Source organism: Acinetobacter sp. YH16040_T, assembly GCF_024605785.1.
Taxonomy (GTDB): domain Bacteria; phylum Pseudomonadota; class Gammaproteobacteria; order Pseudomonadales; family Moraxellaceae; genus Acinetobacter; species Acinetobacter amyesii.
The window spans coordinates 1,038,090-1,095,760 of the sequence record NZ_CP094541.1 but is presented as its reverse complement, the minus strand read 5'-3'; the positions used below and the strand labels follow the sequence as shown (position 1 = coordinate 1,095,760).

54 protein-coding genes and 1 pseudogene (1 of these 55 only partly in view) are annotated in these 57,671 nt (G+C 40.1%); 28 read left to right on the top strand and 27 right to left on the bottom strand.

Going from position 1 to position 57,671, the window contains the following annotated elements; translation table 11 throughout:
• Nucleotides 1–186: 186 nt before the first annotated feature.
• The 11 genes and pseudogenes from MST16_RS05285 to pal all read left to right on the top strand — a co-directional run bounded on the left by MST16_RS05285 (nucleotide 187) and on the right by pal (nucleotide 10,392).
• Nucleotides 187–1,527 (top strand): deoxyguanosinetriphosphate triphosphohydrolase, encoded by a 1,341-nt coding sequence (locus tag MST16_RS05285; protein ID WP_180009963.1) that lies wholly within the window; start codon nucleotides 187–189, stop codon nucleotides 1,525–1,527.
• Nucleotides 1,528–1,637: 110 nt separating this feature from the next.
• Complete coding sequence (ruvA, locus tag MST16_RS05280) at nucleotides 1,638–2,240, top strand: Holliday junction branch migration protein RuvA (RefSeq protein ID WP_180009964.1); 603 nt, start codon at nucleotides 1,638–1,640, stop codon at nucleotides 2,238–2,240.
• A 245-nt stretch (nucleotides 2,241–2,485) separates the two neighbouring features.
• A complete protein-coding gene (gene ruvB, locus MST16_RS05275) occupies nucleotides 2,486–3,493 on the top strand; it encodes a Holliday junction branch migration DNA helicase RuvB (protein ID WP_168378058.1) in 1,008 nt (335 codons plus the stop codon).
• Nucleotides 3,494–3,591: 98 nt separating this feature from the next.
• The gene (locus MST16_RS05270) at nucleotides 3,592–4,239 is read left to right on the top strand and encodes a hypothetical protein (protein ID WP_180009965.1); all 648 of its coding nucleotides are present in this window, start codon (nucleotides 3,592–3,594) and stop codon (nucleotides 4,237–4,239) included.
• A gap of 215 nt (nucleotides 4,240–4,454) precedes the next feature.
• Nucleotides 4,455–4,862 (top strand): tol-pal system-associated acyl-CoA thioesterase, encoded by a 408-nt coding sequence (ybgC, locus tag MST16_RS05265; RefSeq protein ID WP_078190367.1) that lies wholly within the window; start codon nucleotides 4,455–4,457, stop codon nucleotides 4,860–4,862.
• Nucleotides 4,863–4,889: 27 nt separating this feature from the next.
• Complete coding sequence (tolQ, locus tag MST16_RS05260) at nucleotides 4,890–5,588, top strand: protein TolQ (RefSeq protein ID WP_078192037.1); 699 nt, start codon at nucleotides 4,890–4,892, stop codon at nucleotides 5,586–5,588.
• Nucleotides 5,588–6,037, top strand: a complete 450-nt coding sequence (tolR, locus tag MST16_RS05255; RefSeq protein ID WP_180009966.1) for a protein TolR — start codon at nucleotides 5,588–5,590, stop codon at nucleotides 6,035–6,037. The genes tolQ and tolR overlap by 1 nt, the downstream gene beginning before the upstream one ends.
• Nucleotides 6,038–6,040: 3 nt before the next feature.
• Nucleotides 6,041–7,333 (top strand): cell envelope integrity protein TolA, encoded by a 1,293-nt coding sequence (tolA, locus tag MST16_RS05250; RefSeq protein WP_180009967.1) that lies wholly within the window; start codon nucleotides 6,041–6,043, stop codon nucleotides 7,331–7,333.
• 278 nt (nucleotides 7,334–7,611) lie between these two features.
• Nucleotides 7,612–7,917: pseudogene (locus MST16_RS05245) on the top strand (cell envelope integrity protein TolA); the annotation flags it as partial.
• A gap of 553 nt (nucleotides 7,918–8,470) precedes the next feature.
• The gene (tolB, locus tag MST16_RS05240; RefSeq protein ID WP_171319182.1) at nucleotides 8,471–9,754 is read left to right on the top strand and encodes a Tol-Pal system beta propeller repeat protein TolB; all 1,284 of its coding nucleotides are present in this window, start codon (nucleotides 8,471–8,473) and stop codon (nucleotides 9,752–9,754) included.
• Nucleotides 9,755–9,822: 68 nt separating this feature from the next.
• Complete coding sequence (gene pal, locus MST16_RS05235) at nucleotides 9,823–10,392, top strand: peptidoglycan-associated lipoprotein Pal (RefSeq protein WP_168378062.1); 570 nt, start codon at nucleotides 9,823–9,825, stop codon at nucleotides 10,390–10,392.
• Between the two features lie 234 nt (nucleotides 10,393–10,626).
• Here pal and MST16_RS05230 read toward each other — a convergent pair whose 3' ends face one another.
• On the bottom strand, nucleotides 10,627–10,824 hold the full coding sequence (locus MST16_RS05230; RefSeq protein WP_078190373.1) for an NF038105 family protein: 198 nt from the start codon (nucleotides 10,822–10,824) through the stop codon (nucleotides 10,627–10,629).
• A gap of 184 nt (nucleotides 10,825–11,008) precedes the next feature.
• On the opposite strand from MST16_RS05230, the gene MST16_RS05225 reads away from it, so the two are divergent.
• The 5 genes from MST16_RS05225 to MST16_RS05205 all read left to right on the top strand — a co-directional run bounded on the left by MST16_RS05225 (nucleotide 11,009) and on the right by MST16_RS05205 (nucleotide 14,298).
• The gene (locus MST16_RS05225; RefSeq protein WP_078192041.1) at nucleotides 11,009–11,983 is read left to right on the top strand and encodes a class 1 fructose-bisphosphatase; all 975 of its coding nucleotides are present in this window, start codon (nucleotides 11,009–11,011) and stop codon (nucleotides 11,981–11,983) included.
• Between the two features lie 52 nt (nucleotides 11,984–12,035).
• A complete protein-coding gene (locus MST16_RS05220) occupies nucleotides 12,036–12,812 on the top strand; it encodes an RNA methyltransferase (RefSeq protein ID WP_168378063.1) in 777 nt (258 codons plus the stop codon).
• 160 nt (nucleotides 12,813–12,972) lie between these two features.
• Nucleotides 12,973–13,587 (top strand): RNA polymerase sigma factor, encoded by a 615-nt coding sequence (locus MST16_RS05215; protein WP_111883945.1) that lies wholly within the window; start codon nucleotides 12,973–12,975, stop codon nucleotides 13,585–13,587.
• A complete protein-coding gene (locus tag MST16_RS05210) occupies nucleotides 13,584–13,904 on the top strand; it encodes a hypothetical protein (RefSeq protein ID WP_078190377.1) in 321 nt (106 codons plus the stop codon). Before MST16_RS05215 ends, MST16_RS05210 begins: the two co-directional genes overlap by 4 nt.
• Nucleotides 13,894–14,298 carry a DUF3106 domain-containing protein gene (locus MST16_RS05205; protein WP_078190378.1) on the top strand — a complete coding sequence of 135 codons (405 nt, stop codon included), beginning with the start codon at nucleotides 13,894–13,896 and terminating at the stop codon, nucleotides 14,296–14,298. Before MST16_RS05210 ends, MST16_RS05205 begins: the two co-directional genes overlap by 11 nt.
• An 88-nt stretch (nucleotides 14,299–14,386) precedes the next feature.
• Here MST16_RS05205 and MST16_RS05200 read toward each other — a convergent pair whose 3' ends face one another.
• The 4 genes from MST16_RS05200 to cxpE form a co-directional block, all read right to left on the bottom strand.
• A complete protein-coding gene (locus MST16_RS05200) occupies nucleotides 14,387–16,801 on the bottom strand; it encodes a CSLREA domain-containing protein (RefSeq protein ID WP_180009968.1) in 2,415 nt (804 codons plus the stop codon).
• 24 nt (nucleotides 16,802–16,825) lie between these two features.
• Entirely contained in the window at nucleotides 16,826–18,637 is a 1,812-nt protein-coding gene (rbtA, locus tag MST16_RS05195; protein ID WP_180009969.1) for a rhombotarget A, read from the bottom strand.
• Between the two features lie 118 nt (nucleotides 18,638–18,755).
• Nucleotides 18,756–19,460, bottom strand: a complete 705-nt coding sequence (gene hda, locus MST16_RS05190) for a DnaA regulatory inactivator Hda (protein ID WP_078190380.1) — start codon at nucleotides 19,458–19,460, stop codon at nucleotides 18,756–18,758.
• Between the two features lie 18 nt (nucleotides 19,461–19,478).
• Entirely contained in the window at nucleotides 19,479–20,696 is a 1,218-nt protein-coding gene (gene cxpE / locus MST16_RS05185) for a chloramphenicol efflux transporter CxpE (RefSeq protein WP_180009970.1), read from the bottom strand.
• A 134-nt stretch (nucleotides 20,697–20,830) separates the two neighbouring features.
• Here cxpE and purM point away from each other — a divergent pair, with 134 nt between their 5' ends.
• From purM to MST16_RS05170, 3 genes are all read left to right on the top strand, one after another.
• A complete protein-coding gene (purM, locus tag MST16_RS05180; protein ID WP_078190382.1) occupies nucleotides 20,831–21,901 on the top strand; it encodes a phosphoribosylformylglycinamidine cyclo-ligase in 1,071 nt (356 codons plus the stop codon).
• Nucleotides 21,902–21,910: 9 nt separating this feature from the next.
• Nucleotides 21,911–22,540, top strand: coding sequence for a phosphoribosylglycinamide formyltransferase (gene purN, locus MST16_RS05175; protein WP_180009971.1), 630 nt, complete (start codon nucleotides 21,911–21,913; stop codon nucleotides 22,538–22,540).
• Between the two features lie 353 nt (nucleotides 22,541–22,893).
• Nucleotides 22,894–23,331 carry an META domain-containing protein gene (locus tag MST16_RS05170; RefSeq protein ID WP_078192049.1) on the top strand — a complete coding sequence of 146 codons (438 nt, stop codon included), beginning with the start codon at nucleotides 22,894–22,896 and terminating at the stop codon, nucleotides 23,329–23,331.
• A gap of 83 nt (nucleotides 23,332–23,414) precedes the next feature.
• Here MST16_RS05170 and MST16_RS05165 read toward each other — a convergent pair whose 3' ends face one another.
• Together MST16_RS05165 and sppA are read right to left on the bottom strand one after the other, a co-directional pair.
• The gene (locus tag MST16_RS05165; RefSeq protein ID WP_180009972.1) at nucleotides 23,415–24,224 is read right to left on the bottom strand and encodes an alpha/beta hydrolase; all 810 of its coding nucleotides are present in this window, start codon (nucleotides 24,222–24,224) and stop codon (nucleotides 23,415–23,417) included.
• Nucleotides 24,221–25,246: a signal peptide peptidase SppA gene (gene sppA / locus MST16_RS05160; RefSeq protein ID WP_078190385.1), complete on the bottom strand. Its 1,026-nt coding sequence runs from the start codon at nucleotides 25,244–25,246 to the stop codon at nucleotides 24,221–24,223. The genes MST16_RS05165 and sppA overlap by 4 nt, the downstream gene beginning before the upstream one ends.
• A 128-nt stretch (nucleotides 25,247–25,374) precedes the next feature.
• Between sppA and MST16_RS05155 the strand changes: the two genes are divergently transcribed.
• Entirely contained in the window at nucleotides 25,375–26,346 is a 972-nt protein-coding gene (locus MST16_RS05155) for a lysophospholipid acyltransferase family protein (RefSeq protein ID WP_180009973.1), read from the top strand.
• A gap of 31 nt (nucleotides 26,347–26,377) precedes the next feature.
• Here MST16_RS05155 and MST16_RS05150 read toward each other — a convergent pair whose 3' ends face one another.
• The 3 genes from MST16_RS05150 to MST16_RS05140 form a co-directional block, all read right to left on the bottom strand.
• Complete coding sequence (locus MST16_RS05150; protein ID WP_306670290.1) at nucleotides 26,378–28,792, bottom strand: DNA internalization-related competence protein ComEC/Rec2; 2,415 nt, start codon at nucleotides 28,790–28,792, stop codon at nucleotides 26,378–26,380.
• A 150-nt stretch (nucleotides 28,793–28,942) separates the two neighbouring features.
• Nucleotides 28,943–29,626 carry a lipoprotein-releasing ABC transporter ATP-binding protein LolD gene (gene lolD / locus MST16_RS05145; RefSeq protein ID WP_111883937.1) on the bottom strand — a complete coding sequence of 228 codons (684 nt, stop codon included), beginning with the start codon at nucleotides 29,624–29,626 and terminating at the stop codon, nucleotides 28,943–28,945.
• Entirely contained in the window at nucleotides 29,619–30,854 is a 1,236-nt protein-coding gene (locus MST16_RS05140; RefSeq protein ID WP_111883936.1) for a lipoprotein-releasing ABC transporter permease subunit, read from the bottom strand. Before MST16_RS05140 ends, lolD begins: the two co-directional genes overlap by 8 nt.
• A 26-nt stretch (nucleotides 30,855–30,880) precedes the next feature.
• On the opposite strand from MST16_RS05140, the gene MST16_RS05135 reads away from it, so the two are divergent.
• Nucleotides 30,881–31,450: a PilZ domain-containing protein gene (locus MST16_RS05135; protein WP_078192054.1), complete on the top strand. Its 570-nt coding sequence runs from the start codon at nucleotides 30,881–30,883 to the stop codon at nucleotides 31,448–31,450.
• A gap of 7 nt (nucleotides 31,451–31,457) precedes the next feature.
• Here MST16_RS05135 and MST16_RS05130 read toward each other — a convergent pair whose 3' ends face one another.
• Both MST16_RS05130 and MST16_RS05125 read right to left on the bottom strand, forming a co-directional pair.
• Nucleotides 31,458–32,363, bottom strand: coding sequence for a DMT family transporter (locus MST16_RS05130; protein WP_180009975.1), 906 nt, complete (start codon nucleotides 32,361–32,363; stop codon nucleotides 31,458–31,460).
• A gap of 5 nt (nucleotides 32,364–32,368) precedes the next feature.
• The gene (locus MST16_RS05125) at nucleotides 32,369–32,857 is read right to left on the bottom strand and encodes a YaiI/YqxD family protein (protein ID WP_373683441.1); all 489 of its coding nucleotides are present in this window, start codon (nucleotides 32,855–32,857) and stop codon (nucleotides 32,369–32,371) included.
• 266 nt (nucleotides 32,858–33,123) lie between these two features.
• Between MST16_RS05125 and MST16_RS05120 the strand changes: the two genes are divergently transcribed.
• Nucleotides 33,124–34,056, top strand: a complete 933-nt coding sequence (locus tag MST16_RS05120) for a hypothetical protein (protein WP_180009976.1) — start codon at nucleotides 33,124–33,126, stop codon at nucleotides 34,054–34,056.
• A gap of 606 nt (nucleotides 34,057–34,662) precedes the next feature.
• Here the strand turns inward: MST16_RS05120 and serC are convergent.
• Nucleotides 34,663–35,742 carry a 3-phosphoserine/phosphohydroxythreonine transaminase gene (serC, locus tag MST16_RS05115; RefSeq protein WP_078192058.1) on the bottom strand — a complete coding sequence of 360 codons (1,080 nt, stop codon included), beginning with the start codon at nucleotides 35,740–35,742 and terminating at the stop codon, nucleotides 34,663–34,665.
• A 347-nt stretch (nucleotides 35,743–36,089) separates the two neighbouring features.
• Between serC and MST16_RS05110 the strand changes: the two genes are divergently transcribed.
• Genes MST16_RS05110 through MST16_RS05095 form a run of 4 tightly spaced genes read left to right on the top strand, consistent with a single transcriptional unit; the run spans nucleotide 36,090 to nucleotide 41,007 of the window.
• Nucleotides 36,090–37,577, top strand: coding sequence for a TolC family protein (locus MST16_RS05110; RefSeq protein ID WP_180009977.1), 1,488 nt, complete (start codon nucleotides 36,090–36,092; stop codon nucleotides 37,575–37,577).
• A 21-nt stretch (nucleotides 37,578–37,598) separates the two neighbouring features.
• Nucleotides 37,599–38,762 (top strand): HlyD family secretion protein, encoded by a 1,164-nt coding sequence (locus MST16_RS05105; RefSeq protein ID WP_180009978.1) that lies wholly within the window; start codon nucleotides 37,599–37,601, stop codon nucleotides 38,760–38,762.
• Nucleotides 38,762–39,892: an ABC transporter permease gene (locus MST16_RS05100; protein WP_180009979.1), complete on the top strand. Its 1,131-nt coding sequence runs from the start codon at nucleotides 38,762–38,764 to the stop codon at nucleotides 39,890–39,892. Before MST16_RS05105 ends, MST16_RS05100 begins: the two co-directional genes overlap by 1 nt.
• The gene (locus MST16_RS05095; RefSeq protein WP_180009980.1) at nucleotides 39,889–41,007 is read left to right on the top strand and encodes an ABC transporter permease; all 1,119 of its coding nucleotides are present in this window, start codon (nucleotides 39,889–39,891) and stop codon (nucleotides 41,005–41,007) included. Before MST16_RS05100 ends, MST16_RS05095 begins: the two co-directional genes overlap by 4 nt.
• 119 nt (nucleotides 41,008–41,126) lie before the next feature.
• Here the strand turns inward: MST16_RS05095 and MST16_RS05090 are convergent, their stop codons facing one another.
• Entirely contained in the window at nucleotides 41,127–41,675 is a 549-nt protein-coding gene (locus tag MST16_RS05090; protein WP_180009981.1) for a hypothetical protein, read from the bottom strand.
• Between the two features lie 460 nt (nucleotides 41,676–42,135).
• On the opposite strand from MST16_RS05090, the gene gltP reads away from it, so the two are divergent.
• Entirely contained in the window at nucleotides 42,136–43,431 is a 1,296-nt protein-coding gene (gene gltP / locus MST16_RS05085) for a glutamate/aspartate:proton symporter GltP (RefSeq protein ID WP_078190399.1), read from the top strand.
• Between the two features lie 66 nt (nucleotides 43,432–43,497).
• Here gltP and MST16_RS05080 read toward each other — a convergent pair whose 3' ends face one another.
• The 8 genes from MST16_RS05080 to MST16_RS05045 form a co-directional block, all read right to left on the bottom strand.
• Nucleotides 43,498–43,941 (bottom strand): DUF3887 domain-containing protein, encoded by a 444-nt coding sequence (locus MST16_RS05080; RefSeq protein ID WP_180009982.1) that lies wholly within the window; start codon nucleotides 43,939–43,941, stop codon nucleotides 43,498–43,500.
• 197 nt (nucleotides 43,942–44,138) lie between these two features.
• The gene (locus MST16_RS05075) at nucleotides 44,139–44,609 is read right to left on the bottom strand and encodes a hypothetical protein (protein WP_162689711.1); all 471 of its coding nucleotides are present in this window, start codon (nucleotides 44,607–44,609) and stop codon (nucleotides 44,139–44,141) included.
• 91 nt (nucleotides 44,610–44,700) lie between these two features.
• The gene (gene gyrA, locus MST16_RS05070) at nucleotides 44,701–47,685 is read right to left on the bottom strand and encodes a DNA gyrase subunit A (RefSeq protein WP_180009983.1); all 2,985 of its coding nucleotides are present in this window, start codon (nucleotides 47,683–47,685) and stop codon (nucleotides 44,701–44,703) included.
• Between the two features lie 290 nt (nucleotides 47,686–47,975).
• On the bottom strand, nucleotides 47,976–48,362 hold the full coding sequence (locus MST16_RS05065) for a hypothetical protein (protein WP_257224571.1): 387 nt from the start codon (nucleotides 48,360–48,362) through the stop codon (nucleotides 47,976–47,978).
• Nucleotides 48,334–48,609, bottom strand: a complete 276-nt coding sequence (locus tag MST16_RS05060; RefSeq protein WP_257222186.1) for a hypothetical protein — start codon at nucleotides 48,607–48,609, stop codon at nucleotides 48,334–48,336. The genes MST16_RS05065 and MST16_RS05060 overlap by 29 nt, the downstream gene beginning before the upstream one ends.
• Nucleotides 48,610–49,061: 452 nt before the next feature.
• The gene (locus MST16_RS05055) at nucleotides 49,062–49,994 is read right to left on the bottom strand and encodes an FAD-binding protein (protein ID WP_180009984.1); all 933 of its coding nucleotides are present in this window, start codon (nucleotides 49,992–49,994) and stop codon (nucleotides 49,062–49,064) included.
• Nucleotides 49,995–50,012: 18 nt separating this feature from the next.
• Nucleotides 50,013–50,765, bottom strand: coding sequence for an electron transfer flavoprotein subunit beta/FixA family protein (locus MST16_RS05050; protein WP_078192067.1), 753 nt, complete (start codon nucleotides 50,763–50,765; stop codon nucleotides 50,013–50,015).
• 526 nt (nucleotides 50,766–51,291) lie between these two features.
• Nucleotides 51,292–51,897 carry a LysE family translocator gene (locus MST16_RS05045; protein WP_180003342.1) on the bottom strand — a complete coding sequence of 202 codons (606 nt, stop codon included), beginning with the start codon at nucleotides 51,895–51,897 and terminating at the stop codon, nucleotides 51,292–51,294.
• Between the two features lie 113 nt (nucleotides 51,898–52,010).
• Here MST16_RS05045 and MST16_RS05040 point away from each other — a divergent pair, with 113 nt between their 5' ends.
• Nucleotides 52,011–52,505 carry an Lrp/AsnC family transcriptional regulator gene (locus MST16_RS05040; RefSeq protein WP_078190405.1) on the top strand — a complete coding sequence of 165 codons (495 nt, stop codon included), beginning with the start codon at nucleotides 52,011–52,013 and terminating at the stop codon, nucleotides 52,503–52,505.
• Nucleotides 52,506–53,004: 499 nt separating this feature from the next.
• Here MST16_RS05040 and MST16_RS05035 read toward each other — a convergent pair whose 3' ends face one another.
• The 5 genes from MST16_RS05035 to lysA all read right to left on the bottom strand — a co-directional run.
• Nucleotides 53,005–53,376, bottom strand: a complete 372-nt coding sequence (locus MST16_RS05035) for a hypothetical protein (RefSeq protein ID WP_218945805.1) — start codon at nucleotides 53,374–53,376, stop codon at nucleotides 53,005–53,007.
• A gap of 281 nt (nucleotides 53,377–53,657) precedes the next feature.
• A complete protein-coding gene (locus MST16_RS05030) occupies nucleotides 53,658–54,575 on the bottom strand; it encodes a tyrosine recombinase XerC (RefSeq protein ID WP_180009986.1) in 918 nt (305 codons plus the stop codon).
• Between the two features lie 77 nt (nucleotides 54,576–54,652).
• Nucleotides 54,653–55,486: an enhanced serine sensitivity protein SseB C-terminal domain-containing protein gene (locus MST16_RS05025; protein WP_168378269.1), complete on the bottom strand. Its 834-nt coding sequence runs from the start codon at nucleotides 55,484–55,486 to the stop codon at nucleotides 54,653–54,655.
• Between the two features lie 84 nt (nucleotides 55,487–55,570).
• Complete coding sequence (dapF, locus tag MST16_RS05020) at nucleotides 55,571–56,416, bottom strand: diaminopimelate epimerase (protein WP_111883917.1); 846 nt, start codon at nucleotides 56,414–56,416, stop codon at nucleotides 55,571–55,573.
• 13 nt (nucleotides 56,417–56,429) lie between these two features.
• Nucleotides 56,430–57,671, bottom strand: partial view of a diaminopimelate decarboxylase gene (gene lysA, locus MST16_RS05015; protein WP_180009987.1) — the 3' portion only. It continues 3 nt past the right edge of the window; only the last 1,242 of its 1,245 coding nucleotides appear in the window; the start codon falls outside the window, past its right edge; it ends in the stop codon at nucleotides 56,430–56,432.

Sequence of the window (57,671 nt, the reverse complement as noted above, 5' to 3'; positions counted from 1 at the left end):
GGGTTTGAATCAGCGAATAGTCTAGCCAATGAATAATATTTATCTTAAAAACACCCTACCTTAATACGAATATTCTACACCTACACCGATACCCTTAAATAAAGTGTCAAGCTATGACGCGACCCACTATTACTTTAGTCACAAGTTTGGCATCATAGTTTTTAGTAAATAACTGAATAATGATAAATGACTCAAATGCGTTGGCTTGAACTGCTTTCTACAGTTCGTATTGGTAGTAATAAACATAGCTCTGAACAGGCACGTAGCCCCTTCCACAAAGACTACGACCGCATTATTTTTTCTCAAAGCTTTCGACAATTAAACCGCAAGACCCAAGTCCATCCCCTCACCCAACATGATGGCATTCATACTCGCCTGACTCACTCTTTAGAAGTGTCTTGTATTGGACGTTCATTGGGGATGCTCGCGGCTGAAAAAATTAAAGATGAACTCCCGATGTGGATTTCACCTGCCGATGTTGGTGCAATTATTCAAGCTGCGTGCTTGGCACACGATATTGGCAATCCACCTTTTGGACATGCAGGCGAATATGCCATTCGAGAATGGTTTGATGATGCATCGCATACCAACTTTTTACAGGACTTAAGCCCTGAAGAAGAAGCCGATGTGCGTCAGTTCGAAGGCAATGCCCAAGGTTTACGCCTACTAACTAAAATTGATTATCATCCGAATGATGGTGGTATGCGTTTAACCTATGCAACTTTAGGTGCATATTTAAAATACCCGTGGCTTTCAAAAACCATTGCATCGCAAGGCAATAAACCTGCGAGCCAACGGGCTAAATTTGGCTGCTATCAGGCAGAAAAAGAAATCTTGCAGCAAATTGCAGAGCAACTCGGTTTAATTCAACTGGGCGAATATCACTACTGTCGTCATCCGTTGACCTATTTGCTTGAAGCCGCAGATGACATTTGTTATGCCTTAATTGACCTTGAAGATGGCATTATCCTCAACATGTTGAACTATAACGAAGTTGAGCCAATTTTCCTTGATCTGGTCGGTGACTATGGCATACCTGCCGAATTGGCGATGACTGATACCACTTGGCAACAAAAAATAGCTGCATTACGTGGTCGTGTGATGAAACGTCTAGTCGAAGAAGTCACGACAGCCTTCGCCCGCCATCATCATGAAATTTTGTCAGGTCAACTTAAAGGCAGTTTATTGCAATATTGCAGTGAAGATATTGAGCGTGGAATTAACCGAGCAAAAGAATTAGCCCGCGATAAAATTTTTGAACATCCACAAAAAGCAGGCTTAGAGATTATTGCGCATCAAAGTCTACAAAATATTTTAGATGCCTTTATTCCTCTAACTACGCCAAATAAAACTTTGAGTTTTAAAGAACAACGACTGATGTCCATTCTTCACCGTTCGGGGGCACATTTTGGGCCGTTGCATTATGAAAACATCATGCAAGTATTGGATATTATCTCTAAATTTTCAGACCATCAGGCTTATAACCTTGCACAAGAACTTCAAGGCAATAAAGTTGGTTTCTTTTAAACCTGAAAAAATGTGAAGGCTAGTAATTCGCTGGCCTTCACGCTAATCTCGCAACAAATTGAAATTGAGCAAATGGCTCAGACTAAACTGAAATAAAGTGAATAAATGACATGATCGGATGTTTAATTGGCGAAGTGCTGGCATTGGAAGCACCAACAGTATTACTCAATGTAAATGGTGTGGGCTATGAGATTGACACCCCACTTTCTACATTTTGCCAACTACAAAAAGGTCAAAAAATTACCCTGTGGACACATCTGGCTGTTCGTGAAGATGCACAACTGCTGTATGGATTTAGCAATGCTCAAGAAAAACTGATTTTTCGCACACTTTTAAAAGTTAACGGCGTAGGCCCTAAAATGGCACTGGGCATTTTATCAACATTAAGTGTTGAAATGCTGATTCACACGGTTGAACATGAAGATGTAAACACTTTAGTCAAAGTTCCGGGTGTAGGCAAAAAGACCTCTGAACGCCTCATGATTGAGTTACGTGATCGCTTTAAAGCCATGGCTTCAGGCACTGCACCAACGAATTCAACTGTTGAACAAATTCAATTTACGGGCAACTCTGCCGTAGCCGAAGCTGAAGCGGCCTTACAGTCTTTAGGTTATAAACCTGCTGAAGCACAAAAACTGATTAATGCCGTCAAAGCTGATTATACTGAAGCCAGCGACATCATTCGCGCTGCATTAAAGTCGATGAATAAATAATTTTTAGTTTCTAATGAGCACTGCATCCTTTGCCTTTTAGAGCTATAGACAGTATGTGAATCACGCAGGCGACAAGGATGTCGCCGTTAAACTGTGCTACAAGGACGTAGCATCAGTTTAACAAATGGGTTTTGTCACTTTTGCCCAGTCAAAAGTGAGAATCGCCTATACAATGGCATTTAAAGTTCAATCGCTTTTTGAGGCTGTGATTCTTCCACAACGATATAGAGATTAGTTAAATAATTATGCAAGACCGTCTTATCAGTGGTTCAGAAAAACCCGAAGACCACTTCGACCGCGCCATTCGCCCAACTTCCCTCGATGACTACATCGGGCAGCCTGTCGTCCGTGAACAAATGGAAATCTTTATCGGTGCTGCACGTGGCCGTGAAGAAGCACTCGATCACACCTTAATTTTTGGCCCACCGGGTTTAGGTAAAACCACACTGGCCAATATTATTGCCCGTGAAATGGGTGGTAACTTAAAATCGACATCAGGCCCTGTCCTTGAGCGTGCAGGCGATTTGGCTGCAATGCTAACCAACCTCGAAGAAGGTGATGTTTTATTTATTGATGAGATCCATCGTCTTTCACCGGTCATCGAGGAAATTCTCTATCCAGCGATGGAGGATTACCAACTCGACATCATGATTGGTGAAGGCCCTGCTGCCCGTTCGATCAAACTGGATTTACCACCCTTCACTCTTGTTGCAGCGACGACTCGTGCAGGCCTACTGACCTCTCCTTTACGTGACCGTTTTGGTATCGTACAACGCTTAGAGTTTTATTCTGTCAAAGACTTAACGCATATTGTGACTCGATCTGCAAACTTGATGGATGTACCCATGACTGCCGAAGGCGCACAGGAAGTTGCACGCCGTGCTCGTGGGACACCTCGTATTGCAAACCGTTTATTACGCCGAGTCCGTGATTATGCGCAAGTTAAAGGTACGGGTGAAGTAACCCAAGAGATGGCTCAACGTGCTTTGGACATGCTGAATGTCGATAAAGATGGTTTAGACACACTAGACCGTCGTTATTTATCAATGCTGCTTGAGCGTTTTGATGGTGGCCCTGCAGGTGTAGAAGCTCTAGCTGCTGCTATGGCAGAAGACTCAGGGACCCTAGAAGATGTGATCGAACCCTACCTCATTCAGCAAGGCTATGTCATGCGTACTGCACGTGGACGTATTGCCACCAATATGGCGTATTTACAGTTTGGGATGACACCACCAGAGCCGAAAGATAAGTAAACGATTATTCACTGAACAACTTTAGGGAGTTAAATGCTCCCTGCATGTTTATTTAAATTTTTAAAATAAATTCAAGCCACTACAAACAATAGACTGATATGATAAATCTTGAGAATAGAATAATTAACAAAATTAATAGCGACTACATTCAAAACCTACCATTAGACAGTGCCATTGAACACATTCCCAGAGAACAACCTATCAGTTCATTTAGCCCAAAACAAATGAGTGATTTTGAAAGCTTATTCCACACCGAATACAATTATTTTATCACTGTCGAATGTGAAAACATTCTTAGCAAAGAAACCATAGAAGTAAGTGAAGATAATATCTTAACTATTAAACAATCGCCTTCTGCATATCATATAAAAAACCTGAGCTTCAACTATACTTCTGCCCTCATTTTTATTGGGATGTACTATCACGACGACGTACAAGCTTTGGTCAAGGAAAACTTTAAGCCAGCAAAAATTAATACATTGTATTTCAGCTTCTCATTCTTTGCTTTAGTCATACTCGTTTATGTGTTTTTCTGGATAGATCAACCTAATAAACTTTTACTCATGCTAGTTATTGGCCTTGGCTTTTGCTGCTTAACGTATATGTATGAATCTTTAAAAGCATTACTCCCAAAGCAACAGAAAAAGAAAATGGAAGAAACTCACTTTCATATTGCGGGATATTTAGCAGCTCATCTACAGGATTTTGTCGATGCAAAATTTAAATTAGATGAACAAACAAATTAAAAGCAGCCACTTTTTAACCAATAATTACAACTACGAAAGTTAAAGATTTACGTGAGTTGAAACCTTGTGCCATTGGACTGATGACTCACGGTGCTAAACTGCCCGTCATTGAAGCACTTGACGAATCATTGAATTATCGCCATTTTTAAATGCTCTAATTCTTTGCTGAAGTGCAGACCAATATTTTTCAGATTTTATAAAGACGGAACACTCTCATGGCGAATAAATTCGAATTCAACATTCGTGTATATATTGAAGATACAGATGCAGGTGGCATTGTTTACCACGCAAATCATATTCGCTTTATGGAACGTACCCGCACAGAATGGCTACGCGCTTCAGGTGTAGACCATTATTGGCATCAAAAGGATTACAACTTTGTCGTTCATAAAATTAATGTGAAATATTCACGTCCTATATTAATGGATGACCTGATTACTGTTACAGCAAGTGTAGTTTCGTGTAAGGCTACGTCATTTGTGTTGCAACAAAATATTTATCGTGGTGATATTATGCTGGCATCAGGTGAGGTAGAATTGGCATGTATCAGTGCAGAGATGAAACCCCGTCGCCTTCCTGATGAAATACGTGAACTGATTCTGAAAGAATTGGAACAAGATTAAAAAAATTATTTGGCACATGTAGTAACTATGGCAACTCAACTAGAATCAACACTCAAAGTTTCAGACCTCATCTTACAAGCAAGTCCTGTCGTACAACTGGTAATGCTCCTGCTGCTCTTAGCTTCGTTATTCAGTTGGTATCTGATTGCCAAGTTACACATGAGTTATAAAAAAGCGCAGGCTGACGATGAACATTTCCAAAAAATCTTTTGGTCTGGTGCCGAACTCAACACTTTATACAACAATGCTCAACTCAACTCGAAACGTGTTGGCCTTGAAGATGTTTTCTATCAAGGTTTAGGCGAGTTTTTCAAACTTAAAAAACGTAATGCCAGCGCAGAACAATCAATTGAAGGTACAGAACGTATTCTTCGTGTGGGTTTAAGCCGTGACCAAGGACATTTAGAAAATGGTTTAGGCGCGCTTGCGAGTATTGGCTCGGTTGCACCCTATGTCGGTTTATTCGGTACCGTTTGGGGCATTATGAATGCCTTTATTGGTTTGGCAGATGTTGACCAAGTCACCCTTGCTACGGTTGCTCCTGGTATTGCAGAAGCATTGATTGCAACGGCCATTGGTCTTTTTGCGGCAATCCCTGCTGTACTTGCATTTAACCATTTTACAGCCAAAGGTGAAGCCGTTTATAACGATCGTGCGCTTTTTGCCGAAGAAATGGTTGCGTTATTACAACGCCAGTCTGTAGGTTCAACTCAGGACAATGACTAATGGCTATTCAACGTTCTGGACGCTTTGAGCGCATCAAAAAACCATTAAAAAGTGACATGAACGTCGTGCCTTATATTGATGTCATGTTAGTTCTTTTGGTGATTTTCATGGTCACTGCACCTATGATCACCACAGGTGTCAAAGTCGACTTACCACAGGCGAATGGCACGCCTATGCAAGCGGAAGATCGCCCTGCGATTGTTACACTTGAGGCGGATGGGACGATCAAACTCGAAGATAAAAATCATCAAAATGATGTACTCACACTCGATGAACTAAAATCTGTTTTAACGGCCTCGCAAAATGAAGCGAGCGAACAGAAAAAGCAAATGAGTGTCCTGATTAACGGCAGTGAATCTCGTCCTTATGGTGAAGTCATGAAACTCATGTCTGCCCTTCAAGATGCAGGTTTAACACAAGTAGGTTTACTGACTGAGCCATTAAAATAATTTATGAAAGATTTCAACAAGCCGCCTTTTAAACAAAAAGCCGTTGCGATTGGTTTCACACTAGGTGTGCATATCGTCGCTGTGGTTGGCTTACTTTATCTTGGCATGAGTAAACCACCTGAGCCCCCTAAAAAAATAACCACTGTTTTGGTAAAACCGGAAGATTTAAAACCTGTAACACGTGAAGTCACTGAGTTTGATGAAACCGCGCATGAAAATGTAGCTGAACAAATCACGCAAACAGCAGAACCTAGCGTTGAACCGGCACCCGAGATTCCAACGGCTGCACCACCTAAGCCAGCAGAACCACCTAAGGCAGATCCACAGATTGCTGCTCAACAGGCACTCGCTGCGGCAAAAGCACAGCAGCTTGCTGAACAAAAAGCTGCGGACAATGCAAAACGTGCTCAAGAACAAGCTAAAGCTGCTGAAGCTGCAAAACTAAAAGCACAACAAGAAGCCAAAGCGGATGCAGCTAAGGCAAAAGCAGATGCTACGGCGAAAGCCAATGCTGAAGCAGCAAAACGTAAAGCTGATGCTGATGCCAAAGCCAAGGCTGAAAAAATCCATGCCGATGCTTTAAGAAAAGCAGAAGCTGACAAAGCCAAAGCTGCAGCAACGGCAAAAGCCAATGCAGATGCAAAAGCCAAGGCCAATGCGGATGCTGCAAAACGTAAAGCAGATGCAGACGCGAAAGCTAAAGCCAATGCGGAAGCTGCAAAACGTAAAGCTGATGCTGATGCCAAAGCTAAAGCCAATGCAGAAGCTGCAAAACGTAAAGCTGATGCTGATGCGAAAGCCAAGGCCAATGCAGATGCGGCAAAACGTAAAGCAGATGCTGATGCAAAAGCTAAGGCCAATGCAGAAGCTGCAAAACGTAAAGCAGACGCCGATGCAAAAGCCAAGGCCGATGCAAAGACTAAAGCCGATGCCGAAGCACGCGAACGTGCAGCCGAAGAAGCCAAAGCTTCATCTGCAAAAAAAGCAGCTGAAGAAGCTGCACAGAAAAAAGCTGAAGCGAAGAAAATTGCTTCAACAGCAAAACGTGATTTTGAAAATAGGATTAAGCGTGCGTGGGATACACCTTCAGACTCTGCGGGTAAAACGGCGTCTGCTCGCGTTACCCTTACGGAAAGTGGTTCAGTTCGGTCAGTGATTGTGAACTCTAGTGATCCTGATATGAAAGCCAGTATTGAGGCTGCTGTTCGAGCTGCTGCACCATACCCAATGCCGAGTGACCCAGATGCAAAACGTGAAGCTCAAAGTTTTACGTCCACCTTCAAGTCATCACGTTAATTTTTAAATCCCTGCAAACCTTGTGGGGATTTTTCATTTACTTATATACTGAATTATATAACATGAAAACATTATTATTATTTTCGACACTAACACTCCTAGGCTCTCAATCATTCGCCGAAAATCGTTCAATTTACATCCCATCTTCGACCATGCCTGACCATATTCCACCTGAACAATTTAATGCTTTGCTGATGGATCATGCTAAAACAACTCAACCTGAGAAATCAGTACAGGACGTAAAAAAGCCTCTTAAACCCATTTCACATGCTCTAAATGAAGAAGATGCAAAGAAAAAAACGGAAGCCAAGAAAATCGCTTCAACAGCTAAACGTGATTTTGAACATAAAATCAAACGTGCTTGGGATACACCACCTGGCTCTAGCGGTAAAACGGCCATTGCTCGCGTGATTTTATCTGAAACAGGTGCTGTCCAAGCTGTCATCGTAAGCTCCAGTGATCCTGATATGAAAGCCAGTATTGAGGCTGCAGTTCGTGCTGCTGCACCATATCCGATGCCTAGCGACCCAGATGCTAGACGTGAAGCACAAAGTTTTACCTCTACATTTAGATCTTCAAATTAAGTTTGATAAATCCGTGCATTGCTTGCGGGGATTTTTTTGTGGTTAAGCAATGAATCACCCCATACCCATTTTTTCTTATCTTCAATAGATCAAGTTTCATCGCTGGTATGATGTTTATTTTTAAGCTTCTACATCCATCCCCCCAGTTCCACCCTTTCCTAAAATGAATACTCAATCGATTGTACCTGTGTGTTTCAATACTTGAGCTTTTATAAAGCTCTAGCCCCGACTAATTGATCCATTCTTGTCTTCGTTCTATATAACGCCGTGTATGTGGGACTCAGCAACATCAAGTATTACTAAAATTTTCTAAACACTTGATTCAAAAATAGAATCTTATAACTAAAGAATTATCATTTTCATTCCAAAATGTGATGTTGTGTTCATGATTTTTAAGCTAGACTTGACGAAACTCGGATAAAATCTCTGCATTTTTCACAGTGTTATAACAGTTCAGTCATATTTTCATGCTTTTAATATCCCAAAATCATGCCATTATGTGACACAACCAAATACAGACAATAACTCACATTTTTAGAGTAATTAGCGAATGATGGAAATGACGCGTAAACATCTTCTTTGCTTAGCCGTATTCACTGCTTTGAGCCCAGTTTTAGTGACTCAAACGCATGCGCAGCTTCACCTCGAAATCACTAAAGCTCCTGAAGAAGCACCTAAAATTGCGATCGTGCCTTTTAGTAATGACTCAAATATTTATCCAGTGGTTGAAAATGACTTGAACCGCTCAGGTAAATTTACCAGTGCCTCTAAAAACTTACCTGCAACTGCAACAATAAATTCACCTAATGCAGAAGCATGGAAAGCTGCGGGCGTACCCTATGTCGTGACAGGCACATCAAAAACAACGGCTGATGGCTCTTATGAAATTCACTACCAACTGTATGATGTTGAAAAAAAACAATACCTGTTAAATGAACTACTCACTGTACCTGCTTCACGTTATCGTCAAGCAGCGCATATGATCAGTGATGCAATCTATCAAGCTTTAACGGGTATTCCAGGTGACTTCAGCGGCCGTATTGCCTATGTATTGCGTAATGCAGCAACACCAGATCAGCGCTATACCCTACAAATTGCAGATACGGATGGTGAACAACCCCGTACCATTTTGACTTCACGTGATCCAATCCTGTCCCCTGCGTGGACGCCTGATGCGAAAAAGCTAGCCTATGTTTCTTTTGAAACCAAACGCCCTGCGATTTACATCCAAGATTTAGCAAGTGGTAACCGTGAAAAAGTAGCAAGTTTCCGTGGCCTGAATGGTGCACCAAGCTTCTCACCTGATGGTAAATCAATGTTATTTACCGCATCGATGCATGGCAATCCTGAAATCTATCAAATGGATTTACAGACTCGCCAATTAAAACGCATGACCAATGACACAGCGATTGATACAGAAGCACGTTATGCACCTGACGGTAAATCATTTATTTTTACCTCTGACCGTGGTGGCTCTCCACAAATTTACACCTACAACTTAAGTGCTGAAAGTGTAAAACGTTTAACTTTCCGTGGCGCTTTCAACGCGCGTGGTACGTTAAGTGCGGACGGTAAAAAATTAGCTTTGGTACATCGTCCTAGCGGTAGTAACTATAAAGTTGCGGTTCAAGACATTGGTTCTGGTGTAACGAATATTTTGACGCCAACAAGTTTAGATGAATCCCCAAGCTTCTCTCCAAATGGTCAAATGGTGGTGTACGCAACGCGTGAAGCAAACCGTGGTTTGCTCTCAATCATGTCTTTAGATGGTCGTTTCCGCATGAACTTACCAAGTGAACAAGGTGAAGTTCGTGAACCAGCTTGGGCACCGAAATAAACACTGCATGATTTATTCAACAATAACTTTTTAATGAAACATCATAAATAACCGTCATGGAGATCAATATGAAAGCGATGAAACTGATTGCATTACCTGTTTTAGCTACAGCATTAGTAATGACTGGTTGTGCCAGCCGTAAACCTGCAGCAGATGTACAAGCAGGACAAAACCCAAATGGCTCAACCACTGTAAACACTTCAGGTTTAAGTGAAGATGCAGCACTCAATGCACAAAACCTTGCGGGTGCATCATCGAAAGGTGTAACTGAAGCGAATAAAGCATTTTTAGCGAAGCGCGTAGTACACTTTGACTACGACAGTACCGAGCTTAGCAATGAAGACTTACAAACCCTTCAAGCTCATGCCCAGTTCCTTGTTGCTAATGCAAACTCACGCGTTGCTTTAACAGGTCATACCGATGAACGTGGTACTCGTGAATACAACATGGCACTTGGTGAACGTCGTGCCAAAGCTGTTGAAAGCTTCCTGATTACAACAGGTGTAAGCCCTAACCAGCTTGAAGCAGTCAGCTATGGTAAAGAAATGCCAATCAATGCGGGTCATGATGAAAATGCATGGAAAGAAAACCGCCGTGTAGAAATTAACTACGAAGCTGTTCCTCCACTACTTAAATAAGACTTGAATAAGTCTGAGCTAAAAAAAGCACTCATTGATGAGTGCTTTTTTTATTTATATCGTTTAATTTGCATCGTTCTGTGCTTTTACTCATTTTAGCCCTTTAACTCAGGATAAATTCAGTTAGCGACTTTAGAACTTTAAGAAAATATCCAATGAAAATGCAAGTGAACGACTTTAAAAACGAGATCCTTAGCTTTACCAACTAGAAAATTAGCTTAACAATCTAAATCATTATGCTTCTGCTTCTGGATGTTCAGCATTTTCTTTTTCTGTTTGCATCGACTCAATGAGGTCATGTTTATTGAACTTTTTATACTCTGCTTTTGCTTCGTAACTGCTCCAAGCAGCTTTTACGGTATCCGCAGAAATATCGTCTAAATTCAATCCCTCAGTTGCAGTCGGAGTCGCATCAAATTTTTGTGTGGTCATTGTTGTGCTCCCTGTCTTTCGATTTATACATTAGATTCAACATAGCATGTTATTCAGGACTTGCAAGGGTAAAATCACGACAAATAGTCTAGTTTAATTTTTCTTTTCCTTCGTTCTCATCTAAAATGTTGCACAATCACATTTTTATCATTTTTGATAAATTAATATTTGGAGTTTTCCGGTTATGTCAAATCTCACCCTTTCCCAATTTCTACAACAACAAAGTGGTAATCTTACTCCTGCATTAGCACAAGTTATTGAAACAATTGGTAATACATGCAAAGACATCGACCTTCTTTTACAAAAAGGTGCTTTGGCTGGTGTATTGGGTAGCGCGCAACACGAAAACGTTCAAGGTGAAGAACAAAAGAAACTTGATGTCATTTCAAATGATTACCTCATCGATGCATTAAAAGTTCATCCACATGTCGGCGGTCTGGCATCTGAAGAATTAGATGAATTCACGCCAGCTCAAGAAAATGGCGATTATCTTGTCTTGTTCGACCCATTAGATGGTTCAAGCAACATCGATATCAACATGTGTGTTGGCACAATTTTCTCAATTCTTCCTGCAAAAAATGCGGTAACGCAAGCTGAAGATTTCATGCAAGCGGGTGTTAACCAAGCGGCTGCAGGTTATGTACTGTATGGCCCATCAACAATGATGGCTCTAACTGTCGGTGCTGGCGTAGTCTTCTTTACTTTTGATCCAGAAAGCAAAGAATTCTTATTAACTAAAGATGCGATTGCGGTTGCAGCAGATACTAAAGAATATGCAATTAATGCATCAAACCAACGTCACTGGGAAGAACCTGTTAAACGTTATATCGACGAACTGCTTGCAGGTAAAACTGGCCCGCGTGAAAAAGACTTCAATATGCGTTGGGTCGCATGTATGGTGGGTGACATTCATCGTATTCTTTGCCGTAGCGGTATCTTCATGTATCCATACGACTTCAAAGATCCGAAAAAAGCAGGCCGTCTACGTTTAATGTACGAAGCAAACCCGATGAGTATGTTGATGGAACAAGCTGGCGGTGCTTCTACAACAGGCCGTGTCCGCATTCTAGACATCCAACCAACAGAACTTCATCAACGTGTTCCTGTGATTATTGGTTCTAAAAACGAAGTTGACCTAGTTACGTCATACCATAATTAATTTCTTATAACGAAAGTCAGTATTTTTGCTGACTTTCGTGGATATCTCCCTCATGGCTCTGATTTATCTCGAATCAAAAGACAACCCGAAAATTAAGCACCTCCGTGGCTTAATTGAACAAAATGCCTACCGTAAAAAACAAGGTCAAACTGTTTTGGAAGGCACACACTTGGTGTTGTCATGGTTAGACTCAAAACGTCCAATCAAATCGATTTTCACCACTGAACAAGCAATTAACCATGCCGATTTCGACCGCTTTGCGGAACAATATCAAGGTGCGGTGTTCATTCTAAGTGAATCTTTATACAAAGATATCAGTACACTTGGAACATCGATTGCTTGCTTAGCAATTGTGGATTTACCAAGTTCAAGTGAAGCGCTTAACTTCAGTGAAGACACCTTAATTTTAGACAATATTCAAGACCCCGGTAATGTAGGTACCCTACTCCGTTCTGCTGCCGCGGCGGGTATTGAGCAAGTCGTTTGTACCAAAGGCTCTGCATCACTCTGGTCACCGCGTGTATTACGCGCAGGTATGGGCGCACATTTTTCATTAAATACCTTTGAAAATATTGCCCTTGAAGATATTTTGACGAAATTCAAAATTCCAGTGTATGCAACAAGCTCACATCAGTCTGAAAACCTATATAGCAAAAATTTGCGCAAACAATGTGTGTGGATTTTAGGCAATGAAGGTCAAGGTGTTTCTGAGTATGCATTACAACATGCAGAAGCCGTAGCGATTCCTCAACCGGGTGGTCAAGAATCACTAAACGTAGCCATTGCTGGCTCGATCTGTTTTTTTGAAATGGTACGTCAGCGTCAGTAAAATCGTTATTTTATTGTATTTAGCGCTTAAGCCTGAAAAAAATAGACTACACTAGAAAAAATAATAATTCTTTTTGTCAACCTAACCGTTATTTCCATCGTTATTTGTATATGAATATGGAAATAATGGTGGGTATCCGATGACAGGATTTTCCATCTCTATGGATTTAGCACCCAAAAAGTCCGAGACGCAAGACAGCAGTGTTTTAAAAAGCACGGCTGAGTCTCGCCTGAAAAACTTCATGAATGAAGTGACGGGGCGTGCTTTAGTAATGATGGAAAGTGCAACGCACGGTCAACATGGCATTGCCATGGACTTGGTGCAAGAAGCCTTTATTTCCTTACATAAAGCTTATGCTGAAAAGTCCACAGAGGAATGGTATCCCCTGTTTTACACCATTTTAAATAATAAGCTGCAAGATTGGCGTCGAAAGGAAGCACGTCGTTCGCAGCCGTTTTCCCTATTTAGAAAAGTCAGCCTAGATGACGACGATGTCGAAATACAGGATGTGGTAGATGAATCTACACCAAACCCTTTCGACTTTCTGGATCAGGCTGTCACTGCAGAGGAAATACAAGATGCTATCGCAGAACTTCCAGTCCGCCAGCAACAAGCATTTATGTTGCGAGCTTGGGAAGGCTTTGATACGCATACAACTGCAGAAATTATGAATTGTTCCGAAGGCAGTGTGAAAACACATTACCACCGTGCCATTCAAGGTTTACGTACCGCTTTGGCACATTTGAATCCACATATGGGAGGATCATCCGAATGAAACAAGATGATTTCTTAAAGCAAGTAACTTCCAAACTTGATGGACTCGCACAGCACCATAAAGACAAAGCAACTGTCATGAATAACGTGCTTGAAGATATTCATCAGCGCGAAACTTCTCGTTATGGTTTCTGGAAAATGTCTGGCTTTGCACTTGCAGCAGCAATTGCAGGTTTTGTCATTTTACCGAATGCGACTGTACTGGATGACAAACCACAAAATCAGGTGATTTCAACCCCTAAGCTCTCCCCTCAAATGGTGGAAGATCTTGAAATGTTGATGGTTCTGGGTGAGGACAAAGTTCCACATGGCAGCTAAAAAATTAGCAATTGCATTCTGTGCTTTTAGTTTTTTGCAAACCAGTTTTGCTGGCTTTGATCGCTTTTGGATTTTTTCAAAAGATGCAGATACTCAAGTTAATGAAACTTGGGATTCGCTATCTGAAGCAGAACAACAGGCTTTAATTAAAAAGTATCAGGCACTCAAAGAGATTCCTGCAGATCAACGTGTCAGCTTGCAACAGCGCATGGATTGGTTCACCCAACTTCCGGACAGTGAAAAGCAGCGTATGCGCGAAACATGGCAAAAAATGAGTACTTTAGAACGTAAAGAACTCGCGACACGTATGCAAAAAGCTAGTCCTGATGAACGACCTGCTATTCGCGATGAGTATATCAATAAATATTTACAGCCTATCGCTGTCGTTCACTAATTAAAAACAACAGTATGTTGTGAAAATCAAATCCATTACATTGGTTAAGCCATAAAATAAGCCTCTTATCGAGGCTTTTTTTATTGTCTTACTTGCTCAACCTACGCTGACGATACACACCCAAACCAATCAATGCCAACAGTCCAAATACTCCCATTGAGCCACCGCCGCTAGAAGAAGAGTTGGTATTTTTCGCTGTATTCTTAAGAGTCAGAATTGCATTACTTGATGCAATGCCGTCACTATCGATAACGCTATATTCAACAGGATAGTCAAACTGACTAAAGCCATTTTTTACAGAGAAGGTGATTTTGCCACCGTAGCAGGTTTCCTTTAAATAACTTGCTGGACAGCTACCACTATACTCAGCTTCAAAGTTTAAACCTGCTGGGATTTTCGTAAAACGAATTGGAATAATTTGGCCTTCTTCATTTTTATGCCATACCGATTTACCCGCTGGCATAGATGCAACTGGACCATCACCATCATCATTAGCATTTTCTAATAAATTATTGACTGTAACAGACAAATTATTTGACGGACTAATTGTGTATTGGGCAGCTTTGGCCACTGGGGTCATATTTTTAAAGGCCACACGTACTACACCAGAGGATTCCGCCTGACTCCCTGTCTTTTGTTTTAGCGTATATTTACAAAAACCGTATTCGGTAGGTGCTGTTGTTGCCCCACTGGTGCGATAAATAACGATTTGTTTTATTCCCGCATCCCAATCACAGTGCAGGTCATGCGGTGGATTACCTACGATACTTGCTTCGCCTGTACTAGACACCGTAATTTCACTACCGATGCCGATTGGTGAAGTCGTCACGGTATAGTTGTCAGCATTTAAGGCAATTTGTCGTGTTTCAGCACTACCATTCACAGACTCTTCTTGAGGTAATGATGCCGGGAACGGATCAAAATAAACCGCACGATATTTAAGGTTATTTTTTAATGCACTTAATACCGCTTCGTACTTTGTTAAATCATCCTGATTGGCAACTTTGTATTCTGCATAATCAGGATCATCGATATCCTTTTTCAAAGCATCAATTGTATTTTGATACTTATCTTGCAGAGCTGTTAAAGACTCATTGGTAATATCTGCCATATCTGCTGCGGTTAAATTCATTAACTCAACCGAACCAATATCACATGTGTTTCTTTGCGTAGGTGATAACTGTAAAGTACCATCTGTGATCCGCAAAATACCCCGTTGATCCGCATCACTACAACCTTCTAAGCCAAGATTGATCAAGTCAAAACCGCTGCCGATTGCTTTCGGGTAATACAAAGGTAAATACAAATTATAAGCAGATTTTGTTTGTAGGGCGCTTAATAAAGTGCCCATAGCATAGCTACTTACGTCATGGTTTTGCAGAAAGCTTTCCGTACTATTCAGCACACTTTCGGGTAAATCACACTGTGCGGCTGCCAGTTCAAAAGCGTTATTACTTGCAACAAATTTTTGACTATTATCAGGTACAGCGTTATTGAGATAACGACAAGATTTACCACCAGTATTGTAGGCCAATACATTGAAATACCAAGCCTTTGTACCATTGTTATCATAATAATAGGTACTAGCCGCATTGTTCTCGACTATTGTATTACTGGTTAAAACGAAGCTAGAAAAAGCACTTAAACGTTCCGTTCCCTGAGAAATGGCACGGATAATACTACCCGTATTTGGATTTGCTTGGTTTTTTGCAATCGTATTTGCTGTCAGTTCAACTTTGGCATTTCCACAGAAGTCCATCACACTATTGCTCGTCGATAAACCATTTTGAATAATACTGCTTTGCTGGAACACAATTTCAGGCTGGGTATCCCCCAAGTTCCCGATACAGTCCATAGCAACAACACTACCTTTAGGTGCGATGTTGCCCTGAACTAAACTGCTCACCAATAATGTTTTTTTCGATATATTATGCGCAACGGAGTAGATTGCACCGCCAGCAACTTTGGCTTGAGAGTTTTCAATTGCACCATTATTTAAGGTAAATGCTCCCCCTAAATACAAGGCACCACCTCGATCTTCTGCCATCCCGCCAGTAAGGCGAACATTATTGACGATAAAGTTGGCTTCTGAACGTGAAGTATTAAAAATACGCGATTTGCCTTGGGCATTAATCGTCGTTCTAATATCTTCATAGGCAGGAAATTTCTGCGTCAGTAAATTTTTTGAATCATAGTTAAAGCGACTTTTCCCCTCAATCACGATCTGATTGACCGGAACTAACTCACCTTTAGTCAGAAGATATTCACCTGCTTCAAGTTGAATATAATCGGTCTGCCCATTATTTGGATTACCGACATTACATCCACCAAAAGATTTGTTTTTACGTGCAGTTTCAATCGCTTCACGTAAAGAACATTGATTGAGATTTTCACCATTTTCATCATCAAAGGTCGTAACTTTGATGATGTTACTTGTCGCTGCCATAGATGACATAGCCGCAAGGACCATGACCGCCAGCAATCCTTTTTTATAATTTTTCATGTGCTGTCCTTAATTCTATCCAGACTATTTTTTAAAGCGACGAAATCCAACTAAGCCAAGCAGCGCAAAAATACTCGCCCAACCTAGAGCACCACCCGAAGTTTTAACGGTTTTACTTTCCATTTCATTGTTTGGTTCTTGGAAAATACGCACTTCTGCAGCTAAATAATTTTTTGCCGAAGTATTAAAACGGGTTGAAGACGTCACCACACGCAATTCAAAAATATCTGCGCCATGCCAATTTCCATTTGGCGTGTATTCAAAATCACCATTCAAATTCAGTGTAAATTTACCTTTTGATTCGGTGCTTTGTACAACTATTGGACAACCATCTTGCCATGGCTCACCTGTTGGATTTGCCATACCCATCACTTTTGTACATTCTTCTTTTGGAATTAAATCACTGTCACCTAAAGCATCTAAGATATTAAACTTCGCCACTTCACCTGTACGTATGTCTTTACCTAAGCGAGGCATGCTCACAGGAACCACAATTTCGATAGCCCCACGATCACACCAAACATCATCCAAATTACGATTTTTTCCACGCTGATCAGAAGACTCACAATACACATGATGCTCATTGCCATCTGCTGTGGTCTTCCCCTTATTTAATATCGGGCTTGAGAAAATCGTTTCGTAATCTAATAAAATACGAGGACGTAAATAACCAATAAATGCGTTATTTGCTGTGGTAAATGGACAGAAAAGTGCATTACGATCTTCTGTTAAGGTTTTACAGCTACCTTCATCTTCACCCGCAATTAAACTCGTCCCAGACCATACATCATTTAAATTTGCAGCAGGCCCAACAGGACAACTCGCAGCCACTAAGTTGTTATAAAAAACAGATTGGTCTGTTCCTGAGTTCACGACTTTACAATCTTGAGCGGTACCACTGAGCGCATTACCAATCACCACACTATTGGCTAAATAAGCATGCTCAGAGGTACTATTTAGTTCGATACCGCCACTGTTCTTCAGTACTGTAATATTATTGAGTGCTAAACCATCACGTAAGTTGACAGCAAAACCTTTGTTTTTGAAAAAGGTGCTATTGGCAATAATATTTTGAGGATTACTGAACACCAACTTACTGATGTCTGCGAGCCCATTTTGATTGTAAACAATCGCTCGACCAGAAGTGCTTTCATTATTTTTGAACAAAGATGTATAGATTTCATAAGCCGGTGCTTCTGAGTAAATTGCACCACCATCTACCGCTTTGTTGTTTTGAAAAATTGTGGTTCGCATATACAGACGGCTTGCTACAGCTGCGCCATCTTCTGAGAATCCAACATTGTAGATTGCACCACCAAGTCGTGCATTACCATCTTCAAACTTTACATTTTCAAGTGTGAGTTTTTCATTATTAAAAAGGATGCCGCCTTTATCAGCACATTGATCTTGCTTACATCCTTTAAATGAAATTTCTTTAAAATTGATCGCAAGTAGTTCTTTTTCGCCATCATTAATATTAAAAATTTGATCCTTACCCGTCATTTCAATGACGGCATTATTGAGACCGAGTATGACATCTTCATTGACGTTACTGTCATACGCCGTTTTCAGATTCAGTTCTGCTTTAATATCAATTTTTTTAGTGAGTTTATAAACTTCATTTTTTTTCAGAGAAATTGAGGCATAGGCATCTTTACCCCCGCAACCATTATATCCGGCTTCTGGCATACCATTATTGATATATTCTATGGCTTCACGAAGTGAACATTCCTTGTCATCCTTTACAACATCTTCAGTGGTTGTAACGGTAATTTCTGCGCTAAATGCATGACCTGCCATGAGAAGCATGCCAATGCCTATGCTCTGTTTGAGCATATCCATCTCCTTAAATATTTTTTATCTTTTTATTCTTAAGTTGCACAATCCTTGCAACATTAAAATATTTTTATGTACTTTGTCACAGCTTGAGTAATTACTCAAGAATTTTTATTGCTTACCGATATTCATCAATTAGGGCAAAAATTTGTCTTAAATTGGCATGACTCAATTTGACTTTTTCACCTTTTAACATCTGAATCAGTTGTTCTAAAGATCTAAGTAAAATGGATGCCTGATGCGGCCCATGTGCTAACAAGTAATCTACAATTTGTTGATCCATATGGATGCCACGTCGCGCCAAAACAGAGTTTACGAGTGCTTGTCGGTCTGCGTATAAACTACCATTTGGTACTTTTACACTGACAGCCTGAGTTAATCGAGACTGTAAATCTGGCAGTTCAAGTTTGAGTTCAATGGGCGCCAGCCGAGATGAAAAGACCAATTGACCACCTTCTTCGTTATTATAATTAATCAGGTGAAAAACAGCTTTTTGCCAATGTGGAACTCCGCTAATCGCTTCAATATCATCTAAAGCCACTAAGTCATAGCGATCGAGCGAAGTAATCGCTTCAGTGGGAGCATCTAGCAATTCAAGCAATGAAACTTGAATTGCTGATTTGCCAATTTCTAAATAGGAGTCACATATTGCAGACAGTAAATGGCTTTTTCCTGTGCCAGCTCCACCATAGATATAGAAACGATTCATTAAACCAGCATGTAACTGACGAACACCATCGATTACATGCCCCCAACTCGGCCCAGAAAAATCACTAATTCGGGCATCGAGTTGTGGTTCTATATCTAGCTGCAATTGACGCATATCTATATTTTGGCCTTATCAATCTTTATGTTCTGATCTTTCAATGTTACTCGAAATTTCAGGATCTTGCAGCGAATTTGCAGACTGATTTTTGAGCTCAATATCGACAGCAACTTGATTGGTTTCTACGTTTAAAGTGCCACTTGCAGCATCATTTACGACAAGTACATCATTTCGGTATAAATTACTTTTCTCGTAATTTTCGCGTGCATGACGTAATAAGACCACAATAATCGCTGCAACGGGTAGTGCAATGAGCATTCCGAGGAGTCCTGCCAATTGCGCGCCTGCAAGGACTGCAAATACCACGGCCACAGGAGACAAACCAATTTTGTCGCCTAATAAGAAAGGCTGTAAAATATAACCTTCTATTGCCTGCCCTACCATGAATACCACCAGTACTAAGGCCAAATGCACCCAATCCAAACCGAATTGGAACAGGCAAGCCACAATTGCCGAAATAATACCTACCGCAAAACCCAAATACGGAATAATACTGGCTAGACCCGCAATCATCCCAATGATGATGCCAACCTCAATACCGACTAATTGGAGTCCAACCGCATAAACAACGCCCAATAAGAACATTACCAAGAATTGGCCTTTTACAAATGCACCTAAAACTTCATGACATTCGCCCACGATTGTGAGCGTGCTTTTTTCATATTTACGTGGAATAAGTCGACGCATGTTTTCTAACATACGCTCCCAATCTAATAAGAAATAGAAAGCTATGATTGGAATTAAGACAATCGTGCCACCAATCTGTATGAAATTCAGACCTGATTGTGCCACTTTTAACAACATGGCTTGGATACTGTCTGCACTATAGTTGGTTTGAATATACTCCATGATCGCTGCTGACATTTGCTCTGTATCAATTTCCATCGGTACAAGATTAAATTTCTCTGATAACCACGGCAGGAATGTATAGTTGACCCAATGAATATTGCTTGGAATATTGTTTTTCGCATACATCAACTGTTCCCATACCAGTGGTACGAGGAACCACATTGCAAGGAATATAGCGACACCAATTCCAATAAAGACCAAACTGATAGATAACCAGCGCGGCAAGCCAATATTATGTAATTTATCGACTAAAGGGCTAAATAAATATGCAATTAGAAATGCGCCGACAAAAGGAACAACTACAGGCTTTAATAAGTATAAAACCCATATGATCAATGCTATCCCAGCAAGAATAAATATTCGGCGCAAGGTGCGATCACCCATATAAAGTCACCTTTTTTCAATGTAATCGTTATAGAAAGGAAAATATTTTAATAAAGATAACATTTTAGTGCGAAATAGCATAAGAGTTTTGCATATTCAGGTTATAATCCCCGCGCGAATGCGGAGACTTCATTATGAGCAACTCAACTTCTACCCCAAACACTGGTTTAAGCTACAAAGATGCAGGTGTCGACATTGAAGCGGGCGACGCGTTAGTCGATCGTATCAAATCTGTCGCGAAACGTACTGCACGTCCTGAAGTAATGGGCGGTCTAGGCGGCTTCGGCGCTCTTTGTAAAATTCCTAAAGGTTATGAAGAACCTGTTCTCGTATCTGGCACAGATGGTGTTGGTACAAAATTACGTTTAGCATTGAATTTGAACCGTCATGACACAATTGGTCAAGACTTGGTTGCAATGTGCGTAAACGATCTTCTCGTATGTGGTGCTGAACCACTGTTCTTCCTTGACTACTATGCAACTGGCCACCTCAACGTTGACGTTGCAGCAAATGTTGTGACTGGTATCGGTGCGGGTTGTGAACTTGCAGGCTGTGCATTGGTTGGCGGTGAAACTGCTGAAATGCCAGGTATGTATGAAGGCGAAGACTACGACCTTGCAGGTTTCTGCGTGGGTGTAGTTGAGCAAAGCAAAATTATTGATGGCTCTAAAGTTAAAGCGGGTGACGTTTTAGTTGGTGTTGCATCTTCTGGCGCACACTCAAACGGTTACTCACTTCTTCGTAAAATTTTAGATGTGAAAAACGTTGACCTTACTCAAATCGTTGATGGTCGTCCACTTGCAGATACAGCAATGGAACCAACTCGTATTTATGTAAAACCAATTCTTCAGTTATTGAAAGAAGTTGATGTACACGCAATGGCACACATCACTGGTGGTGGTTTACCGGGTAACTTACCTCGCGTACTGCCAAATGGTGCTCAAGCGGTAGTCAATGAAGCATCTTGGGAATGGCCAGAATTGTTCAAACTACTTCAAAAAGAAGGTGGTGTTGAACAATTTGAAATGTACCGCACATTTAACTGTGGCGTAGGTATGGTTCTCGTGGTTGATGCAGCAGATGCTGACAAAACTGTTGAATTACTCAACAGCCTTGGCGAAAAAGCATTCACAATGGGTCACATTGCAGACAATGCTGAATCTGTTGAAGGTGCTGACGAAAAAATCCGTGTAGTTTTCGCATAAGCAACGTTCATGATTAAAATTGCTGTACTTGTTTCAGGCAGCGGATCTAACCTGCAAGCCCTGATCGATGCCAATCTATCAGGTCAAATCGTTGGGGTAATTTCCAATAAACCTGACGCTTTTGCACTGCAACGTGCAGAAAAAGCAAAGATTGCAACGGCAGTCATTGAACACAAACAATATCCAAGTCGTGAAGCTTTTGATGATGTAATGCATCAACAACTGCTCGACTGGGATGTTGACTTGGTGATTTTGGCAGGCTTTATGCGCATTTTAAGCGCAAAATTTGTCAAAGCATGGGAAGGGAAAATGATTAACATCCACCCTTCTTTGTTGCCAAATTATAAAGGCATGCATACTCATCAACGTGTGTTAAACACTGGTGATGTTTTCCATGGCTGTACAGTTCATTACGTGACTGCAGAGCTAGATGCTGGCCAAGCGCTTGCGCAAGGTGTGCTTAAAGTCAATGTGCATGATCATGCTGAAAGTCTAGCAGATCGCATTCACGTGCTTGAGCATGTGATTTACCCTCAAGTCGCAGAATGGATCTGTAATGGTACGATCCAACATACTGTAGATGGGGTGTTATATCGCAATCAACCAATGCAAGAACCTGTTCAATTCTGTAAGTTCTAAGCAACTGTATAACTTAACAATCAACGCATCTTAGGGTGCGTTTTGTTTTTTAAGGGCCAAATAAAACTCTATTTATTACTAAAATCTAAAATCTAAAATCTAAAATCTAAAATCTAAAATCTAAAATCTAAAATCTAAAATCTAAAATCTAAAATCTAAAATCTAAAATCTAAAATCTAAAATCTAAAATCTAAAATCCATTTTTTGCAGAATGTTCAACTTTATGATCAATATGTAGTTTTTAGTTAAATTAAAACTTTTAGCATCATTAAAATAATAAGCTTATATTGCAATTAGAAAACCTTATAAATCTAGAAATATTACATCCTTCAAACAAAAGTGGAGAAAATCACATGTTAAAATCCATCACACTGGCGACTTGTGCATGTATAACACTGGGTATGATTGGTTGTGCTACGACATCAAATCCAGCTACTGATCGTAATTTAGATAAATTACAAAACAAAAATTGGGTTGCGAGTGAAATTCAAGGCGTTAAGCTTGAAGCTGACCCTAACAATTCGAACGTACCCACTATCACTTTCGACGATACTCGTGTAAGTGGTTCTGATGGTTGTAATCGATTCATGGGTGGTTACGCTGTGCAAAACACAAAAATCCAATTTTCAAACCTTGCTACAACACAAAGAGCGTGTTTGACTGCGACAAATATTCCTCAACATTTTTCGCAGGCATTGAGCCAAGTTACTCATTATGATGCCTCTAAAGATCATTTGAAATTTTTAGATGCCAACAACAAAGTTGTTTTACAATTTGAAAATGCGAAATAAATCTCAAAAGTAGAAAGTAGAATGTTTCATTCATAAAAAAAGCACTCTATAGAGTGCTTTTTTTGTGTTGTCGTTTTTAAGGTTCAATGATGACGCTTAGGCAATTTAAGTAAATCTTTGATCAATTCAACAGTTTCCACAGGATGTTCCAAGGGAAACATATGACTCCCCGCAGCAACTTTAAATGGAATCCCAAATTTTTTCTCAACCTTTTGTGGAAAGTGACGTGCCAAAAATGGCCCCTGCTCTGCAATTAACTGCTGCACAGGCACTTGTGGTTGAGTCTGAGGTAACCACCACAGTGAAGGATTGGTTCGAAAAATATGAACCTCATCATCACGTGAAATCGTCAACTCCACCCCACCACGCAGTTTATCGTCCATCAAGGCATAATCAATATAAGCTTGATAACAGTCTGGATCGAAATCTTTATAAAAACCTTTCGGCCTTAAAAGCTCCGCTGCTTGTTCACGACTGTCCCAATGATCACGACGACGTTTCGACAAGCCTGCTGGGGACATTTTATCGAGGACTTTAAGTTTGAGGAGTTTTGCGATGTGCAAAGCAAAAGACTCTTTCCCCATGATCATAGGCGGATCAATCATTAACACTTGTTCAAACAATTCTGGGCGTTGTAAAGCAGCCTGAAATGTTAAAACCGAACCTAATGAATGACCTAATCCAATCACCTTACGACCATTGGCCTGACGTACAATACTGTCAATGACTTGCTGTGTTAAGCTCTTCCAATGGTTATCGATTGGGTAACGCTTATCTGGCCCAAGTAACGGCACATAGATCACATCATATTCATCACTCAATAAATCAAATAATTTTTGATAAACCTGTGATGGCACGCCATTGGCGTGCGCAAAATGAATTAACGGTTTCATTGTAACTTCGTGCTGTTTTCAGATTGAACCTGTTGTGACAATGCACTTGCCAAACCTTGACCAAACGAGCTTCCCATACGACCTAGTACAGAATCAAATGGACTATTTTCAATGGTATAGTTCACGGCTTTTTCAGTTTTCAATTCACGTTTCAGGCTATTTAAACTACCTGTACGGTCAGCAATACCCAGCTTCACAGCCTGATCACCTGTCCAAAATAAACCTGAGAAAATAGCCGGATCATTCGATTTTAATTTCTTACCGCGACCTTCTTTCACGGCATTAATGAAATGCGCATGAACGTTATCGAGTACACCTTGAACATGTGCTTTTTGTGCAGCATCGACAGGTTGAGTCATGGATAAAATCGCTTTGTTCTCACCCGAAGTCATGGTGCGATCTTCTACACCGAACTTTTGCATCAAACCACTAACGCCATAGTTCGGCATGATCACGCCAATTGAACCCACTAAACTTGAAGGATTGACAATAATTTCATCTGCCGCAGAAGCTATATAGTACGCACCTGAAGCGCCAGTATCACCAATAATGGCATACAGTTTTTTATCGGTATGGGCTTTTTTCAAGTACTGAATTTCTTGCCAGATTTCATCAGACTGAACAGGTGAACCACCCGGTGAATTAATATTTAAAACAACCGCTTTGCTTTGTTTATTTTCATAAGCTTTTTTCAAAGCTTTGATGGTATTTGCGCTGTTTACACTTTGCTTGTCCGCTGCAATGGTCCCAATGATATCAACCACGGCAATATGTGAACCCGCTGTTGCTGCAGGATCTGATGATGACATGCTGCAACTTTTTGCCATCGCAATGATAATAAATAGCAAATAAGCAAAGGTTAAAAATTTAAAAAATATACCCCATCTACGCGCTCTACGTTGTTCCTCAACGGAAGAAAGCACGGCTTTTTCTAATATTTTCCATTCATTTCCAGTTGGCTGCTGGATATTGTTTGAAGAACTTTGCTGTTTTTCTTCAGGTTTTGGTGGCCATTCGGACATAAAAAAAACCTAGTTAATCGTTAATTTGTAGTCATTATATACACGCTAATCGCTATAACTGTCTAATCAATTCATTTTCCCCTATAATTATTTTAAATTTTCTTTCATTTGTATCAGACTTAAACAAGATGACCGACCAAAATTCACAGGACACCACATATCACCTGTTAAAATTTATCAGCCGTCAACCTATTCAAATTTCTAGATTAATTGCAAAAGGTTTGGCTGGGTTAGTCAATGTTTTAAAAATCTCTAAAACCTACTCTACGATTCAACGCAATCTTAAAATTGCATTGCCTGAATTATCAGAGTCAGCTCGCATTCAACTCACTAAACAAGCGATTCGAAACGAACTTTGTTCTTATTTTGAATTTTTTAACATTTGGGGTGCAAGTACAGAAAAAAATATTCAACGAATTCATCACGTACATGGCGCTGAATATTTACATGAAGCGCTCGCCCTACAAAAAGGCGTTGTACTCGTAGTACCACATTTTGGTACTTGGGAAATCATGAATGCATGGGTTGCGCAGTACACTCAAATGACCATCATGTACAAGCCGGTAAAAAGTGAATCTGCCAACAATTTTGTTCGTGCTGCACGAAGCCGCGAGCAAGCCACATTGGTTCCAACCGATGAATCAGGTGTACGTCAAATTTTCAAAGCCTTAAAACAAGGTGGGACGACTGTGATCTTGCCAGACCATACCCCCAATGCCGGCGGCGAAATGATTCCATACTTTGGTATTCCACTAAAAACCAGCAACTTAAGTGCAAAACTAATTCAAAAAACCAAAGCACGTGCGCTCTTACTATATGCCATTCGTAACGATAATCATGGTTTTGATATGCATATCGAACCTATGGATGAGAATATCTATCAAGGCAATGCAGATGATGGCTCAATAGTTATCTTTAAAGCAGTGGAAAATCTAATTCATCGTTATCCAGAGCATTATCACTGGAGCTATAAACGCTTTAAAGCCAATCCAAAATTGAGAAATCTATACAATATTAGTGATGAAGAAGCCGATCAACGCATTCGTGATATTCGTGAGGAATATCAAAGACAGCAAAAAATGAAAAATGTGACAGAATGACATTTCAAGCAATATACTTGAAGTAGTTTTTCTATTCGGATTCTTTAGATAGCCTGCGATATAGATCGAGCCATTTATACTTTGTCCGCTCTTCAATTATTTCAATTTGCTGTTTATTTTGCTTGAAATGAATACTTCCACTTTGTTCAGTTTGCAAGAGTGGAATGTCTAATTGTTTGAGACGTGTTTGGGTCATCTTTGCAGGATGTCCATAACGATTAAAGCGCCCTGCGGAAGCAATCGCCAACTTGGGCTTAAAATGGTTTAAAAACGCATAGGATGAACTGTGCCGACTACCATGGTGTCCGAGCACCAAGACATCGATTTTTAGGTCTGGATAATCACTTAATATTTGATATTCAGTCTCCCAACCCGCATCCCCCATCAATAGAAAATGTCGTGGGCCATTGACGCCTTTGACCGTGACATATAGAACACAAGAACGTTCATTGGCATTCCATTGGGCATTTGTCAGATCTTCAGGCTTTGGCGAGAGTATTTCAAAATAGACTTGCTGATCCCAATTCCACTGCTGACCACGCTGACATAAGCGCTGTGGAGCTTGGTTCGTGGTTTGTACCCGCTCATTACTTGAAAGCTGCCCAATATCAAGCTGTTGCTCCAATGAGAAAAAGCCACCGCTATGGTCTTGATCTAAATGAGTCAATAACACCCGATCTAGTCGATGAACTCCATTCACACTCAAAAATGGCCGGATGATATTCTGCCCGACACTAAATTGACTTTCATCATAGTTTCCACCGAAGTCCACCATCATATGATGATCTACAGAACGGATATAGATCGCCTGCCCTTGCCCTACATCTAAAATTGAAAGTTGAAAGTTTGCTGAATTTCTCCATGGGATAAACAGTGCAAAAAAGGCAATGACCGCCCAATATTTTGGCAAGATACCTTCAGGTAAAAATAAGATTACTATAACGAGTATCAACAGTATGATTTGAGTTGACGTCAATGCGACATCTTGCATTTTTGGTGCAAAGAGTCGATCTAAGCCATAAAGAAATACATGCAATATCTCTAAACACAGATCATTGATTAAAAAAACCAAATGCGCCAAAGGTGTAGAAATATATGAAAGTGCCCCTCCGATGATATCTAAAGGAACCACCACTGCCCCTAACCACGGGATGGCGAATAAATTACTTAAGGGACTAATCCATGTGACTTGCTTGAAAAAAATCACCATCAATGGAAATAAGGCGACAAAGATTTTCCATTGTGATTCCACCATCAACCACATTGAATGCTTTAACTTTTGCCAAAAACTGACTTCTGTTTGAGCCAGTATATGCTTCCTTAAGGTTTGATATATCCGCAGTAAAATAAAGCATGCGCCATAAGACAACCAAAATGCCGCGGATAAAATACTAAAGGGATCCACGAGCAATAAAATGGCGGCACTAAAAACCAGCAGTTGAAAAGGCTGAATGGTTTGCCGTAACAAAAGCATGCTACTTGCGACAAGGCAGATCGTCAGCGTTCGTAGCGCCGGTATTTCAAAACCGGTAAATGCACAATATAAAAGGACACAGAAGATAAAGGGCACGACCAATACATATTGTTTAGGCCATTTGAGATAAATTTTGGGACAATATTTACGGATACCCAACTGCATCGCCCAACAGAGCATGCTGGCAAAAACCAGTACATGCGGACCAGAGATCGCCAATAAATGACTCATGCCAAAACGTTGAAATAATTCACTGGTTCCTTCAGTCAGTAAACTTTTATCACCTGTAAGCAATGCTAGCAGCAAGCCATGATTTCGTAACGGTTGTTGATATATAAACGCTCTTAAATATAAACGCTGCTGTTCGACTTTTATTTTGAACTGATGTAACACACCTTGATGTCGTTGATACTGCTGGCCATAGCCCATCGCAGTCATATGTTCGGGTGATATTAATTCGACCGACTTCACCTTTAAACTGGCATGTATATTTTGCTGTATGCTCCACCGTTCTTGGTCAAATGCACCTTCGGTCACATAACTTTGCGTAGGCCGCAATTCACCATACATTCGATAGTACTGTCCAGGGACCAACTGGATCGTCTGCTCATGACTTTGCAAAATTGAATTGGGTAAATACGCCATAAAATATTGAATCTGCTGATTCAGATTGAGCACTTCAATTTTTTGCTGAATCGCTTGGTCTTTGAGTTGGCTGATCTGTGGAATATACGCAATAAACTCGCCTTGTCTGCTCTGATGCTCAACCCATGCCAAACGCTGATCGAGTTGAGTATTGGCGAAACTGAAGCCGAGAACTGCACCCATACAAAGATTTGTACTGAGCTGTAAGAATTTCGAAAAGATACTTTTTAGTTTTGGTGAAATACAAAGCTGTAAACCTAGCCAAATCAGGACAATAAAAAGCAACTGAGCTGTCGAGATATGTGGGTTCCAAAACGTGAACCCCATAAAAGAAATGCCTAAAATCCAGCCAATACAAAAGCTTTGTAACATGAGTCATCATTATTTTTATTATGTGCTGGCAATAATAAAGCCCACCGAGGTGAGCTTCAATCAAACAATCTTAATCCACTAATTTTTGTGAAATCAATTTAGCGATTAGTCATCTACCCATAAACCATCTTGCATATGCAAAATCGCATCAGCAGATTGAGCTAAATATTCGTCATGGGTCACGATTAACATGGCCATGTTAAATTCTTTACGCAACTCAGATAGTAACTCAAAAATCTTTACCGCGGTTTTGCGGTCTAAGTTCCCAGTTGGCTCATCAGCCATCATCAACTTAGGTTTTGCTACTAATGCACGAGCCAAAGCCACACGTTGACGTTCACCGCCTGAAAGCTCACCCGGTTTGTGCGTCATACGATGCGAAAGTCCAACACGTTCCAACAGGTATTCAGCTTGCTGCTTGACTTCTTTGAAATTACTCGACTTACGTAACATTAATGGCATCGCCACATTTTCAAACGCGGTAAATTCAGGCAACAAGTGATGGAATTGGTACACAAAACCCAAATGCTCATTACGGATATATCCACGCTCTGCTTCACCTAAAGTGTCAAAGCGTTGACCATTAATCAACACTTGACCCGATGTTGGACGATCCAAGCCACCCAATACATGCAACAACGTACTTTTACCAGAGCCACTTGAACCAACAATTGAAACAAACTCACCTGCTTTGACTTGTAATGAAAGTCCGCGAATTACATCGACTGTAGACTTACCATCAGTAAAAGATTTGGTAATGTTTTGGGCATCTAAAACTAAATTACTCATAGCGTAGAGCCTCTGCAGGTTGAACTTTAGCTGCACGTAAAGCCGGATAAATAGTCGCGATAAAGCTAAGACCCAATGATAAGGACACAATCACCACAACATCTTGCCATCTTAAATAAGACGGTAAATAGTTGATGAAGTAAGCATCAAACATATTTAAGCCCAGTGTTGTATTCAACCAACCAACAAAATTACTAATACTAGATGCAGCGATAATCCCTAAAATTGCCCCAGACACCGTACCAATCACCCCAATCACTGTACCTTGCACCATGAAGATCCGTGTGATTGTAGCCGGTGAAGCGCCTAGTGTACGCAAAATGGCAATATCGGATTTTTTATCAGTGACCACCATCACCAATGAAGACACGATATTAAATGCTGCAACCAATACAATCAGGAACAGCAATAAACTTACCATTGCCTTTTCCATTTGAATCGCACTAAATAGGTTACCGTGTGTATAAGTCCAATCTGAAGCATAGAAGTTTGCTGGTAGATCACGCACAATTTCTTGAGAGACTTGTGGTGCTGCAAAAATATCATCCAACTTCATACGGATGCCTTGTGCACCATCTGGCAGTCTTAATAAAGTCGACGCATCGTTCAGGGCTACATAGCCCATCATCGAATCAACCTCTGCACCAATACTGAAAATACCCACAATTTTAAATCGTTTAAAACGCGGAACGACCCCAGCCGGCGAAGGAGTTGCTTCGGGAAGCACCAAGGTCACACTGTCATTCAAGCCTAAACCTAAGGCATCTGTCATTTGCTTGCCAAGGACAATACCAAACTCACCTTTTTTCAGGTTATCGATACTGCCTTCCACCATATGGTCTTGGATAATTGATACCTTTTTTTCATACTGCGGTTCAATCCCACTGACCATAATGCCAGACACTTGACCTTGTGCCGTCAACATTCCCTGTAATTGGGTGAATGGTGCGACCCCTTGAACATGCTCATGTTGCTCAATTTTTTTTGCAAGTTCAGGCCAATTTGTTAAAATTTGTGTTGAAGAAACAGTGGCTTGAGGTATCATTCCTAAGACACGAGTTTTCAGCTCACGATCGAAACCATTCATCACAGATAAAACTGTAATAAGGACTGCCACACCAAGCGTGAGGCCGATCATGGATACCAGAGCAATAAAAGAAATAAAGTGGTTACTGCGCCGAGCGCGAGTGTATCTCAACCCTATATACAGCGAGATTGGTTTAAACATAACCATCTAGTCCGAGGTAATATATTATGGAAAATTTACAGCATCAAAGTGTTCAAACTGAACGCCGTGTAATGTCGCGTATCGATGCTGCTTTGCGCATCAACTATCAGATTATCTCTGATGATGTTGCACTGAATGATCCTTACGATCCTAATTTTGTATTGCCGCGCTATTTTCTACTACTTGCTGAATTAGATCAATTTGATCATGCACTCAACTACGAATTAGAACAATTAGCTGAGAAAGATCAACAAATTGCTCGAATCTTATCCTTATTTAACCAAAAGTTAAACCTTATTACGGGTTCTTTATACGACGCAATTGTACAAAGCATGTTACCAGTGCCTGAGCATGTGAATTTTTCAGAGACTGGTTTGAGCTTTTTTAGCGAACGCGCAATTAAAGAAGGTACTTATATCCATGTGACCTTAAGCCACCCTGAAAATTTCTTCCATATTGCGGCAACTGCGCAAGTGGTTTATAGCCGTGAAGAAGAAAGCAACTTATACCGTACGGGTGCCTATTTTATCACACTGCTCCCTCAAGACCGCGTCAAACTTGCAGAGTGTATCGCACTGACCCAAAACAAAGAGTGATTTTTAATCAATGTTTTAATTTGTGGGCGAGCTCTCTGTTCGCCCGAAAATCTTTATAAAAATAAACAAACAAGCCTGATAATAGAATCACAGCACCAAGTAAAACCATCAATGATAATTTTTCATCATTCAGTAAAGCACCAAAGAGCATAGCAAGCATGGGTGTGAGTACCGTTGTTAAAGACAAAGTTGTCGCCTTGATGTTTTGTACCAGTTTGAAATAACAAAACATTGCAATCAATGAAGCCATAATCACTGCATAAAATAAGCCAATGAGCGCTTTAGTTGAAGGCATCTGTGTCGGTGCATACTGCCATATAAACGGTAGCATCGCGGCAGAAAATAGTGCTGAGATAAGAATCGAACCTGTGGCTTGAGACATGGGCTGCAAAGGTGCATTGACTTTTTTCACCCAAAAAATCGACATACAGTAGACGAATACGCTCATTAACATTAAGACGATGCCAACAGGCTGTACGTGCTGATCACTGCCGCCTAAGCAAATAATGGCTAAACCACAGACGGCAATCAACATCCCCATCCATTGCAAGCGATGCAGATAGGTATGAAAGAAGAAACGACCGATCAGACCCGTCATAATTGGTGCCAAACCAAACATCAGGGCAATAATGCCTGAGCTGAGATAGGCCGTTGCCATATAGGTAAAAATCTGAGAACCAATAAAACTAAACGCCCCCGCCAAATAACTGTGCAGCGAGTTTTTATCCATCGGCAGTTTATGTTTAAAAATAAACAATAATGCGACAGCCAAGGGTAATGCGATAAAAAAGCGTAATGTCAGTGCCCAAAACGCATTGATATCACTGACACTCCAAACGATGGCAAGTGGCGTGGTCGACCAAATAAAGACCAACAACGCATAGGTGGTCGCTAGATTTGTTTTAGATGGCATGGTTTTTACTTCTGCGCCGTTTTTCGTTTTTGCTTTTGAATGGTTTGATCTAAGCTACTAGAAAATTCGCGCTTATCTCGTTCAGAAATCGGTGCTGGACCACCGGTTTGCACACCTGCGCCCCGTAATGTATCCATAAAGTCGCGCAAGTGTAGACGTGCTTTGACATTTGCTGTGGTATAAATCTCACCGCGTGGATGTATCGCTATACCGCCCCGCTCAATCACTTCAGCAGCAAGTGGAATATCCTGTGTCATTACGATGTCGTGCTCTTTCATGCGCTGAATAATTTCTTTATCCGCTGCATCTGCCCCGCTCATGACTTGAATCGAGTTAATCCGCACCGACGGCGTTATCCCAACATTTTGATTGGCGACAAAAGTGACTTCTAACTGGTAACGATCAGAAGCCCGAACAATTACATCACGTAAAATGCGTGGTAACGCATCTGCATCCACCCATAATTTAAATGGCAGCACTGATTTTCCATTCACTTTTAAACATGACTCATAGTAACAAATCTACATGACAATTTGGGGATCTGCATCCGCTGAATGGATCTACATTTCTCTAATCATGAGAATCGAAAAGCTGCAAATTGACTCCAACTTGGGCTTATTTTCCAATGCTTTTACATTTAAATCCTACTGAAAACATTTTTTATGCATGATTTCATGATAAATATGACGTCGGTGACTTGAAAATTTCAAATAACCCTCGATTTATTAATTATGAAACCAACCCAATATCAATTGTGCATATGAAAAAACAAAATAGCCCTGAAATTATCACTATTGAAGATCAAACTTTTGGTAGTCATGTTGAACATTGGAATTTGCTTACAGGCAACCCGACAACGGATGTACCAGTTTGGCTGGGTCAGGCATTAGATGCACCCATTATGCCGATGGGCTTATGCGCACAAGAATCTGATATGGATCAAAGTACCTGGCTGATTCAAGGTCCATCACAAGCGTCGATTCAACTGTGCCAAGTGATTGCGGTAGAAAATAATAAACCTAAAGCCGTTAAAACTGCATTTCCAAGTTTTGATAGCCCATATAAAACCAAAGCCACCATTGAACGTATTATTACCTGTAAATCCAATACACAAGCAGTGCTTTGCCTCGACTTAGGCGCAAATACCAGTGTGTATGCTTTTGATAGTTTATATAGCGTCAATCACGACCAATATGAAAAAGATGCAAGCTACAGTGTGCAACTCAATGCTTGGGCCTATGAACTCGAAGCTGTCGCAGAACATGAACAGCTTGTCGTTGATGATCCTGCATCGATTAAACATCATCGTGCTTTAAACGATATCTTGGCAGCAAATAATGGTGTTGCCCCTGCAGATTTACACGAACAAATTAAAGCATGGCAACCAAAGTCTGAAGATGACAAAGCGCCAGTGACCGTCGATTTTTCTAAAATGGTTGCATACCTATATGGTGAAAATCTTGGCCAAGAAGACGAAGCATGGTTCCAAGGGCATATTGTTGGCAAAACCGCCATGCAATTTAAAGAGCAAGACTACACGCTGTATGATGTGACCTTAATCCACGAAGAAAACCAAGAAGCGGTGATTGTTCGTGTTGCAACACGAAATCCGGCGCATAAAGATTTCAATGTTGGGCAATATATTCGTGGCAACCTGTGGATACAAGCCAATATTTACGCGAAATCTGCCTAATTTGAATTCAAAAAACCTATTTCAAATAAAAAAAACCGCCTCAGTGCGGTTTTTTTTATTTCTCGCTAATCATGTGTAATCGCTGAATATTTAAATGATTGAATATTTTTTATCCACAAGCTAGTCGATTTATTCTATTTTTAAATTCAAATTAAAATAACTTACCCACAATATTAAATTCAAAATAATGCTAATAAATAAATCCATCTGCAAAAGATAAAATATAAAAATCTAATATAAATAAATAAGATAGGAAATTTATGAAACTAAATTTAGCAATTCGGTTGCTTATTTTTAAATGAACTAAATAGTTTAGTAAGTTTATGGCAGATAGTACTTTATTTAATCAAATAATTATGTTAAAAATGCGTTTAAGAAATAGTAATTAACGATAAATAGATCGGAAAGAATATCTATGAAAGTCGTGCAAGAAGAAAACTTATCACAAGTTGACCATCACATGGAATCTCGATATCAAATCGAGCCAATGTCCTGCTTATTTTTTATGTTAGGTATGCTGATTTGTGCATACGTGTTACATACTTTTATTTTTTAATCTATTCAATAAAAAAACCGGCATTTGCCGGTTTTTTTATGCCTTTAGGATTATGCGTTGCGTTTTGCAAAGTCATCCATAAAGTTAACCAGTGCTTGAACGCCTTCTAGCGGAACAGCATTATAAATACTTGCACGCATACCACCCACTGAACGGTGACCAGCTAAATTCAGCAAGTGGTTTTCTTCAGCTTCTTTCAAGAATTGTTTTTCCAATTCTGGATTCGCCAAAGTAAATGGTACGTTCATGATTGAACGGAATTCTTTTGCAATTGGATTTGCATAGAAATCGCTTGAATCAATATAACCATAAAGTAATTCAGCTTTTGCCATATTCGCTTTATAAATTGCGTCTACACCGCCCTGCTCAAGTAACCATTCAAAAACGAGGCCAGATAAGTACCATGCATAAGTTGAAGGTGTATTCACCATTGAACCATTTTTCGCTTGAGCTGAATATTTCAAGATACTTGGAATATCTGCTTTCGCTTGATCCAATAAATCATCACGAATAATCACCAAAGTTAAACCAGCAGGACCAATATTTTTCTGAGCACCTGCATAGATTAAACCGAACTTAGATACGTCTAATGGTGCAGATAAAATGCTCGATGAAAAATCGGCAACCAATGGTTTGTCCGTTTCAGGAATGTTGGCAAACTGAAGACCACCAATAGTTTCATTATCTGCATAATGCACATAAGCCGCATCATCAGATAAGTTCCAGGTGCTTTGATCAGTAATCGCAAGTTTACCGTCAATGGTGGTACCCGCTTCAACAACATTAATGTCGCCATAACGCTGTGCTTCTTTCAACGCTTTTTCAGACCAAATACCAGTGTGGATATAGTCTGCTTTGCTGTTTTTACCCAATAGGTTTAATGGGATCGCAGAGAATTGAAGTGATGCGCCACCTTGAAGGAATAACACTTTATAGTTGTCTGGAATATTCATCAGCTTACGAAGATCAGCTTCTGCTTTCTCTGCCACAGCGACATAGTCTTTACTACGGTGGCTCATTTCCATGATCGAAAGGCCTTTGCCTTGCCAGTCAAGCATTTCAGCTTGAGCTTTTTCTAAAACGGCAGTGGGTAATGCAGCAGGACCAGCACAGAAGTTGTACGCGCGCATGAGTTTTCCTTTCAAAGTGAAACACAATAAAATGATGGCATTTAACCATATCTGACGCGTGCTTGCAGTAGTTAAAGCTGAAAATATTCCAATGCTGTCTGACATTTAAAGTCAAAATTTCAATAAAGATCAAAATTAATTCTTCTTAATTCAAATTATTAGATTTACTGATATTTTTTATCCCTTGAATTGATGCTAATTTAAGGTCTTGATGTGCGAAAATGACGTGCGCTGCGAAGATAAAATTTATTTACACATGTATATGAAACAATACAACAACTTAGTGAATTTACCCAACTTCATCACAATGACTATAATGAACCCATCCTAGCTGTGAGTGTATTTTTATGCCTTTACCTCGAACAGATTATTCTATAAAAATTAAACATACATTTCGTTCAGGTTTACTGCTTGGCCTTGGTTGTTTCAGTGGCTTTTTTAGCCCTACGGTACTTGCGCAAAGTATCAGTTATAACCAAGCAGAACAAAGTCTACTCACTAGTTCGTATAATACTCAGGCCAACCAAGCGCTACAACAATCTGCCGAACTTCAAGCTCAGGCCATTAAAGGCCTTGGTTTACCTCGTGTGGATTTAAACGTCCGTGCCTATGCCTTTCATAATGAACTCGATATTCCTCTCGGCGCCTTAAAAAACAACTTAGAACAAACGCTGAGTAATGGCATTAATAATAAAATTGATGAAAGCTTACCGAGTGATTTGGCAGACCCATTAAAAGACAGTCTGCAACAGCCAATCCGTGATGGTGTCGGATTAATTCCAGATTCTTCCCAAGTGGTCTTAGATGATCAAGTGATCCGCCCTACCGTTTCCGTAATGATGCCGCTGTATACCGGTGGGTTAACGTCTAGCGCCAAGGAAATTGCCAATATCCAAGCCAAACGCAGCGCGATAAGCAGTGAACAACAACAAGATGTGCAACGTTTTGAATTAATCCAAGCCTACTTCAATGCTCAATTACAAAAAAAATTAGTCGAAAGCAGCCGCTTCAATTTAAATGCGATGCAACAACACTATGCCAATGCGCTCAAAATGGAACAACAGGGTTTTATTAGCAAAGGCCAGCGTATGCAATTTGAAGTGGCGAAGAATAATGCACTCAGAACTTTTCAAAATACTGAAGCGAATCTCCGCTCTAGCTTATTTAAGTTAAACAACTTAATGCAAAGCAGCCAAATTACTGATCTTACAACGCCATTATTTATCAATCAGCAACACAATCAAAATATAACCGCCTTACTAAAAAGTTATCAGGATCAGTCTAGTTTGGTGCGTAAAATGCAATTGGACAGTCAATTGGCTGGTGCTAATGTGAAAGCCCAAAGCGCAGCAAAAAAACCCAACGTCTTTGCCTTTGGTGAATATAGTCTCGACGATAAACAAAACTGGATCGTTGGTGTTGCCGCTCGCTACAACTTATTTTCAGGTATTGATAAAAACAAATCCGTACAAGCTGCTGAACTTCAACGCTATGCATCTGAGTTAATGACTGAGCGTACCAAACAAGAAATTGAAAGCCTGATTTATAGCTCATTTAATGAAGTCACCAGCGCTCAACAAAGTCACCTGTTGTTGCAGCAAAACCTAAAAGCTGCTCAAGAAAATTTAAGAATTCAACAGCTTTCATTTAAAGAAGATATGGGTACGGCCACACAAGTCATTGATGCACAAAATGCATTGAACGGGCTACAAAGTGAAATGGCGCTTAATGCCTATAAATACGTGATGTCACTCGCAACACTGCTACAAAGTCACGGGAGCATTGACCAGTTCCAAAGCTATATCAATCAATCACACACCGACTATATTCGCTAAGTTTAGCCGAGGGGAAACAATATGAATCAGGAACCAACTGATCACCAAGAAGATGCCTCTGCGAATGCTGAAACATCCCAATCCAATGTCTCGAGTTCAAACGTTTCGTCTACAGCAAATACTGCTGAGGATACTCCAAAGAAAGTGTATACCAATACTGATACAGAGACGAAAAAAAGCTCAGTGCAAAGTCGCAATAAATCTGCTTTGATCAAGCTCGTGATTGGCATTGTCTTAGTTCTGCTTTTGGCATTGATCGCATTTGGTCTATGGAAAAGTTATCAGCCTAAACAGGTTGAATTACAAGGTCGAGTAGAGGCAGAAACCATCCACATTAGTACAAAAGTACCCAGTCGTATCGAAGAAATATATGTGCATGACGGTGAAAAAGTACAAGCAGGTCAAGCACTGGTTCGTTTAACCAGCCCCGAAGTCGATGCAAAGAAACAACAGGCTTTAGCTGCTCTCCAATCTGCGCAAGCACTGCAATCCACAGCTGAACGTGGCTCTCAACAAGAAAATATTGATAGTTTATATGCCAATTGGCAAAGTCTAAAAGCACAGCAACAATTGGCGCAAACCACCTACCAACGTGGTCAAAACCTCTATAAAGAAGGTGTCATTTCACGACAACGCCGTGATGAAATGCAAGCTGCCGCAGTGTCTGCTGCACAAATGACAGAAGCGTCTTATCAACAATATGCGCGTGCAAAACGTGGCAGTACACCGCAACAACAAAGCTCGGCAGATGCCCAAGTCAAGATTGCGCAAGCCGCGTTAGCTGAAGCCAATGCACTTGAGGCGGAAACCAAATTGTTTGCACCCTCCAATGGCACCATTTCAAAAACCTATGGCAAAGTTTCAGAATTAGTTGCGATGGGTGTGCCCGTTGTAAGCCTGATTCAAGATGATAGCTTATGGATTAGCTTAAATGTCCGTGAAGACCAGTATGCTCAAGTGTATCAACTCAAGACCATGCATGGATTTATACCCGCACTGAACAAATCTGCCGATTTTAAAATTGATCACATCGAAGCCGAAGGTGAATTTGCAACGATTAAAACCACGCGGCAAACGGGCGGCTATGACATTCGTAGTTTTAAAGTCCAACTGAAACCCGCTCAGCCGATTGCTGACTTAAAAGTGGGTATGAGCGTTTTGTTTAAAATTGAAGAGCGTAAATAATGTTTAGGGGCATTCTGCGTGAGTTTCGCTATTTGATGCAGCATAAATGGGACTTGTGTATGGTCACACTTGCCCCTGCCCTTGTGATTTTGCTCTTTACCAATATGTTTGCTCAAGGCAAACCAGATCATTTACCCATTGCGATCATAGACCAAGATCAAAGCAGTTTAAGCCGTAACATTACTCATTTTGCGCAGCTCAACCATACTTTAAAAGTAGCCACCATTACACCTAGTATGGATGATGCTGAAAAGCTTTTAAATCAGACTCAAATTTGGGGCTATATTCATATTCCTGCTGGCGCAGAGCAACGACTGGTTCAAGCAAAAGATGCAGAAATCAGCATTGCCTATAACCAAAGCTATTTTAGTGTCGGCAATAGTATTTCATCAGCCATGCTGCTAAGTACATTGCAAGCCATGGCCGATTTTAGTGGTCATCACTATTTACAAAATACCATTCCCTACCTCGATGCACCGACGCCCAATGTCAAAATTTCACCTTTATATAATCCAGGTTTAAATTATGAGTTCTATTTAGAGCCGTACATGATTCCTGCGATTCTGCATTTATTACTCTGCTGCTGCGTCGCATTTTCGGTTGGTGAAGAAATCAAATATGACACTGTAAATCAATGGGTGAATCCAAGTTCTGTCTTTCAAGCTTTAATCGCTAAAAATCTCAGTTATGTTTTCATTTTTACCGCTTGGACTTGGGCGTGGATGTTCTGGCTGATTGTGTTTAGAGGGTGGTTTGTTCAAGGTTCATTACTGCTCATTTTGCTCGGGCAATTGTTTTTTTATACAGCCTATGCCTTTATCAGTTCTACCGTGGTTTTGGCGACACGTGATCTCACCAAGTCATTTGGTTTTATCGCTGTGTATGGTGGCTCATCACTCAGTTTTGCAGGGGTGACATTGCCGCTGAATAACGCGCCAATGTTTACAAAGTTCTGGGCCAATATTATTCCCTATACGCCTTATGCCAAATTACAAACAGAACAATGGGTCATTGGTAGCCCAATCTCCATTTCAATCACACCGCTTATCACCCTGATCATTTACTGTCTGTTCTATTTGGTTCTCGCCAGCTTCTTTCTACGTAAAGTACTAAAGGAGCAAGTCATATGAATGTAATCGTGTCATTTCTATCAAATTTGCTCAGACACTATATTCAAACATTTAAAGATATTGTGAAGCACAGTTCGATTTTTACCACCTTAGTGCTTTCTGTTTTTCTTTACAGTTTTTTTTATCCCATTGCCTATCAAGCGGAACACGCAGAATCGCTCCCTATCATTGTGGTGGATGAGGAACAAAGCATACTCACTAATAAGATTATTGGTGCTGTAGCCAATAGTCCCAATGTAGAAATTCAAGCTGTGACTGGTAATTTTGCTGAGGCTGAAAATATGCTCAGAAGTCAGCAAGCTGACGGGATTTTACTGTTGCCGAGTAATCTTTCAAATAGCATTCGCCGTGGTGAAACCGGTGGAATTGGTTTATATCTCAGTGCTGCAAACTTTCTAAAGACTCAAAAAATTGGCTTAGGTTTAGCCAGTTCTATGGAAAATGCCCTCGTCGAATATGCAGAAAAATTCCAGAACATATCTGATTTTAGCCCCGCTTTGTCGATTCATAAGATTCCATTATTTAATCCACTTTCAGGCTATGGCAGCTATATTTTCCCAGCGGTTGCTCCCTTAATTATTCATCAGACGATTTTATTGGGTCTGTGCATGCTGATTGCGACCTATCGACAAAACACCACATGGCGTCCAAGCTATACACAATTAGCTGGCATTTTCTTGTGTATTTTGACCATTGGAACTTTGGGGTGCTTCTATTTATTTGGTTTTACCTTTTGGCTGAATGACTATCCACGGGGTGGAAATTTGTGGGGCATGTTCATTGCTGTACCCATCTTCCTCAGTTGTATTATTGCGATGACCCTCTATCTCGCAACTTTTCTTGACCTGCCAGAACGTGCAGGACATGTCATCGTTTTTAGTTCTATTCCGCTATTTCTACTTTCGGGAACGGCATGGCCACATGCAGCTATGCCTAAATGGATGCAAATACTCGCTCAAGCATTACCTTCGACCCAAGGCATTCAAATGTTCCTTCAACTCAATCAGATGGGTGTGCCAACAGCAATCGTCATTCCTAAACTGCTTTACCTCACAAGTATTGGACTGATTTTTTTATGTCTTGCTGTCTGGCGTTTAAAGTTTGCCAAAAGATAAAACTGTTTGTGCTGTAAGACATGTCTGGTCTCAAGCGAAATGCGTTCAAACCTATTCATCATAGACTCGAACGCTTTGCTTCTTAGCATGTCTGAAATTTTAATGCTTTCTGTCGCCAATTAACTGTATGCTGTTGGCGTCACAGTCGATGCCTCATCCACTTGAATATCAAAATCATCTGCATCTGAAGTGATCTCAGTAACCAAATCATCTGATTCTTTTTCTGCAGCGTTTTCAAGCCAGAATCCTTTCACTTTATCGTCCCCATCATGACCTGCAAAGACCACACTCATATACAGTTCTTTTTGCGGATAATCATATTTATACACAATTGTTGTGGTCTCACCTTCTCCCAGCCGAGTATTTGCCATTCGCTGAATCACTTCCGCCTCAGCGCTAGGTTGACCTGCAGGAATCAGCTTTTTCATACGTGAAAACAGCTCTGGATCTGCCAGCATCGCATCACGAACATTTTCTTCAACCAATACCAAAAAGCTGTCTTGATGGGGTTGGTGTAGTGCTGCGAATAATTTTTCTGACTTGATACGCTGTGAGCTTGTCTCACTTGGTAGGCTTGATTCGAATTTTGCAATCAAGAAATCGCCGATTTTTTCACAAGCCGTTATAGGTAAGATTAAAGCAATGATGACGACTAATTTTTTCAACACCGTACAAGCCCTCTGGTTATTATTAAAATATATAAAGTTAAAATTTATTTCGGATAATCTGTGTGATTTATAGAATTTTCACTGATTTATCTGCTTCACAAGTATAAAGCAAACTTCTATATAAAAATGAAAAATACAGGCTCACATTTAGTTTTTTCGATCTTTCTAGGTAAATCAGAGATTTTGTGAAGTGTTTATTAATAACTCAATTTTATTCGTTTTATAAATTAAATTTAACAATCGAATCGCTTATACAACTTAAAATGATAATTTATCGATCAAACAGTTTGGTTTTGATCAAAATCGTTGGCTGTATTCTCATATAAACTGCAAAATATTATCGTATTTATCTCCCAAATTATTCAGAACTTTTTGTCATGGCGGATTCAGTCTATCTGCAACATTTGTTCGTGGATGACTGTGGGCTTTTTTCTCCCAAATCTGACATAAGAGCTGATGTATGAAAAAGATTAAGGTGAGCCTTGCCTGGCAAATCGTGATTGCTCTCATTCTAGGTATACTTGTTGGTGCTTTCCTACACTATTCTCCTGAATATCGTGATGCTTTAGTTAATAACTTTTTGACGCCTTTGGGCTCAATTTTTATTAACCTCATTAAGATGATCGTTATTCCGCTTGTTGTGTCGATGCTTATTTTAGGTATTGCCAATACAAGTCACGGTAGTAACTTAGGTAAACTTGGTTTCAAAACAATTATTTATTTTGAAATCATTACCACCGTTGCTATTTTAGTCGGTTTAGTTGCAGCCAACGTATTCCAACCTGGTGCCGGCATTGATATGTCTGCATTGACGCAAGTCGATATTTCAAAGTATCAAGAAACAACACATGAAGTCAGTGAACATTCTCATGGTTTGATTCAAACAATACTTTCACTTATTCCATCTAACTTTTTTGCAGCTTTGACGAGTGGTCAAATGCTCCCAATCATCTTTTTCTCTGTGATGTTTGGTGTAGGTTTAGGTGCGCTTGATCAAGAAGTAAAACAACCTTTAATTAAAGTGTTGACCGCTGTTTCTGAAACGATGTTTAAAGTTACGCACATGATCATGATGTTTGCACCTATTGGTGTATTCGGCTTGATTGCTGCAACTGTTGCGAATTTCGGCTTCAGCTCACTTGTGCCACTGCTTAAACTTGCAGTTTTAGTTTATGGTGCAATCTTCTTCTTTATTTTCATTGTATTAGGTGCAGTTGCTAAATTCTGTGGCTTCAGTGTTTGGGCCATTATCAAGATCTTAAAAGATGAATTGATTCTCGCGTATTCAACTGCAAGTTCTGAAACTGTCCTCCCCCGTATTATGGAAAAAATGGAAGCTTATGGTGCCCCGAAACCGATTACCAGTTTCGTAATTCCAATTGGCTATTCATTTAACCTCGATGGTTCGACACTATATCAAAGTATTGCGGCTATCTTTATTGCTCAGCTTTACGGGATCGATCTGACAATCACCCAACAAGTGATTCTAGTACTGACCTTAATGATTACCTCTAAAGGGATTGCAGGTGTACCTGGCGTTTCTTTCGTGGTCTTGCTGGCGACTCTCGGCAGTGTCGGTATTCCTCTTGAAGGTCTGGCATTCATTGCAGGTATTGACCGTATTTTAGATATGGCACGTACTGTACTGAATGTAATTGGTAACGCACTTGCGGTACTGGTGATCAGTAAATGGGAAGGCCAATTTGATACTGAAAAACAAAAAAATTATGCCGCTAATCTAAAAGATGCCGCTTAATTTTATACCATAAAAAAGGACGCTTCGGCGTCCTTTTTACAGCTTTGTTTTATTTTTCACCAAATTTTATTTATTTTTTTCACCAAACACTGAAATATTAAAATCTCGAATTTTGTTACTTCCTGCCGGCTTATCAAAACTTACATCATACTGTACAAGGTTTTTATTGGTATAACCGTACTCATAAGTGACCGTATATAAAGACGGCTTTTCAGTCGATTTTTCAATGTGCTTTGCTACTATATTTTTGCGTGAGTAATCTTGTTTCGGAATACCTCGTGCAAATTTACGCAGCTCTTTTTCATTCTGTTCAAACTTCAATTTGAGTTCTGGTTCAAAGTAGGTATACAACTTTTCAAAATTGCCTTCACGTAATTGATCATAGGCAGCTTGGGCTACTTCAGTCTGTTCAACACTTGGGTCTGGTATTGCATTTAATGCTTTTTGGCCAATTTGGTCACAACCTGACAACGCTATGACACAACCTAGTAACAAAAAATTTGCCTTCATAACCACACTTATTCCTAATTTAAGCTTTTGAGTATATATAAAACTTCAAAGTTGATATTAAAATTAAGATATCTCTTTAACTTTTCTCTTTCCAACTTGTTGACAGTACATTAAATTAAACTCTGTTCACTTACGCAAGGTAAATGAGCTTCACTTTTTATGTATTTAAATAAAGTACCACTGAAAATTCTAAGGGTTTATTTAAGTACCAACTTTAGATGACTACCGATAATTTTAGCCAAAGGATCATCTTGTTTAAATAATACGGTGTAAAATACAGTTTGCTGCTCGTATTCATACTTAAGGTTTGCTTCAATTAGTTCACCATGCACACTATTTTTAATACTTTTATATTCCAACATTTTATAATCTAAAACTTTTTCAAAATATGGAATATATGAAGATATTTCTGGCAATAATGTTGGATCTTCTAACAAAGCTTGATAAAACTTCTCATCTGTTATTTTCTGGATTTGATCTAAATCTTTATCACGTATAGCAACATACAATTGCTCAATGTGTTTAAGTTGCAAAGGTGTCAGCTTATAAGGAATAGATGATTCTTTTTTTATACCTTCATTAAACTCTACAGACGTCGGCTCACTACATCCCATTAATGCAAAACAAATGACTATTCCTTTGGTTCTAATTAATTTTTTGAAATACATTTAAGTCACTATTCTTGTTTATATAAATTTTTGTTAATACTATTCATCTATCAAAAAGGACGCCGTAGCGCCCTCTTTTCTCAATCTTCAATTAGTCTTCTTCAGGCTCATTGAGATCTGATTCATTGTCATTTTGATCAATAATCGTTGAGTCATCGACAAGCTGCTCAGTTTCGATTGCTTCCACTTCTTCAAAAGTTTCGTCTTCTTCAACTGCTTCGATCGCAACAACACCGACCAAGATTTCGCTTTCACCTAAACGGATCAAACGAACACCTTGAGCATTACGACCTGTTTGTGCCACTTCAGACGCACGTGTACGAACCAGCGTACCACCATCTGAAATTAACATCAGCTCTTTAGACGCATCAATCGCTACCGCACCAACAAGTTCACCGTTACGTTCAGATGTTTTGATTGCAATAACACCTTTACCGCCACGTTTCTTGGTTGGGAAGTCATCTACTGGTGTACGTTTACCATAACCATTAGCCGAAGCACAAAGTACTTCACCCGTTTCAGGAACAACCACCAATGACACAATACGGCTAATTAAAGCTGAATCAGAGGTATCTTCATCATCCGACTCTACATCCGCATCCTCAGCGTCTTCAGCTTGAGCTGCTGCACCAATGGTCACGCGCATACCACGAACACCTTTGGCAGAACGGCCCATTGAACGCACGTCAGTTTCTGCAAAACGAATGGCTTTACCTTCGTTTGAGAACAACATGATTTGTTGTTCGCCATCAGTAATAGCAACACCAATTAAGGTGTCATCACCATTGAGCTCAATCGCGCGTAGACCGTTTGAACGAACATTCGAGAATTGCTCTAACTCAACACGTTTAATCGTACCGTATTCTGTTGCCATAAATACGTAGAAGTTTTTACGAACGGCTTCCGCTTGCTGTGCAAAGTCATTGATGATTTCGTCATCAAGATCAGTCGTAGATAACTCTAGACCCAATTGTTTCAACTGAATACGAAGTGCGTCAGATAAATCATCTGCGCCGTCTTCAGTCTCAGCAAGCGCAGCTTCTAAGCCAGCAAAATGACTATTAATCACTTCATTGGTTTGTAGCTGTGCACTATTGGCTTTAACAAATGCTTTAAAGTCCGCCAAACGTTCTTTAAATTTCTTCGGCGCATCGACCACAGGTAAAATAGCGGTGATGGTTTCGTTTTCATCTAATGGCAATAGGTTAACCATTGGACGACCTTTCGCACCACGAGATGCTTGAGGTACTTCATACACTTTCAGACGATAAACTTTACCTACATTAGTAAAGCAAAGCACTGTTGCGTGGTTTGAAGTCACGATCAAATGCTGGATGTAATCGTCTTCTTTCATTGAAGTTGCAGACTTACCACGTCCACCACGACGCTGTGCAGCGTAGTCTGACAATGGTTGAGTTTTTGCATAGCCTGATTTAGAAACAGTTAGTACCATTTGCTCTTCAGGGATTAAATCTTCACGAGAGAAGTCGATACGTGATTCCACGATATCGGTACGACGTGCATCGCCATATTGTTGAAGGATTAAAGCCAATTCTTCTTTAATCACGTTCATCAATAAGTTGAAATCGTTCAAAATTGCCGTGTATTCAGCAATTTGACCTAGAATTTCTGTATATTCAGCTTGTAACTTGTCTTGTTCTAGACCAGTTAAGCGATGTAAACGAAGTTCTAAGATCGCACCTACTTGGGTTGGAGACAGACGATAAATATCACCTGTTAAACCAAATGGACGTGCTGGATCTTCGCCTTCAATTTCATCTGGTCGGACAGATACCGCGCCTGCTTTTTCAAGCAAGGCAACAACACCACCGCCTGCCCACTCGCCCGCTTGTAAACGTTCACGTGCTTCGCTAGGGTTTGCAGATGTTTTGATGGTTTCAATGATCGCATCGATATTTGCGAGTGCAACCGTCAAACCTTCTAAGATATGTCCACGTTCACGTGCTTTACGCAGTTCGAACATGGTACGGCGTGTAACCACTTCCTGACGGTGACGGATAAACGCTGCAATAATATCTTTCAAGTTCATTAACTTAGGCTGACCATTATCGAGGCAGACCATGTTAATGCTGAATGAATTTTCTAATTGGGTATTTTGGAATAAGTTATTTACAATCACTTCAGCGTTTTCACCACGCTTCAAGTCAATTGCAATACGCATCCCTTCTTTATCTGATTCATCACGAAGTTCAGAAATACCTTCAAGTTTTTTCTCTTTGACCAACTCAGCAATACGTTCAATGGTTTTTGCTTTGTTGACTTGATAAGGAATTTCAGTGAAGACAATCGTGCTACGACCCGATTTTTGGTCTTCTTCAATGTGATATTTACCACGGATATGCAAACGGCCTTTACCAGTACGGTACGCATCGACAATGCCAGATTTACCGTAAATGATACCGCCTGTAGGGAAGTCTGGACCAGAAATGTGTTCCATTAACCCTTCAATACTGATGTGCGGATCGTTGGCATAAGCAAGACATGCATTAATAACTTCTGTCATATTATGCGGAGCCATGTTGGTTGCCATACCTACAGCAATACCAGCTACACCGTTAATCAACAAGTTAGGCACACGTGTTGGCATGACTTGTGGAATACGCTCAGAACCGTCGTAGTTGTCTTCCCACTCTACGGTATCTTTCTCAAGATCCGCTAAAAGTTCGTGGGTCAATTTACGCATACGAACTTCGGTATAACGCATTGCTGCTGCACTGTCACCATCGACAGAACCGAAGTTACCCTGACCATCAACCAATTGATAGCGTAAGCTGAAATCTTGAGCCATACGAACAATAGTTTCGTATACAGCTAAGTCACCATGTGGGTGATATTTACCGATGACGTCACCGACTACACGGGCAGACTTTTTGTAAGCTTTGTTGTAGTCATTGCCCAATTCGTGCATTGCAAAAAGCACACGACGGTGAACAGGTTTGAGACCATCTCGGACATCTGGCAACGCACGTGACACAATCACGCTCATTGCATAATCGAGATATGAGCTCTTCAGTTCATCCTCAATGGCAATCGGTCTAATTTCCGATACGCTCATGCATACTCCTTGTTATACAAGCAGAATTCTGCCCGCATTTATATATCGTAAATCTGTAAAAATTAGTTCAAAAAACACTGAACCAATATCAAAAATCAAGTCGGACAGTATAGCATAAAAACCCTGATTTTTGTGCCAATCATCTTGCACTAGAACCATGATTTTTTGTATTTATTTTAAGCATTTTGATTTTATTTGCTGTGAAAAAAACCTCTACGAATAGAGGTTGTTTAATGTTCAAAATATTTCTTTTCGAAGCTTCAAATTTAGCCCTATAAATGTGATAAAAATCACACTTTATGATATTGCATGACTTCTAATTCTTGAGGTACATGATCCTGCTGCATCCATGGGTATGCTGTTAAAAACAAACCTAAAATAAGCGGAAACTCATAAACTTCTTCGATGAAATCTTTATAAGCCAAATCGTACAAAAATAAAAAACTAAGACTTCGACTATGCTCAACTGCATCAGAAATAAGTAAGCCCAATATCACCAAGCCTAATGGACAAATTGGCAAAGCCAAGGTTTTTAGTTTATGTACAATTTCTTGACGCAAATAAGGCGAAAATAGCATAAAGACGACTGGTGCAATCATGAATACCGAAATTAAACGAAAATACGGTTTAGGCGCATCAGGGAAATAGTCACGCCCCCCAGCTAATGCTACGACCAAATAGCAACAACCACCATGCGACAGCCCACAACCAAAATTGTTTCTTTCCATCTTGCATTTCAAGTGGTCGAATATAGAAAAAAGTAAAAATCGCAAAAAACAGCAATAACAATGCTTGGACCGATTCAACTGCTGTAACAGTCATTCCATCAAATAAAGGAAAAGAGATACTTTGTAAAACAGGAAAAAGTAAACAGCAGATCATCAGCACCAATACACTGACTGGTAACTGAAAATCAAATTTCAAAGGGAGACTCAGCCTAAAGGGCAAGTTCAATAAAAAAGCAATGTTAACACAAAATATACAATCCTTTAAGCTTGCTTTAAGTTTAAGATTCAAACTTGAAGGATAAATTTTTATTATTTTATTTTAAATCTTTGTATTTTTTATAATTTATTAATTTCCATCCTATTACCAAGCGATTGCGCCTGCTTACTTACCATTTAAGTTTTAACATACAAATACCTTACGCTACAGTAGTGTCTAATACCAATAATAAGAAACACTATATGAATTTTGAACTACTAAACTAAGAATCCACTACCCTCATAAGCATGAAACATCTAAGTGCAATTTATATATGTACATTTACGTATAATTAATCGATTAAACATTGCCAAGAAGACCTACTAATTCTTCAAACAATAAAAACGCCCCTAAACCATAAGCTTAGGAGCGTTTTGAACTGCGTTCAGAAATTAGATTTTAGATACTAATTCTGGAACTACAGTGTTCAAGTCACCCACTAACCAGTAGTCAGCTACTGAGTTAATTGGCGCTTCTTCGTCTTTGTTGATCGCAACGATCACTTTAGATTCCTTCATACCTGCCAAGTGCTGAATCGCACCTGAGATACCTACAGCGATGTACAAGTCAGGAGCAACGATTTTACCTGTTTGACCCACTTGCATATCGTTTGGTACGAAACCAGCATCAACTGCTGCACGAGATGCGCCTTGCGCAGCACCAAGCTTGTCCGCTAATGGATCAAGAACAGTGTGATAGTTTTCACCTGAACCAACACCACGACCGCCTGAAACAACAATACGCGCAGCTGTTAATTCTGGACGTTCAGATTTCACGATTTCTTCAGAAACGAACTTAGAAATACCAGCATCACCAGTAGATGCAACAGCTTCAACTGCAGCAGAGCCGCCTTCGCTTGCAACAGCATCAAATGCAGTACCACGAACAGTCGCAACTACAACAGACTCGCCAGACTCTACAGTTGCAATCGCGTTGCCTGCATAGATTGGACGTTTGAAAGTTTTAGGACCTTCAACAGCAATGATGTCAGTGATCATGCTTACGTCAAGTAGCGCAGCAGCACGTGGAAGTACGTTTTTTCCTGTTGTCGTAGAAGCAGCAAGGATGTGAGAATATCCCGCACCGATAGAAGCAACTAATTTAGCAACGTTTTCAGCCAATTGATTAGCATAAGCTGCGTCGTCAGCAAGTAATACTTTGCTTACACCCGCAACTTTAGCTGCTTGGTCTGCAACTGCTTGAGCGCCTGAACCAGCTACTAATACAGTGATATCACCACCGATTTTTTGCGCTGCAGCAACAACGTTAAGAGTTGCACCATTTAGTGCTTTGTTGTCGTGCTCAGCGATAACTAAAATACTCATGATTTTTATCCTTCTGTATTAGATCACTTTCGCTTCGTTTTTCAATTTATCTACAAGCTCGTCTACAGACTTCACTTGTACGCCCGCTTTACGTTCTGCAGGAGCTTCAACTTTAACAGTTTTAAGCTTAGTCGCAGGTGAAACGCCATAATCAGCAGGTGACTTAGTATCAAGCGGTTTTTTACGCGCTTTCATGATGTTTGGAAGAGCAGCATAACGTGGCTCATTCAAACGCAAGTCAGTGGTGATAATTGCAGGAAGTGCAAGTTCAACAGTTTGTAAACCACCGTCAATTTCACGAGTCACTTGTACTTTGTCGCCTTCAACTTTAACTTCTGAAGCGAAAGTACCTTGGCCAGCACCTAAAAGCGCGCCAAGCATCTGACCAACTTGGTTAGAGTCGTCATCAATTGCTTGTTTACCAAGAAGGATTAATTGAGGTTGTTCAGCGTCTACAACACCTTTTAGGATTTTTGCAACTTCAAGTGCACCTAACTGGCTGTCGTCAGCTTCAACAAGGATACCGCGGTCTGCACCAAGCGCCATAGAAGAACGGATTTGTTCTTGAGCTTCTTTAGGACCAATAGAAACAACAACGATTTCTGAAACAGTTCCTTTTTCTTTTAAACGAACCGCTTCTTCCACTGCGATTTCACAGAACGGGTTAATTGACATTTTAACGTTCGTTAAGTCAACACCACTGTTGTCCGGCTTAACGCGAACTTTAACGTTGGCATCAACCACACGTTTTACAGCAACAAGAGCCTTCATGTAATCCTCGGCTGTTTTAGCAAATGTAAATGTTGAGAAAAGTTATATTAACTCTTCACTTTAAATTTTTTAGGTGCCCTATCTTGCAATGTGTACGGCATTTCGGTCAAGTCACAATTATCGAAAGACCTGTAAAAAAGCGTAATTTCCTTGAACTTATCGTTCACATTTTTTAAAGAATGCTTCAGTTATTCAAAAAAACGCATTATTCAGTTATTTTTTAAGCATTGATTTTTATTATTTTTTTAATTGATTTAGCTCATCAAAAGATCTGATTTAATATCAATTTTCGATCAATCTTTCTGAAATAGAGCTTTCCCTCTACACATTCGGCAACATATCTAAACTTGTCATTTAAGATAGAAGCATAATGAATTTAGTGCTGATTTCACTTTTCTGAAGCTAATTGGCGTGTTTTTCTCCATTTATCATTCTTAATATCTGTCAAAAGTCAGCACATATAAAAAACCTTCGCTTTCACGAAGGTTTTAGTTAAGGCATTTATTTCTATTTACATTTGCTGTTTTTAATTGGCAATTAACCACGTCGCAGCAAGAGCCAATAAACCGCCTGATGTACCATCGATCCACTTTTGTTTGCGTTCATCAATTTCAGTTTTTTGTGTAATACGTGCAAAGACTACACTCAAACTACAATACACTACAAAAATTAGCCCAATAAAAATGAAGGACAAAATCAAACCTTGACTCACGGTACTCGCTGATTTATCGATAAATTGCGGCAAAATTGCAAAATATATCAACATTCCTTTCGGGTTCAGTAAAGCCGTAAAAAAGCCTTTTTTAATCGGGTTGGACGCTGACTTTTTCTCAATACTTAATTTTTTACTGCTAAATACTGAACGTAGCAAATGCGTTGCCAAATATAAAAGATAAGCAATCCCCAACCAGCGGATTATTTCAAAGAGTAGTGGAAATGACACGATAATCGCAGCAATACCCAATGCCACTAAAATCGAGTGAACCAAATAACCTGAGCACACCCCCACTGTTGCCATCATGCCTGCTTTTGCATCCTTACCCATCACTTGTGACAGGATAAAAAGCATATCGGGTCCTGGTGTGAAAATAAGGGGAATTACCGTTAAGGCAAACAAAGCAAATACAGACATTTCAATTTTCCCTTTCTATGTCCTGAAAGTGAAATTAGTATGTTTGAATCGCTTTAAAATAGGATATCAAATATTCTATAATAGATATTATTTTTAGAATTATATTCTATTTTATGAAGACATCTTCTAAGTCAATTCTAGTTAAACTAGATCGTATTGATAAAAATATCATTCGCGCACTTCAAAATAATGGCCGCATGCAAAATAATGACTTAGCCAAGGAAATTGGACTCTCGCCTTCTTCTTGTTTACGTCGGGTCAAATTACTCGAAGAAGCAGGTGTGATTCAGAATTACACCACCGTGGTCGATCCACAAAAGATTGGCTTTCAATTGATTTTATTCTCTCGTATTTGGCTGACTGGGCAAGATGCTGAAACAATCGATACTTTTATCGAAGCGATGAAAGAACTTCCTCAAGTCATGGAGTGCTACATTATTTTGGGTGAGTGCGATGCAATGCTCAAAGTAGTGGTGCCTGACCTAGAAAGTTACCGTAAATTTCAGTCTACTCACTTAACCAAGAAAAATGGCATCACCAGTGTAAAGACTGATTTACCAAGCCAAATCATCAAACAAAGCTTCCAGTTACCGTTAGAAGATTTATAACCACACAATTGATCTGCCAAGAAACAACTCAAGCATTTAAAACAACAAGGCCGATACTACAAGCTTGGCAATGTAGTGACGGATTACCCTCACAGCCTCGAATGCAAATACCTAGTTTGCGGTATTTTCCTTTTATTTTAAGCAAAGAAAAATCATGATTTGCGGCAATTGAATGAGAACTATTAAGGAGGTCTTTAAGCTCAATTGCTCAAGTAGGAAAACCATTGATTTTTAGGCTCACACTATCAAGACTGAATGAATTAAATCACTGAGCAGCGAAAAGGGTTGGCATTTAGAGATTTTGTTTAGGCAGCTAAGCTATGCAAAGAAAGTCCATCGGCTCACCTCAAATGTACATTTGAAAGCTTAAAACCAAATGAGGTCAACACTCTAACGCTCTGCACAAGAGCAAATCAAGATGTCATGGTATAAGTGATATAAGGGCTAAACATCCAAATCCAATGAAGATAGCCCATGAGTTGTATATTTGCCGGATAGTTTAGGCTGGCTGATTTTCCAAAAAGTCACGATGGATGTGGCTTAGGTCAATAAGTTCATACTTTGCCAAATCAAAAATACGCCAAATGGTGAGGGCATCTTCTTTACTGTCAAATTTAGCAGTTGCTTTATTGGTAAGCTGCCATTGTTTATCCGAAATCCAAATAAAGTATTGGCCCGTCGCCGCATTAAACGCCTGAACTTTACCATCGGCATTAATCCCTTGAAGCTGTGAGCCTTCAGGTAATACAGCTTCTATTTCAGGCAAACCAATTTCAACGAAGTGTTTGATTTGGCGTAAGCCGTATCCTGCAAAAATTTCTTTTTGCTGACCATTTAACTGGTCATATTTTTCTTGAATATCTGAAATCATGGTATGGCCTATATATTTTTTTAACGGTACAGCAATTTAGTAAATGGCGAATTTCACTTCGGCACTTACGTCAATTCAATAATGGACAATTTTTATACCCGATAATTTGAATTTTTATAATGCGACAATAGTTCAAAATGTCGGTCAATTTTACCAATATTTTTTCACATCCTTATTTAACTTTCATGAAGCAGACCACTTTAGGATGCAAAATGTGAAATCTAGCCTATAAATTTAAGCAATATTTAGACCACTACGAGCCAAAGTCGTATTTGCAATTGTTACGAATCTTTATGCTGCGCCCGTGGATGGGCCTGATCATAAACTTGTGCCAATCGATCAAAATCCACATGGGTATAAATTTGCGTGGTGGTTAAATTACTATGCCCCAACATTTCTTGTACAGCACGCAAGTCACCGCTATTGGACAACATATGACTGGCGAAGCAATGACGCAATAAGTGCGGATGTAAATCAACATTTACACCTGCACGTTGAGCTTGAAATTTAACTCGATTTTCAATTTGCCTTACCCCAAGTGGATTACCTTTTTGGGTGATAAAAACTTGAGCTTCTGGGACAAAATCACCATGCCATGCAAGATATAATTGCAACCAATGCATCACAGCCTCTTTGGCTTTAGAACCAAAAGGTACAATGCGGGTTTTATTCCCTTTACCCGTAATACGTAACAGTTGTCGATTAAAATCGATATCTCGAATGGTTAAGCCCTGCACTTCAGCCAAACGTAAGCCACTTGAATACAGCAGCTCCAAAATCGCTTTATCACGTATCCAAAGTTGGCGTTGAGTTTCACTTTCCGGCTCAGGTTGTTCCATGATTTGTTTAATGGTTTCAATATCAACCAATCCAGGTAAAGGACGTGATTGGCGTTTGAGCTGAAAATCATCTGCGGGATTAAAACTGAGATAATCCCCTTGTTCTGCCCATTTCATAAATTGGCGTATCGAAGATAACATGCGCTGCAAACTACTTGGACTGAGCTGAAACTGTTCCACTTTATAAGCGACAAATTCACGCAGATCTGACTTTTCAACATCATGCAGTGGCAAGTTGCGTATTGTACAAAATTGGAGAAAATCACTGACATCACGCTCATACGCTTGCAAGGTATGTTTAGACTGATTTTGAATTTCACGTTCCTTCAACCACATAGCCAGTAGTTGACTCTGATCCATCGTCACCTGTCTTCTCCCATTTCAACATGTGCTTTAGCGTTGTGGTACGTTCTCTAAAGCGATCTTACATATCTGTTTTATGAAAAGAGTCTAGCAAAGAACCCCTTAGGCTTACCATCAACACGTTGGTAAAAAGCTTGCGTTTCATTAAGCAAATACCCTTCTACACCATCGACACTGTGCGGATTGACATGGATCAGATCCACTGGGCATTGCTCTTTTAAACTATCCTGTGTGATACGACCAATTTTACTGTGCAATTCTTGAATTTGTTGTTCAGATAATCCTGCTTCTAAATCTAATCCGATCAACAAAGTCGGTGAATCATCTCGAGCTTGATTCAGCATTTGCGCTAAATAAGCAGCTTTTACCACACGCTCTGTGCCGAAAAAAATGCTTAATTGATCAATCATAAACTGCGGATATTCCGCCGGCTGACCAATTAAAACTTCCGTATCTTCCGTAACTTCATAGTTTTCTGAGGGCTGAATATACTGCCCGTTCAGCAAATGTTGAATTTCTTCTGGTACAAAGTCCTTCGTCGCATCAGGTGATTGTGGATTCAATACAAGCCTTGCTCCTAAAGTCATTTCAAATAATGCCTTGGTTGGTAGCCGGATATACGACTCCTCTTCAGATATTGCTAAACGCATTTTTTCCAAGGACGTAAAAAATGGAATGACGCAATCATATGTTTCATCTTCCCATGATTTCAATTGAATACGGTCGCCTTCATCCAAGATCAAATCTTCGGCAATACGTGAATCACGTCCCCCTGTTGTTCCCACACAATACACATTGGCTGCCAATAACTGAGCTAAAAATTCGGGTCGATACGCGGGTTCATGTAAGGCTTTATGAAAAAGTTGTTCTAAGATTTCTTCTTTTATTTCTTCGTTTATTTGTTCCATGTTGATTCCAATCCAATTGAATTATAATTTTTTATTCACTTTTTATTTTATGAAAAAAGCCCTGAATGAATCAGGGCTTTGATTTTAACCTTGGAAGTAACTTAAATCTAAGCGTCCTTCGTAAACTGTTGCAGTTGGTCCAGTCATCCAAACCACACCACCTTCTTGCCACTCAATTTGCAGCTTACCACCTGCCAACTCTATTTCGACCGAATTAGCTAATAAACCACGACGCATACCTGATACTGCCGCTGCACAAGCACCTGTACCACAGGCCATAGTTTCACCGACACCACGTTCAAATACACGTAAGCGTGCATGTTTCTCGTCCACAATTTGCATAAAACCTGCATTTACACGCTGTGGAAAACGCTCATGCGATTCGACTTGTGGACCAATTTTAGCAACGTCTGCGGTAATAACATCAGGAACGATCGTCACTGCATGCGGATTACCCATACTCACTACATCAATGGTGAGTTGTTCATTATTCGCCAATGCAATGTCGTATAAGTTTTCAGGCTCTTCCGCAATAAATGGAATTTCATGCGGCAAAAAGCGTGGATAACCCATGTTGACGCGCACCCAACCATTCGCACCTAATTCAGGCTCTACGATACCTGACTTGGTTTGTACTTTGATTTTGGTTTTGCTGGTCAACTTACGTTCATGCACAAAGCGCGCAAAACAACGTACGCCATTACCGCATTGTTCAACTTCCGAACCATCTGCATTAAAAATACGATATTTAAAATCGACATTAGGCAAATCAGGTGGCTCTACAATCAAAAGCTGATCAAAACCAATACCAAAATGACGGTCAGCCAAACGCTGAATCGTCACTGTATCTAAATAAGCCCGTTGGCTAATTAGATCGACCACCATAAAGTCATTGCCAAGGCCATGCATTTTGGTAAATTCTAATAACATCTCGAATTTCTCCTTAAGGCAATAAACGTTCACGTTCCCATAAGGATTCGATGGTTTCACGCTCACGAATCAAATGAGACTGATCACCATCAACCATCACTTCAGCAGCACGTCCGCGGCTGTTGTAGTTTGAGCTCATGACAAAACCATAAGCACCCGCACCCAATACTGCAAGCACATCATTTTCTTGAATCGCCAAATGACGTTGCTTTCCGAGGAAATCACCGGTTTCGCAAATCGCACCAACAACATCCCAGTCTTTCTTTTCTGTATCTGTACGAGGTGTTACTTCCTGAATATCCATCCATGCTTCATATAAAGCGGGACGGATTAAGTCATTCATTGCAGCATCAATAATCGCAAAATTACGATGATTGGTCGGTTTGAGTAAATCAACTTTGGTTAACAACACACCTGCATTTGCAGAAATACTACGCCCCGGTTCCATATACACCTTAAGGCCTAATTTTTCTAAAGCCGGACGCATTGCCTGAGCATATTCTTCAACAGTTGGTGGAACTTCGTCTTTGTAAGTCACACCTAAACCACCACCGATATCGATGTGTTTTAGCTGAATCCCCATCTCTTTCAATTGATTGATCATCACAATGACACGATCAAGTGCATCAACAAAAGGCTGAGTTTCAGTCAACTGTGAGCCGATATGACAATCAATCCCGATAATCTCAAGATTTGGCAATGATGCCGCATACGCATAAGTTTCAAAAACGCTGTCTGAAGGAATACCGAATTTATTTTCTTTTAAACCCGTAGAGATATAAGGATGGGTTTTAGCATCCACATCTGGATTTACACGCAATGAAATCGGTGCTTTCTTACCCATTGCAGCAGCAACTTTTTGGATTCGATCCAACTCTGCATGTGATTCAACGTTAAAACATGCAATACCCACGTCCAACGCTTTTTGGATATCGGCTTCAGTTTTACCCAAACCTGAGAATACAATTTTAGAAGCTTCACCACCGGCTTTTAACACACGTGCGAGTTCTCCACCCGTCACGATATCAAAACCAGCGCCCTGCTTGGCAAGTACGTTTAACACCGCAAGATTAGAGTTTGACTTTACCGCAAAACAAATTTGATGGTCGATAAAGCTAAATGCACGATCCATATCTGAATAATGCTTTTCAAAAGTAGCTTTTGAATAAACATAAAGCGGTGTGCCATATTGCTGTGCAAGCTGTTGTAAAGAACATTGCTCTGCATGCAATACCCCATTCGTACGGGTGAAACT

Coding starts and splice junctions, on each gene's coding strand:
- MST16_RS05150 (WP_306670290.1), bottom strand. CDS start 28,792: ATGGGGTTCACGTTTTGGAACCCACATATCTCGACAGCTCAGTTGCTT.
- MST16_RS05155 (WP_180009973.1), top strand. CDS start 25,375: ATGACCGACCAAAATTCACAGGACACCACATATCACCTGTTAAAATTT.
- tolB (WP_171319182.1), top strand. CDS start 8,471: ATGGAAATGACGCGTAAACATCTTCTTTGCTTAGCCGTATTCACTGCT.
- MST16_RS05140 (WP_111883936.1), bottom strand. CDS start 30,854: ATGTTTAAACCAATCTCGCTGTATATAGGGTTGAGATACACTCGCGCT.
- MST16_RS05285 (WP_180009963.1), top strand. CDS start 187: ATGACTCAAATGCGTTGGCTTGAACTGCTTTCTACAGTTCGTATTGGT.
- serC (WP_078192058.1), bottom strand. CDS start 35,742: ATGCGCGCGTACAACTTCTGTGCTGGTCCTGCTGCATTACCCACTGCC.
- gyrA (WP_180009983.1), bottom strand. CDS start 47,685: ATGAGCGTATCGGAAATTAGACCGATTGCCATTGAGGATGAACTGAAG.
- gltP (WP_078190399.1), top strand. CDS start 42,136: ATGAAAAAGATTAAGGTGAGCCTTGCCTGGCAAATCGTGATTGCTCTC.
- MST16_RS05025 (WP_168378269.1), bottom strand. CDS start 55,486: ATGGAACAAATAAACGAAGAAATAAAAGAAGAAATCTTAGAACAACTT.
- MST16_RS05215 (WP_111883945.1), top strand. CDS start 12,973: ATGGATTTAGCACCCAAAAAGTCCGAGACGCAAGACAGCAGTGTTTTA.
- ruvB (WP_168378058.1), top strand. CDS start 2,486: ATGCAAGACCGTCTTATCAGTGGTTCAGAAAAACCCGAAGACCACTTC.
- MST16_RS05050 (WP_078192067.1), bottom strand. CDS start 50,765: ATGAAGGCTCTTGTTGCTGTAAAACGTGTGGTTGATGCCAACGTTAAA.
- MST16_RS05095 (WP_180009980.1), top strand. CDS start 39,889: ATGAATGTAATCGTGTCATTTCTATCAAATTTGCTCAGACACTATATT.
- lolD (WP_111883937.1), bottom strand. CDS start 29,626: ATGAGTAATTTAGTTTTAGATGCCCAAAACATTACCAAATCTTTTACT.
- purM (WP_078190382.1), top strand. CDS start 20,831: ATGAGCAACTCAACTTCTACCCCAAACACTGGTTTAAGCTACAAAGAT.
- ruvA (WP_180009964.1), top strand. CDS start 1,638: ATGATCGGATGTTTAATTGGCGAAGTGCTGGCATTGGAAGCACCAACA.
- MST16_RS05205 (WP_078190378.1), top strand. CDS start 13,894: ATGGCAGCTAAAAAATTAGCAATTGCATTCTGTGCTTTTAGTTTTTTG.
- MST16_RS05165 (WP_180009972.1), bottom strand. CDS start 24,224: ATGAAACCGTTAATTCATTTTGCGCACGCCAATGGCGTGCCATCACAG.
- MST16_RS05040 (WP_078190405.1), top strand. CDS start 52,011: ATGAAGACATCTTCTAAGTCAATTCTAGTTAAACTAGATCGTATTGAT.
- MST16_RS05200 (WP_180009968.1), bottom strand. CDS start 16,801: ATGAAAAATTATAAAAAAGGATTGCTGGCGGTCATGGTCCTTGCGGCT.
- tolR (WP_180009966.1), top strand. CDS start 5,588: ATGGCTATTCAACGTTCTGGACGCTTTGAGCGCATCAAAAAACCATTA.
- MST16_RS05135 (WP_078192054.1), top strand. CDS start 30,881: ATGGAAAATTTACAGCATCAAAGTGTTCAAACTGAACGCCGTGTAATG.
- MST16_RS05100 (WP_180009979.1), top strand. CDS start 38,762: ATGTTTAGGGGCATTCTGCGTGAGTTTCGCTATTTGATGCAGCATAAA.
- MST16_RS05270 (WP_180009965.1), top strand. CDS start 3,592: ATGATAAATCTTGAGAATAGAATAATTAACAAAATTAATAGCGACTAC.
- ybgC (WP_078190367.1), top strand. CDS start 4,455: ATGGCGAATAAATTCGAATTCAACATTCGTGTATATATTGAAGATACA.
- MST16_RS05130 (WP_180009975.1), bottom strand. CDS start 32,363: ATGCCATCTAAAACAAATCTAGCGACCACCTATGCGTTGTTGGTCTTT.
- tolA (WP_180009967.1), top strand. CDS start 6,041: ATGAAAGATTTCAACAAGCCGCCTTTTAAACAAAAAGCCGTTGCGATT.
- MST16_RS05220 (WP_168378063.1), top strand. CDS start 12,036: ATGGCTCTGATTTATCTCGAATCAAAAGACAACCCGAAAATTAAGCAC.
- MST16_RS05055 (WP_180009984.1), bottom strand. CDS start 49,994: ATGAGTATTTTAGTTATCGCTGAGCACGACAACAAAGCACTAAATGGT.
- hda (WP_078190380.1), bottom strand. CDS start 19,460: ATGCGTCAATTGCAGCTAGATATAGAACCACAACTCGATGCCCGAATT.
- rbtA (WP_180009969.1), bottom strand. CDS start 18,637: ATGCTCAAACAGAGCATAGGCATTGGCATGCTTCTCATGGCAGGTCAT.
- MST16_RS05120 (WP_180009976.1), top strand. CDS start 33,124: ATGAAAAAACAAAATAGCCCTGAAATTATCACTATTGAAGATCAAACT.
- MST16_RS05030 (WP_180009986.1), bottom strand. CDS start 54,575: ATGGATCAGAGTCAACTACTGGCTATGTGGTTGAAGGAACGTGAAATT.
- MST16_RS05080 (WP_180009982.1), bottom strand. CDS start 43,941: ATGAAGGCAAATTTTTTGTTACTAGGTTGTGTCATAGCGTTGTCAGGT.
- MST16_RS05105 (WP_180009978.1), top strand. CDS start 37,599: ATGAATCAGGAACCAACTGATCACCAAGAAGATGCCTCTGCGAATGCT.
- pal (WP_168378062.1), top strand. CDS start 9,823: ATGAAAGCGATGAAACTGATTGCATTACCTGTTTTAGCTACAGCATTA.
- MST16_RS05170 (WP_078192049.1), top strand. CDS start 22,894: ATGTTAAAATCCATCACACTGGCGACTTGTGCATGTATAACACTGGGT.
- purN (WP_180009971.1), top strand. CDS start 21,911: ATGATTAAAATTGCTGTACTTGTTTCAGGCAGCGGATCTAACCTGCAA.
- tolQ (WP_078192037.1), top strand. CDS start 4,890: ATGGCAACTCAACTAGAATCAACACTCAAAGTTTCAGACCTCATCTTA.
- MST16_RS05110 (WP_180009977.1), top strand. CDS start 36,090: ATGCCTTTACCTCGAACAGATTATTCTATAAAAATTAAACATACATTT.
- dapF (WP_111883917.1), bottom strand. CDS start 56,416: ATGTTATTAGAATTTACCAAAATGCATGGCCTTGGCAATGACTTTATG.
- sppA (WP_078190385.1), bottom strand. CDS start 25,246: ATGTCCGAATGGCCACCAAAACCTGAAGAAAAACAGCAAAGTTCTTCA.
- MST16_RS05210 (WP_078190377.1), top strand. CDS start 13,584: ATGAAACAAGATGATTTCTTAAAGCAAGTAACTTCCAAACTTGATGGA.
- cxpE (WP_180009970.1), bottom strand. CDS start 20,696: ATGGGTGATCGCACCTTGCGCCGAATATTTATTCTTGCTGGGATAGCA.
- MST16_RS05035 (WP_218945805.1), bottom strand. CDS start 53,376: ATGATTTCAGATATTCAAGAAAAATATGACCAGTTAAATGGTCAGCAA.
- MST16_RS05225 (WP_078192041.1), top strand. CDS start 11,009: ATGTCAAATCTCACCCTTTCCCAATTTCTACAACAACAAAGTGGTAAT.
- MST16_RS05230 (WP_078190373.1), bottom strand. CDS start 10,824: ATGACCACACAAAAATTTGATGCGACTCCGACTGCAACTGAGGGATTG.
- MST16_RS05075 (WP_162689711.1), bottom strand. CDS start 44,609: ATGTATTTCAAAAAATTAATTAGAACCAAAGGAATAGTCATTTGTTTT.
- MST16_RS05045 (WP_180003342.1), bottom strand. CDS start 51,897: ATGTCTGTATTTGCTTTGTTTGCCTTAACGGTAATTCCCCTTATTTTC.